The sequence below is a fragment of the Streptomyces sp. NPDC030798 genome (assembly GCF_055572275.1).
This window is the reverse complement of the sequence record NZ_JBVIDR010000008.1, coordinates 113354-168501: the sequence shown is the minus strand read 5'-3', so window position 1 is coordinate 168501 and position 55148 is coordinate 113354. Positions and strand designations below refer to the sequence as shown.

The following is a 55148-nucleotide window of genomic DNA, read 5'->3' as shown; positions in this document are numbered from 1 at the left end:
AGTCGGGGCCCAGCGCGGCCATGGTGTGGGTGCGCCGGAGCATTTCGTGGGAGGTCAGGTCGACGCTGAAGTCGAACGGCTCGGGGGCGGGGTCGGAGGAGGACATGCCATCGAACGTAGGGACGTGGCGGGCGCCCCGGCAAGAGCGGGTGGGGGAAGTCACAGCAGGTCAGCACACCGGGGGTGGTGGCCGGGCCGTCACTTCAGGATGTTGACGGCGCGCGCGACGACGAGGACCACGGTCACCAGGGACACCGAGGACTGCGCCATCATCAGCATCTTGGCCCACCGCGTCAGCGGCATCACGTCGGTCGGGCTGAAGGCGGTGGAGTTGGTGAACGACAGGTACAGGTAGTCCAGGAACGCCGGTTCCCAGTCCGCGGGGGCGACCTGCGGGCTCTGCATCTGCACGAAGAGGAAGTCGGCGAACCGGTGCCGGCCGAGCGCCCGTGCCATCGGGCCGCCGCGGTCCAGTTCCCAGTACCACAGGGCGAACACGATGACGTTGGTCAGCCAGATGCCGCCGCCCGCGACCAGCAGCGGCACCGCGTCCGTCCCCGCGCGGCCGCGCGCCAGTTCCGTCACGAGCCGGACCGCCGCCCAGCCGTTGGCCAGGCTGAGGGCGGCGATCAGGATCAGGCCCAGCCAGCGCAGCGGGCGGGTGCGGGGCTCGACGCGCCGGGGGTTGGCGGCGATCAGGCCGGCCAGCAGCACCAGCTCCAGGGCGGGCAGCGCCCAGTACGGCGGGAGCGCGAGCCGGTGCGGCAGCATCAGCTGGAGGGCCACGGCGACCAGGATCACCGCGGTCACCGCCCAGCGCGGCTCGCCGCGCGTGGCCCGCTGCCAGGCGGGGGCCAGGTCGCGCCCGCCGTCCTCCAGCAGCCGCTCGATCCTGGCCAGGCGGCTGCGGGCGTCGTCCTCGTCGGTCATGCCGAGGATTGTCCCGGGTCGGGTCGCCGGAAGCGGACGGCAGGGTCAGCGGGCGAGGAGTGCGGCGAACCGCTCGCTGTCGACGTTGCCTCCGGAGGCGATGACGCCGATGCGGCGCGGGAGGTTGTCGATCCGTCCGGCCATGAGCGCGGCCAGGGCGCTCGCGCCGCTCGGCTCCAGGACGATCTTCAGGCGCTCGAAGGCGAACCGCATGGCGTGCACGATCTCGTCGTCGCTGACCAGCGCCACGGCGTCGACCAGGCGCTGGTTGATGGGGAAGGTGAGCGCGCCCGGGGTGTCCAGGGCCTGGCCGTCGGCGATGGTCCGGGGCACCGGGACGGTGACGCGTTCGCCGCGCTCCAGGGAGCGCTTGGTGTCGTCGCCCGCCTCGGGTTCGACGCCGATCACCCTGATGCCGGGGCACAGGGCCGTGGCGGCGGTGGCGCTGCCGGCGATGAGTCCGCCTCCGCCGACGGGGACGAGGAGGGCGTCGAGGTCACCGGTGTCCTCGAGGAGTTCGAGGGCGGCGGTGCCCTGTCCGGCGATGACGTGGGGATGGTCGTAGGGCGGGACGAGGGCCAGACCGCGGTCCTCGGCCAGGGCCTCGCCGAGGGCGGTGCGGTCCTCGGTGTAGCGGTCGTACGTCACGATCGAAGCGCCGTATGCGGCGGTCGCCTCTCTCTTGGAGCGGGGGGCGTCCTCGGGCATGAGGATGACGGCGCTGGTCCCGAGCTCACGGGCGGCGAGTGCGGTGGCCTGGGCGTGGTTGCCCGAGGAGTACGCGGCGACGCCCCTGGCCAGCTGCTCGGGGGTGAGGTGGGACACCGCGTTGTAGGCACCGCGGAACTTGAAGGCGCCGACCCGCTGGAAGTTCTCGCACTTGACGTACACCTCGGCACCGACGAGTGCGTCGAGTGTGCGGGAGGTGAGAACGGGGGTCCGGTGGGCGACGCCCTTGAGCCGCGCGGCGGCCTCTCGGACGTCGTCGAACGATACGGGGGAAGCGGCGGCCATGGCGGGTCCTCGGGGTGGATGGGCGGGGGTGCGGGCGGCTGGGGGCTGGTGGTTGGTCGTCGGCCGGGAACCGGGGCGGGTCGCCTCTCGACGGGCGGGCAGCCGAAACGGGGACACCTCCGCCGGAGCGGCGGGCTCGCTCACCAGCCGGTGATGCGGTTCCAGTACGTCCGGATCGTCGGTGGGCGGTCCGTGGGCCGGGTGCTGTCGACGACGTGGTAGCCGGGGTGCTGGGCGGCGGTGGCACAGGCGTGGTTGGGCAGGACGCGCAGGCGGGTGCCGACGGGCAGGTCGGGCAGAGGCGCGCCGTCGCGTGCGGTGAGGGTGCCGTGCTCCTGGCTCGCGCCGGTCATGACCAGGCCCGGGATCAGCCGTCCGGTCAGATCGGTGACGAGGCCGTAGCCCTGGTCCTGGGGCTGGGCGGCCGTACCGCGGTCCCGGGACAGGGCCATCCAGCCGCCGTCGGTCATGATCCACCCGTACTCGGGGCGGTGTCCGATGACGGTGACGACGACCGACAGGGCGAGGTCGTCCAGGTCGCAGACGCCGAGTCCGGCCATGACGAGGTCGAAGAACACGTAGTTGCCGGCGCGCAGTTCGGTGACGCCGGTGAGATCCTCGGCCGCGTGTGCGGTGGGCGTGGAGCCGACGCTGACGACGTTCACGGGCAGGCCGGCCTCGCGCAGCCGGCCGGCGGCGGCGACGGCGCTGTCGCGTTCGTTGCGCGCCGCCAGGCGCCGTTCCTCGATGGTGTGGGCGAAGTAGGACTCGCCGGCGTGGGTCAGGACGCCGTCGAAGCAGCCCGCCTCGTGCAGGACGCGGCCGATGCCGGCCAGCCCGGGCGCGTCCGGCTTCAGTCCCCCGCGGTGTCCGTCGCAGTCGATCTCGACGAGGGCCGGTACGGCGAGCCCCGCGTCCCGCGCGGCCTCGGCGACGAACGCCGCCTGCTCGCTGCTGTCGAGCAGCACGCGCAGGGTGACGCCGCGGCGCAGCAGGGCGATGACGCGCGGCAGCTTGTGGGGGGCGATTCCGACGGCGTACGTGATGTCGGTGTACCCGCCGTCGGCGAACGCCTCGGCCTCGGCGAGGGTGGAGACGGTCACGGGGCAGGGGGTGCCCTCGTGCAGGAGGGCGGCGATCTGGAGGCTCTTGGCCGTCTTGACGTGCGGGCGCAGGGTGACGCCGAGCCGCCCGGCCCGCCGGGCGAGGCGCTCGGCGTTGCGCAGCACCTTGTGCACGTCGACGACGGCGAACGGGGTGTCGGGATCGGCCAGGGTGGCGGGACCCCGCTGGACTGCGGCGAGGGCGGGACCGGCGCTCGATCCGGCGGTGCTCATGAAGGGTCCTTCACTTGGTGTAGTTGTACACGGTCGCCCGGGAGACACCGAGGAGATCCGCGATGGTCTGCGCGGCGTCGCGCGAGTCGAAGTAGCCGTCGCGGTGCAGTTGCCGTACGAGCGCCTTCTTGGCCTCGCGGCCCAGCGACCTCGGGGTGCCCCCGCGTTCGGCGGCGCCCGCCTCGACGGCCTCGCGCAGTGCGCGGGCATTGCGGTGGCGCAGGGTCTCCAGGGGGTGTTCGGGGTGGCCGGCGTCGGTGGCGACGAGGTGGGAGAGGGCGAGGGTGACCGGGGAGAGCACGGAGACGTCGAGGTTCAGGCACAGGGCGGCGATGTAGTCCCCGGCGCTGTTCCTGATGCCGATGGAGGTGCTCTTGGCCGGGCGGCCGTCGGGGAATCGGTTGGGGTAGTTCTGGATGACGCTCGGGTACTGCGGGTCGGCGATGCGGGCGAGGCCCAGCTCGGTGGCGGAGTCCCCCACCTGACGGCCGGACAGGTTGTTCTCGATCGCCCGGACCGCCTGGCGGGGGTCGCGCAGATCGTGCAGCACGACCTCGCACAGCCCGGGGAACATCCGGCCCAGCGCGACGGCGACCTTCTCCAGCTCACCGATGAGGTGCTCGTCGGCGTCGGCCTTCCGCCGGTCCGCTTCCCCACTGCGCATGAGATCTCCCGATGCCCTGCCGCCGCCGTTACCTCGACAGAAATTCCATTTCTGGACGCTCAGTCTAGACACGGACCACTCCCCCGTCCAGGGTGGTGGGAGTCGAGGGCGCTGGGAGGGGGCAGTGGCCGGCGGCACGAAGCGGTCCGTGCGGCCCTCCGTGCCGCTTTCTTAGCGGGATGTTAGATCTGCGTGGCGGACCTTGTCCGGGTCCGGCGGGCGCCGCATGCTCGGGCGCACTCAGGTTCCGGGGGCGCTCCCCCGCTCCCCGTTCCCACCGGACTTCTCCCCACCTGGAGCCGCCATGTCCTCCCCTGCCGCCGTGCCCGGACAACCGCCCGCGGGCTCCCGCGCACACCGTCGGCTCGCCCTGGTCGGCGGATCGCTGGGCAATCTCGTCGAGTGGTACGACTGGTTCGTCTACGCGAGCTTCGCGATCTACTTCGCCGACTCCTTCTTCCCCGGTGACAACTCCACCACCAAACTGCTGAACACGGCCGGCATCTTCGCCGTCGGCTTCCTGATGCGCCCGGTCGGCGGGTGGATCCTCGGGCGGGCGGCGGACCGGCACGGGCGCAAGAGTGCGCTCACCCTCACCGTCACCCTGATGTCGGTGGCCGCCCTGCTCATCGCGGTCGCGCCCACGTACGGCCAGGCCGGGTACTTCGGCGCCCTGGTGCTGCTGCTGGCGCGGCTGCTGCAGGGCCTGAGCATCGGCGGTGAGTACGCGGCCAGCGCCACGTATCTGACCGAGGCGTCCGCCCGCGACCGGCGCGGCCTCGGCTCCTCCTTCCAGTACGTGTCGATGACCTGCGGCCAGTTGCTCGGCCTCGCCATCCTGATCACGATGCAGCACAACCTGACCACCGGCCAGTTGGAGAGCTGGGGCTGGCGGATCCCGTTCGTGGTCGGCGCGCTGTTCGCCGTCGTCGTCTACTGGCTGCGGCGGCGGCTGACGGAGACGGAGGCGTTCGCCGAGGAGTCCGGCACCGGGGACCACGCGGACAGCGCGCGCGGCAGCCTCCGCGCGCTGTGGGAGCACCGGCGCGAGGCGGGCCTGGTCATGGCGCTCACCCTCGGCGGCACGGTGGCTTACTACACGTACACCACGTACCTCACCAAGTACCTGGTCGGCAGCGCCGGCATGGCCAAGAACACGGCCACGCTGGTCAGTTTCACCGCGCTCACCGTCTTCGCGCTGCTCCAGCCGCTCGCGGGGCTGCTGTCCGACCGGATCGGCCGCCGGCCGCTGCTGATCACCTTCGCGGTCGGCTGCACGGTGGGCACCTACCCGATCATGACCGCGCTCGGCTCGGCCTCCTCCTACTGGTCGGCGCTCGGGCTGTCCCTGCTGGCGCTGGTGATCGTCACGGGCTACACCTCGATCAACGCGGCGGTGAAGGCGGAGCTGTTCCCGACCCGGGTGCGCGCTCTCGGGGTGGCGCTGCCGTACGCGGTCGCCAACGCGCTGTTCGGCGGCACGGCGGAGTACGTGGCGCTGTGGTTCAAGGACAGCGGACACGAGAAGATGTTCTTCTGGTACGTCTCGGGCTGCGCGCTGGTCTCCCTGGTCACCTACGTCCTGATGCCGGACACCCGTCACGCGGCGCTGAGCCGCGCCGAGGCGGAGGCGGACGCAGGACCCGGCCGCAGTCCCGCACAGGCCGTCCACTGACCGGGGTGGTGACCTGGGCCGGGTGGCGTACGTAAGCTGCCGCCCAGGTCACCACGGCACGAGGACGTTTCATGCATGCGCTGCTCGTCGAGGACGACGACCGTATGGCCCAGGCCCTGAGCACGGCCCTCGCCCAGCGCGGGCACACGGTCCGCCGGGCCGGCCGGGCTCTGGACGCGCTGCGCCACGTCCACCAGGCCGAGTTCGTGCTGCTCGACCTCGGGCTGCCCGACCTGGACGGGCTGGAGCTGCTGCGGCGGCTGCGCACGGTGTGCGACGCGCCGCTGATCGTGGTGACGGCCCGCTGCGAGGAGCGCGACATCGTGCAGGGGCTGCGGGCGGGCGCCGACGACTACGTGGTCAAGCCGTTCCGGATGAACGAGCTGATGGCCCGGATCGACACCGTGCGCCGCCGCACCGGAGCCGCCCCGGCCCGCGCCGACACGGCGGGCCGTCCCGTGCTGACCGGCGACGTGGAGATCGACATCGCGGGCCGGACCGTCACGGTCGCGGGCGCCGCCGTACGCCTGACCCGGCGCGAGTTCGACGTGCTCGCCTTCCTCGCGGGCCGGCCGGACCAGGTGCACTCGCGTGAGGAGATCCTGGACCGGATCTGGGGCGACGCGTTCCTCGCCGCGTCCCGCTCCCTGGACGTGCATGTGGCCGGCATCCGGGCCAAGACGGGACGCGCGGACCTGGTGCGCACGGTGCGGGGATTCGGCTACCAGCTGGGTTCGCCGGCCAGAGCGGGCGACGGGCCGGGGCACCGGTGAGGCGCCGGCTGCTGGCCGTGCTGATGGTGCTCATCGGCGCCGCCACGCTGCTGCTGTCCGTGCCGCTGGCCGGGTCGTACGCGAGCGGGCGGACGGAGCACCTGCTGCTGCAGCGGCGGGCCGACGCCGTGCGGTTCGCCGATCTCGCCGACCGGGTGCGCACCGCCGCCGACCGGACCGAACTGTCCACCGAGATACGGCGGTACGCCGAGCTGTACGGCGCCTCGGTGACCGTGGTCGACTCGGCGGGCCGCACCCTCGCCCGGGCCGGGAGCGAGGTGCCGGCGGCCTCGGCGGACGACGTACTGGGCCGGGCGCTGACCGGGCGGTCCACCGAGCGGCTGCCCACCGTACGGCCGTGGGGGCCCGGCCGGGAGCTGCTCGCCGAACCGGTCGGGCGGGACGAGCGGGTCAGCGGCGCGGTGCTGCTGGCCGTGCCGACCGCTGCCGCCCGGCGGGACGTGACCGTGCGCTGGTCGCTCATCGCGTGCGGGGCGCTCGCCGCGTTCGCGGCTGCGGCGCTGGTCGCGGCCGGCATCACCCGCTGGCTGATGCGCCCGGTCCGCGACCTCGACCGCGCGGTCGCCGGGCTGGCCTCCGGCAGCCTGGAGACACGGGCGGTCTCCGACACCGGACCGCCCGAACTGCGCAGTCTGCGCGCGCACTTCAACGGCATGGCGGAGGCCGTGGCCGACTCCCTCGGCCGACAGCGGGCGTTCGTCGCCGACGCCTCGCACCAGTTGCGCAACCCACTGGCCACGCTGGTGCTCCAGTTGGAGAACGTCGAGCCTCATCTGCCCGCGGGCCCCGGCCGGAAGGAGCACGCGCGCGCCCTCGACGAGGCGGAGCGGCTGGAGGAACTGCTCGACGGCCTGCTGGCACTGGCGCGCGTGGAGTCGGCCTCGGCCGAGCGGACGGGGCAGGACGTCTCGCGCGCGGTGCGGGAGCGGGTGGCCGCGTGGGGGCCGGTGTTCGAGGCCTCCGGGGTGGCCCTCACCGCCGCCGTGGCGGAGGGGCTGGGGGTGCGGGCGGTGCCGGACGCGGTGGGCCGGATCCTCGACGCCGTGCTGGACAACGCGGCGAAGTTCGTGCCGCCGGGGGCGGGCGTCGCGGTGACGGCCGCGCTCGCGGACGGTGAGGTGACGGTACGCGTCGCCGACGACGGTCCCGGGGTGCCGGACGACCGGCTTCCGCTGCTGACGCGGCGCTTCGCCCGAGCGCCCGAGCACCAGAACATCCCCGGCAGCGGCCTGGGACTGGCCATCGCCGACGAGATCGCCCGGCTCAGCGGGGGCCGGCTGACCACGGCCGGCAACGCCCCGCACGGCCTGGTGGTGGAGCTGCGCCTGCCGTCCGGCGCGGCGGGTCAGCCGTAGACCGACCGGTAGTAGGCGACCGCGCCGGGGTGCAGGGGCACGTCGCCCGTGGCGACGGCGAACCGGGGTTCCAGCCGGGCGCCCGCCGTGACCCCGTCCAGCAGCACGCGCCACCGGTCGAACACCACCCGGAGCACGTCCCGTGCCGCCTGCGCCGGCACCCGGGCACCGGCCAGCAGGTAGTTGCCGACGCCGATGGTGGTGACCGGCCCGGTGAGCCCGTACACGCCGGCCGGCAGGGTGACCGCCGTGTAGACGGGGCCGTAGGTGTCGCGCAGGGCGGCGGCCTCGGACTCCAACGGCAGAAAGCGGAGCGGCACTTCGCGGGCCAGGTCCGAGACGGCGGGCGTCGGGACGCCGCCGGCCCAGATCAGGGCGTCCACCGCGCCCGTGCGCAGCGCCCGGAGGGAGGCGGCGAGGTCGAGCGGGCGCTGCCGCACCGCCCGTCTCCCGGTCAGCCCGGCCACCCGCAGCAGCCGACCGGACAGCACCTGGGCGCCGGAACCGGCCGCGCCCGTGGCGACCGACCGTCCGGCGAGATCCCGCACGGAGCGGACGGGACCGTGCGCCGGTACGACGAGGTGGGTGTAGTTGACGTAGACGCGGGCCAGGGCCGTCACGGGGGCGGGGCTGGTGAACGGTGTCCGGCCGCGTACGGCGTCCTCGGCGGCGTCCGCCATGGCCAGGCCCAGGTCGGCCGATCCGCCGGTGAGCCGGCGCAGGTTGTCCACGCTGGCCGCGGTGGTGAGCGCGGTGATGCGCAGGTGGGGGGCGGTGCGGGCCGCCTGGACGGCGAGCGCCCTGCCGAAGGCGTTGTACGGGCCGCCCGGCGCCCCCGTGGCGAGTCTGAGCCGCCGGCCGGGTCCGCCGGCCCCGGAGCATCCGGCCAGGGCGGCCGCCGGGCAGGCGAGGAACGCCGCCGTCAGCAGGCCGCGGCGGCTCGGCGGGCGTCCGGTCACGTCCGCAGCGTAGCCGGTGCCCGGCATGGCTGGAACCCGCTGTTCCGCGCGTCCCGCCCGTCCGGGCCTGTGCGGCGGCCCCGGACGGCGTGGGACTATCGTTGCGCCCTCGAACACCGGGTAGGAGAAGGGACATCGGCGTGGCAATGAAGGCCTTGCGCGCGGCGCTGGAAGCGGTCTACGTACGGCGTCTGAACCGCAAGCTGGAGGGCCTGCCGCGGCCGCGGCACGTGGCGATCATGCTGGACGGCAACCGCCGCTGGGCGCGGGGTGCGGGTCATCAGGACGTGCGCGAGGGCTACCGGGTGGGCGGCGCCAAGGTCACGGACTTCCTGCACTGGTGCACCGACGCCGGCATCAAGCACGTCACGCTGTGGATGCTGTCCGACGACAACCTCCACCGTCCCGCCCAGGAACTCGGCCCGCTGCTCGACATAATCGAGGAGACGGTGCGGCGCGTCTGCGCGCCCGGGGAACCGTGGGAGATCGAGATCATCGGCGCGCTCGACCTGCTGCCCGGCAACACCGCACGCGTACTGAAGGAGGCCGCCGCGTGCACCGCCGGCCGCGGCGGGCTCAAGGTCGACGTGGCCGTCGGCTACGGCGGGCGCCGCGAGATCGTGGACGCGGTCCGGGCGGCCTTCGACAAGCACATGAGCGCGGGGGGCGATCCCCGGGAGCTGGCGGCGGAGTTCGACCTGGAGCACATCACCGACAACCTGTACTCCCCGGCCGGGCACGACACCGACTTCATCATCCGCACCTCCGGCGAACAGCGGCTGTCCGGTTTCCTGTTGTGGCAGTCCGCGTATGCGGAGGTGCACTTCGTGGACGTGCTGTGGCCGGCGTTCCGTGAGATCGACCTGCTGCGCGCCCTGCGCTCGTACGCCGCCCGCGACCGCCGCTACGGCCGCTGACGGCCCCGGCCGCATCTCGCCCGCGCCGACCGGCGGTGGACGGGTCGGCGCAGGTCACCTAGCGTTCGGCGCATGACAGAGCGACGTGCGGTGCTGAGCGGTTCGGTGTTCGAGGAGCAGATCGGCTATGCCCGTGCCGTGGTGGACGGCGACCGGGTGCATGTGTCCGGGACGACCGGGTTCGACTACGCCGCCATGACCATCTCCGACGACGTGGTGGAACAGGCCGAGCAGTGCCTGCGCAACATCGGGGCCGCGCTGGCCGAGGCGGGCTGTGGCTTCGCCGACGTGGTGCGGGTCCGCTATCTCCTGCCCCGGCGCGAGGACTTCGAGCCCTGCTGGCCGGTGCTGCGCCGCTGTTTCGGCGACGTCCGCCCGGCCGCGACGATGCAGGTGTGCGGCCTCGCCGATCCCCGGATGCGGATAGAGATCGAGGTGGACGCCCGCCGCCGCTGAACCGCGGCCGCCCCGGAGAGCGGGTCCAGGTTCTTCGTTCGGATGAGGCCGCGAGCCCGGCATGATCCAAACGAGAGGCCCTAGCTCTCGCGGGCCGCCGAGGTGAAGGTCATGTCGGCGTAGCGGTCGCCCGCGACCTGGCCGGCTATCGGCTCCAGCAGGGCCAGTTCCCCGTCGGTCAGGGTGATGCGGGTGGCCGCGGCGTTCTCCAGCAGGCGGCTGCGCTTGCGGGTGCCGGGGATCGGCACGACGGTCAGGCCGTGCACCTGGGCCCGCTGCTGCACCCAGGCCAGGGCGATCTGCGCCGGGGTGGCGCCCCGGTCGGCCGCGATCTTGTGCAGGGGCGCCAGGAGAGCGGCGTTCGCGCGGGCGTTGTCGCCGCTGAAGCGCGGCTGCCACTGGCGGAAGTCGCTGCCGGACAGCTCCTTGCTCGCGTCGGTGAAGGACCCGCTCAGGAAGCCCCGGCCGAGCGGCGAGTACGGCACGAAGGCGACCCCGAGGTCGGCGGCGGCGCCGACCGCGCTCCGCTCGACGTCCCGGCTGAACAGCGACCACTCCGACTGCAGCGCGGCGATCGGGTGCACGGCGTGCGCCTCCCGCAGTTCGGCGCCGGTGACCTCGCTCAGGCCGAGGTGGCGGACCTTGCCCTCGCGGACCAGTTCGGCCATGGTGCCGACGGACTCGGCGAGCGGGACGGCGGGGTCGCGGCGGTGCATGTAGTAGAGGTCGATGACGTCGACGCCCAGGCGGCGCAGGCTGGCCTCGACGGCCTGCCGGATGTAGGCGGGGTCGTTGCGGATGGCCCGGTGGCGCGGGTCGTCCACACGCCGCTCGATGCCGAACTTGGTGGCCAGGGTGATCTCGTCGCGGTGCGCGGCGACGAACGGGGCGAGGAACTCCTCGTTGGCGCCGTAGCCGTACATGTCGGCGGTGTCGATGAGGGTGACGCCCGCCTCGAGGGTGGCCTCCAGGGTGTCGCGGGCGGCGGTGTCGTCGGTCTCGCCGTAGGCGTCGCTGATGCCCATGGCGCCGAAGCCCTGGACACCGACGAGGGGTCCGCCCGTGCCCAGTTCGGCCTTGCTGATGGGTTCGACGGCGTTGCTCATGACGGCGGTCCTGCCTTTCCCCTCGGCGCCCGGCGGGCGCCCGCTCCCGGAATGCGATCTCGGCTTGCCACGATAGGATGTTGGAGTGCGCTCCAAGCAACTGGCTTTGTGCGGAGCGGCAGTTGGGGCGGTACGGTCGGCGGCCCCGCACCGGGGGCTTCGCCGCTGTCGCAGGATCACCGCGGAATTGTCCGTGATCGGTAACAGAGGGATCCCCCGGCCGTCCCCGCCCGTCCTGACAGATGCACGGGGACCGATCGACACGGCGAGGAACGGGGCGGACATGGCACGGCACGGCGGGCGGGGATGGTACGGCCGGGTGGTCGCGGCGGCGCTCGGGGTGACGGCCGTGGCGGCCGCCACCTCGGTGTGGACCGCGCAGGCCGGTCCCGTCGGCGGGCACCACCAGGCGGCGGCCCGCCCCGCCGCCCCCAAGGCGGCGCCCGTGTCCGCCACGATCGTCCACGCCTCCGACCACGGCGCCCACGCGGTCAACATCACCATCGACGACGGCCCCGACCCGACCTGGACCCCGCAGGTGCTGCAGGTGCTGCGTGAGAACGGCGTGAAGGCCACGTTCTGCATGGTCGGCCCCCAGGCGCAGGCGCACCCCGACCTGGTCAAGCAGGTGGTGGCCGCGGGGCACCGGCTGTGCGACCACACGGTGTCGCACGACACCACCATGGACACCAAGTCCCAGGCCTACCAGTCGCAGCAGATCCTCGACGCCGAGCGGCAGATCACCAAGGCGTCCGGGGGCGTACGGCCCCTGTACTACCGGGCTCCGGGCGGCGCGTTCACGCCGTACAGCCGGCACCTCGCGGCCCGCCACGGCATGCGGCCGCTCGGCTGGAACGTCGACTCCAAGGACTTCGAGCGGCCTGGCACGGCGGCCATCGTCGCCACCGTCAAGAGCGAGCTGTCCAACGGCCCGACGCTGCTCTTCCACGACGCCGGCGGCGACCGCTCCCAGACCGTGGCCGCGCTGCGCACCCTGCTGCCGTGGCTGAAGCAGCAGGGCTACTCCTTCGGTTTCCCGGTCCGCTGAACGAAGGGCCGTACGGAAACGGGCGGTCGGACCGGAGTGCGGCGCAATGCCAGGTGAACATGGGGGGAATTCCGGTCAACGCGGGGCCCGGACGGGTGTGCGGGTGCACATGACTGTCTAGCATGAGGCCGTCCGTTCGGCGGGTGCGCGGCCGCGCGGACAGCCGCGTCACCTCGCTGCCGGAAAGGCTCGCCATGCCGTTGCCCCGCCTGGGCGTGCGGTCCGTCCCGGGCCGCCTGGCCGGCATGCTGCTCTTCGCCCTCGCCCTGGTGCTGGGCGGAAGCCTGCTGGCGCTCTCGCTCGGCGGCGGCCGCGACGACGGTGGACGGGAGCGCTCGGTCGTCGTCGAGGTCTCCCCCAGCCACTGCGGCCGGGGCTGGACCCGGCCGGTGCCCGGGGTGCAGACCTTCGACCTGCACAACACCTCCGACCGGGCCGCCGAGGTCTATCTCGAGGATCCGCTGAGCCAGGTGGTGTACGGCGAGGTGGAGGGCGTCGGACCGGGCACGACACGGCAGTTGACGGTCCGGCTGGGCACGGGGACGTACGCCTTCACCTGCGTGCCCGAGGACGCCGACGCCGTCACCGGACCCCGGGTGCGCGTCACGTCGGGGCGGCGCGGACCGGGGGCGGCCCCGGTCACCGAGCACGATCTGATCCCGCCGGTCCTCGCCTACCAGAAGTGGGTCGGCGGCGGGCTGGACGAGGTGGTCCGGCTGACGGGCAGGCTGCGGCGGGCGATCGACCGCGGCGACCTCGCCGGTGCCCGGGCCGCCTGGCTGCCGGCCCACCTGCAGTACGAGCGGCTGGGGGCGGCCTACGACGCCTTCGGGGACGCGGCCGCACGGATCGACGGCACGGACGCGGGACTGCCCGGCGGCGTGCACGACCCGGATTTCGCCGGGTTCCACCGCGTCGAGTACGGCCTGTGGCACGGGGAGCCGGCCGGCCGGCTGCGCGCCCCGGCGGCGGCGCTGGCCAAGGCCGTCACCGGACTGCGCGACAGCTGGGCGGAGACCCGTATGGACCCGGCCCAACTCGGCCTGCGCGCACACGAGATTCTGGAGGACACCGTCCGGCTGGAGCTGACCGGCCGCACCGACTACGGCAGCGGCAGCACCCTCGCCACCGCCCGCGCCAACCTCGACGGCACCCGCGCGGTGCTCGCCCGGCTGCGCCCCCTGCTCCGCACCCGGTATCCGCAACTGGCGGATCTGGACGAACAGTTGGACCGCGCGCAGCACATTCTGGACGGCTTCCGCGACGGCGAGCGGTGGACCCCCCTCGACCGGCTGACCCTCGCCCAGCGGGAGCGGACCGACTCGGTCGTCGGTGACCTGGTGGAGCGGCTGGCGTCGGTGGCGGCCCTGTGCGATCCGCGGAGGACGGCGTGAGCGCGGCGGAGCAGCCCGGCGGGGTGGGGCGGCGCGGGTTCCTGCGCGGAGCGGCGCTGGCGAGCGCCGGTCTGGCCGCGGGCGGTGCGGCGGCCCCGGCCGACGAACCGTCCTCCGGCGCACCGGCCATGGCTCCCTTCCACGGTGCGCATCAGGCGTCCGTGCTCGCCCTGCCGCGCCGCACCTGTGTGTTCGCGGCGCTGGACGTGACGGCGGACAGGCGTGCGGATCTGGCCGGGCTGCTGCGCACGCTCACCGACCGCGCGCGCTTCCTGACCTCGGGCGGCACGCCGTCCCCGGTGGGCATCACCGGTCCGCCCGCCGACTCCGGGGTCCTGGGCGACCGGGTGCCCTCCGGACAGCTCGCCGTGACGGTCGGCGTCGGCGCCTCGCTCTTCGACGACCGGTACGGCCTCGGCGCGCTGCGGCCCCGCCGGCTGACTCCGATGCCTTCCTTCCCGGACGACGACCTGCGGCCCGAGTGGTGCCACGGCGACCTCAGCCTCCAACTCCACGCCGACGACCCGGACACCGCCCTGCACGCGCTGCGGGACATCGCCCGGCACACCCGGGGCGGCCTGCAGATCCGCTGGCGGCTGGACGGCTTCAGCAGCCCGCCGCGGCCGTCCGGCACGCCGCGCAACCTGCTGGGCTTCAAGGACGGCATCGCCAATCCGGACGCCACCAGTGCCCACGAGATGGACCGACTGGTGTGGGTGGGCCGGGGAGCCGGCGAGCCGGACTGGGCGGTCGGCGGAAGCTACCAGGTCGTCCGGCTGATCCGGATGCTGGTCGAGTTCTGGGACCGGGTGTCGCTGAGCGAGCAGGAGCGCATGATCGGCCGCGCCAGGTTCTCCGGGGCGCCGCTGGACGGCGACCACGAGCACGACACGCCCCGGTACGCCGACGATCCCAAGGGCGACGTGATTCCGCTGGACGCGCACATCCGGCTCGCCAACCCCCGTACGGCGGCCTCGGCCGGCCGGCGGATCCTGCGCCGCGCCTACAACTACGACCGGGGCATGGACGCGGCCGGCAACCTCGACATGGGCCTGCTGTTCACCTGCTACCAGCGCGATGTGGCCCTGCAGTTCGAGGGCATCCAGCACCGCCTCGCGGGCGAGCCGCTCACCGACTACATCACGCCGTTCGGCGGAGGCTACTTCTTCGCGCTGCCCGGCGTGCGGGACGCCTCGGACTGGTACGGGCGCGCCCTGCTGACCTGAGCATCCGTACCGGCCGCCCGGTCCGCCACACGGGTCAACACACCGTCAAGTTTTGCCCCGGGATCCATGACGGGGAGTTCACTCCTGCGTCACCATGTCTCCGCCGACGCGCCCCGCGCCGGGAGCAGCATCCGTGCTCGTACGACGCACCGACGTTCCAGTCCGGAGGGTGACCGCCATGGCCAGCAGAGGAAGAAGAGCGGCGACCAGGAGCCTCGGGGTGCTCACCGCAGCCGCAGCGCTCACGGTCCTCGGCGGCGGGGCGCCCGGCTGGGCGGCGGCGCCCACCGGCCACCCCGGCGGGCACACCCCGACCGCGACGCCGATCCGGCACGTGGTCGTGCTGTTCGACGAGAACATCTCCTTCGACCACTACTTCGCCACCTACCCCAAGGCCGCCAACACCGACGGCACGAGGTTCACGGCGTCGAAGAAGACCCCGAAGAACATCGACACCCTGGCCCACGCCGGGCTGCTGGAGAAGAACCCCAACCAGTACGCGCCGAAGCGGCTCTCCCCCGCCCAGGCGATGACCTGCGACCAGAACCATTCGTACGGGCCCGAGCAGTACGCCTACAACGGCGGCAGGGCCGACCGGTTCGTGCAGAACACCGAGGTCGACAAGTGCAGCGGCGGCCTGTTCGGCGAGCCCGGCCTGGTCATGGACTACTACGACGGCAACACCGTCACCGGGCTGTGGAACTACGCCCAGCACTACGCCCTGTCCGACCGGTCCTACAGCTCGAACTACGGCCCCTCCACGCCCGGCGCGATCAACCTGGTCTCCGGCAACACGCACGGCGTGATCTCGGTGGACCCGAAGACCGGCGAACAGACGGCCACCCCCGACCCGTACGCGGTCAAGTCGCCCGACGCGAAGGGCGTCGGCACGATGATCAACGACCCCGATCCGGCCTTCGACGACTGCTCGAACAAGGACCACACCAGCAGCAACGCGCTCGCGGCCATGCAGGGCAGGAACATCGGTGACCTGTTGAACGCGAAGGACGTGACCTGGGGCTGGTTCCAGGGCGGCTTCCGGCCGTCGACCGCCTGGAACGGGACGTACGCCCGGTGCGACACCACGCACACCAACGTGGGCGGCGCCGCCGTCGTCGACTACAGCCCGCACCACAACCCGTTCGCGTACTACAAGTCCACCGCCAACCCGCACCACCTGCCGCCGAAGGACGTCGCCGAGATCGGCCACGGCGGGCAGGCCAACCACAACTACGACCTGACCGACTTCGACGCCGCCCTGAAGGCGGGGAAGCTGCCGGCGGTCAGCTTCCTGAAGGCCGGTTCCTATCAGGACGGCCACGCCGGGTACTCCGACCCGATCGACGAGCAGCACTTCCTCGTCCGGCAGATCAACGCCATCCAGAGCTCCCCGCAGTGGCGCTCCACGGCCGTCGTCATCGCCTACGACGACTCCGACGGCTGGTACGACCACGCCTACGTCGCTCCCCGCAACGGCTCCACGGACACCGCCCCCGGCTCCAACGGCCAGGCCACCGACAGCCCCGCCTGCCAGAAGGGCCCGAAGGCGGCCGGCGGCTACGCCGACCGGTGCGGCCCGGGCACCCGCCAGCCGCTGCTGGTCATCTCGCCGTACAGCAAGGTCAACAAGGTCGACCACACGCTGACCGACCAGGCGTCGATCACCCGGTTCATCGAGGACAACTGGCACACCGGCCGCATCGGTGACCACTCCTTCGACGCCACGGCCGGCTCCCTCGGCGGCATGTTCGACTTCCGGCACCCGAACAACCGGCAGGTGCTGCTGAACCGGGACGGTTCGGTGAGGTCCGTGGGCCCGATCCGGCACGTCGCCGCGGTGACCACGCACCTCACGCCCGGTCCGGCGATGCAGAACACCGCCGCCGAGACCTCGGGCGTCCCGGCCCTGCCGGCCGGGCTCGGCGCGGGCGCCCTGCTCGCGGCCGGCGCCACCGGCACCTACCTGACGCTGCGCCGCAGGCGGCGGGCCTGACCGGCACCGCCGCCCGCGAGGACGCCCCCGGCCGACATCCGGGGGCGTCCTCGTACCTGAGCGGGCCTCAGCGCGAGGTCAGCCTCCACAGGTGGTCGGCGGTGCCGTTGTCGGACCACTGCAGGACCTGGGCGCCGGAGGCGGTGCTCATGGAGTCGACGCCCAACAGCAGACCGCTGTTGTAGTTGGCGATCTTGTAGTAGCCGTCGCCGGAGGGGATGAGCTGCCAGAGATGGTCGTCGGTGCCGTTGTCACCCCAGATCAGGGCGGTGCCGCCGTTGCTGGTGCCCATGTTCTGGATGCCGAGCAGCATGCCGCCGGCCTGCTGAACGATCTTGTACAGGCCTCGCCCGGCGGACACGAGGGTCCAGTTCTGGTCGGTGCCGGTGGTGGAGGACGCCTGGACGACGGACGTGCCCTGTGCGGAGCCGGCGTTCTTGGTGTCCAGGGCCAGGCCGCTGTTCTTGTTGGTGATCTGGTAGCGCCCGGCCAGCGAGCCGGACGTGCCGCTCGGGGTGACCACGATGTGGTAGCCGTCGGTGGCGTTCATCGTCACCGGGACGGTGATCGAGCCGCCTGAGACGGTGTAGTCGGTGTCGGAGATGGTGATCGGCCCGGACACCGCCGTCGTGCGGCCCTTCGAGGGCGTGTACTCCAGCTTGACGTGAACCGTACTGCCGAACGACGACAGGGAGTTCAAACCGTTGACGGTCACCGCGCAGGAGCCGGTGCAGCCGCCCGCGATGACGCTGATCTGGTTGCGGGAGCCGTTGAGGGAGGCCAGGCCGTCGATGCCGGTCTGCGCCGGGGGCGTGGTGACGAGCATGGTGCCGGACATGTCGCCGTACCACTTGTACGCCCAGTAGGAGCCGTTGGGCGAGCCGCCGGTGTCGGTGAGGGTGTCGCCGAGGGTGCCGTAGTGGTTCCAGAAGGCCAGTTCGGCGTCGCGGACGCCGGCCCGTTCGAACTTGGCGGCGTAGCCGATCAGCGGCCCGGGCACGCCGACCTCGCTCGGGGTGCCGTACTCCTCGATGTCGATCGGGCGCGGGCTGAGCCCGAGGCTGGACTCCAGGGCGCGGTAGTCGGCGACGTGGGAGGCGATGTTCGCGCTGGTCTGCAGCTCGTGCCAGGCGATGACGTCGGGGACGGCGTTGTTCGCGAGGGCGTCCTGGAGGAACGTCTGCATCTTGGCGCGGGTGTACGTCGCGAAGCTCGGACCCTGGATCGGGGTGGTGGCGTCCTTGGAGCGGATCTCCTTGTACGTGGTGCTCCAAGCGGTGTCGAAGGGACCGGCCTTGGCGGTGTCCCAGTTTGCGTCGGGCTCGTTCCAGATGGCCCACGCGGAGATGTTGGTGACGCCCGAGGACTGCACGGCGGCGATCTGCTTGTCCACGGCGGACAGCCAGTCACTCATGCTGACCCACTTGTAGGGGAAGTCCGGGTACCAGTCCGGCATCCGTGCGACCACCTTGGCGCCCGCGCGGGCCGCCTTCGGTGCCACGACGAGGGCGTCACCGGCGGGCCTGGGCTCGCCGTTGGGCAGCTGGGAGCCGCCCGGCGCCATCTGTACAAAGGTGTTCGGCTTCAGCGCGGTGACCAGGCTGTCCGCGGGGGTGCTGTCGTCGGCGAGGCCGTAGAGGCTGCCGGTGCCGACGTGGGTGACCGGGCGGAGCGTCTGGTTCGCGTTCACCACCAGGGTGGTCGTGGAGGTGGGGGACGCCTGGGCCGGGGTGGCGGTGGCGAGGCCGGCGGCGGCGAGAGCGGCGGCGCCGAGGGCTGCCGTCAGGCGTGCGTGTCCGAGGTTGCGGCTCATGAAGGGGTCTCCTCGAAGGAGGGAAGGGGGAAGGTCAGTCCTTCACCGCGCCCGCGGTCACACCCGCGGCCACGTAGCGCTGGGCGAGGACCAGCAGGACGGCTGCCGGGACGGAGGCGACGACGGCGGTGGCCATGATCGCGTTCCACTCCTGGTTGTTGTTGCCGATGTACTTGTAGATGCCGAGGGTGATCGGCCTCAGGTCGCCGCCGCCGTCGAGGGTGTTGGCGAAGACGAAGTCGGACCAGGCCCACAGGAAGCTGAAGAGCGAGACCGTGACGATCGCGTTGCGGCTCACCGGAAGGACCACGGACCAGAAGGTGCGGAAGGCGCCGGCACCGTCGATGCGGGCGGCGGCGGTGAGTTCGCCCGGGATGCCGGACATGAACGCGGTGAAGATCATGACGCCGAACGGCACGGCGATGGTGGAGTCGGCCACGATCAGGCCCCACCAGGAGTTGAGCAGACCGAGGTCGAGGAAGATGCCGTAGAAGCCCATCGCCATGACGATGCCGGGGACCATCTGCGCGATCAGCAGGGCGAGGCTCAGCGCACCGCCGCCGCGCGGCCGCAGCTTGGCCAGGCTGTAGCCGGCCGGGGCGGCGATGACCAGGGTGAGCACGACCGTGCCGAGGCCGATCAGCAGGCTGGTGCCGAGGTAGGGCAACTGATCGTCGAGCACCGCCTTGTAGCCCTCGAAGGTGGGGTGCAGCGGGAACAGGTCGGGCGGGCTTTTGCGCATGTCCTGCTGCGGAGTGAGGGACACGTTCAGCATCCAGTACACCGGGAACAGCATCAGCGCCGTGAGCAGCAGGCCGGCGACGGTGCAGTGGGCGCGCCGCGCAGGGGACTTCATGCTTCCTGCCTCCTCTGGACGCGGACGTACAGCAGGCCGAAGACCAGGGCGATGAGGATGAGGATGTTGCCGACGGCCGCGCCGGGGCCGAACTTGGGCAGCAGGGTGCCGAAGCCCAGCTGGTACGACCAGGTCGCCAGGGTGGAGGAGGCGTCGCCGGGACCGCCCTTGGTCATGATCCAGATCAGGTCGAACACCTTGAGGGTGTAGACGAGGCCCAGCAGCAGCGTGATCGCGGACACCGGGCGCAGCAGCGGGAAGGTGATGCGCCGGAACTGCTGCCAGCCGCTCGCCCCGTCCAGCGAGGCCGCCTCGTACAGCTCCGCCGGGATGTTCTGCAGGCCGCTGTAGAGGATGACCAGGTTGAAGGGAATGCCGATCCAGATGTTGGCGACGACCACCGAGGTGAGCGCCCAGTCGGGCGAGGTGAGCCAGCCGACCGGGTCGACGCCGAAGAAGTGCAGGAAGTAGTTCACCACCCCGGACTCGCTGTTGAACATCCACGACCAGGTGGACGCCGACACGATCAGCGGCAGCAGCCACGGGATGAGGAACAGCGCCCGCAGCACGGTGGACAGGCGGAAGTGCCGGTTGAAGAAGACCGCGAGGGCGAGGCCGATGGTGTACTGGAAGACGATCGACACGAGGGTGAAGACCATGGTGTGGCGCATCGCCGGCCCGAACGTCGGATCGTCCAGCACGGTACGGAAGTTGTCCCAGCCGCTGAAGGGTGCGTCGCCCGACACGAACGAGCGGACGGTGTAGTCGCGCAGGCTCAGGTCGAGGTTGCGGTAGAGCGGATAGACGTAGAAGGCGGCGAGGTAGGCGACGAGCGGCGCGACGAAGGCGAACGCGGTCAGCCGGGTCCTGCGCCGCGTGCGGCGGCGCAGGGACCGGGTGCCGGTGCCGCTCGCCGACGCGGTGGCCTCGGCCCGCCGCGGGCGGTCGACCCGGGCGATGGTCATGGTGGTTCCTAGCCCTTCTGCGCGCCGGACTGGGCGGTGTCCAGGGCGGCCTGCGGGCTCTTGCTGCCGGACAGGGCGGCCTGGACGGCGGTCCACATCGGCTGCGAGATGGTCGGGTACTTGGTGCCCAGGCCGCCGCTGGTGCGCCCGCGCGCGGCGGCGACCGCCTTGACCCACGGCTTGAGCTTCGGATTCTGCTTCACCTGCTGGGCCTGCACGGCGGCCGTCGGGGCGACGTACGCCAGCGTGGTGTCCGTGGGCAGCAGGTTGGAGTCGCTGGTCAGGCAGGTGACGATCTTCTTGCTGACGTCGTAGCGTGAGGTGTCCTTCTGCACGGGCACGGTGACGAACTCCCCGCCCGTCGGCACCGGTGCCGCACCGCCGTTCTGCGTCGGGATGCTGATGACGCCGTAGCCGAAGCCGGCCTTCTCCGCGTTGCCGAGCTGCCAGGTGCCGTTCTCGCCGAAGGCGTAGTCGCCGGTGGCGAACTCCTGCCAGCTGGTGGTCTGCGTGTTCTGCAGCACGTCCTTGGGCGCGTACCCGGCGTCCACCCACTGCTTCCACAGGTTCAGCGCGGCGACGCCGTTGGCCGAGTTCAGCTTGGTCAGGTCGGCGCCGGCGCCCCAGAACCAGGGCAGGAACTGGAAGCTGCCCTCCTCGGTGTTGATCGCGGAGAAGGTGATGCCCTTCTTCCCGGCCGCCTTGACCTTCTTCAGCGCGGCGGTCAGCGAGGCCCAGTCCTTGATGGAGGCGGGGTCGACGTGAGCGGCGGACAGGACCTTCTTGTTGTAGTACAGGGCGAGCGTGTTGGCGCCGATCGGGACGCCGTAGGCGGACCCGTCGATGGTGCCGGCGCCGATGATGTTCTTCTGGATCGACTTGGTGTCGATGCCGAGGTCGCCGGTCTTGTTCAGGATGCCGGCCTCGACCAGCGTGGAGACGACCGGGTTGTCCACGAGCATGACGTCGGGCGCGTTGCCCTGCTGCGCGGCGAGCAGCGCCTTGTTGCCCAGATCCGTGGTGTCGTAGGCGGTGCGCTTCACCTTCACCCCGGCCTTGGTGCCGCAGGCGCCGACGAGCTTGCCCCAGGGCGAGGAGGCGTCGAACTGGGGGTAGGGGTCCCAGAAGGTGTACGTCCCCGAGGCGGCCCCGGACGCGGAGCCCGAGGAACCGGAGCCGCCTCCGCAGGCGGTGAGGGAGGCGAGGGTGCCGACGGCGGCGACCGCGGCCAGGAGGGAACGGCGGGTGGATATCACGGGGTGACCTCGTTGTCGTAGGCGGGGACGGGCTCAGGAGGTGGGCAGCCAGACGCGCATGCTGCCGTCGTCGCGGTTCGCCCAGGCGTAGTACGGGATGGCGGTCAGCTCGACGGGGTCGCCGTCCGCGCCGGAGGGGTCGTCGCCGGTGGGGTCGTCGCCGGTGGGGCGGTAGGGCCACCAACCCGGGTCGGGGATGCGGCGGCGGTGGCCGGCGGCGACGACGGTGGTGATGCCGCCCAGCAGGTCGGGGCGGTGCTTGACGGCGAGCGGCCGGGTGGTGTCGAGGACGATGTCGTCCAGGCCGCCGCCGGGGTGGTCGGTCTGCTCCAGGCAGTGCACCAGGGGGCCGCGCTCGATGGCGACGCAGCCCCGTACGGCGTCCACGCGCGGGTCGGCGGCGGTGAGCCGGGGCTCGAGGTCGAGTTCCAGGACGACCTGGTCGCCGGGGGCCCAGGTGCGGTGCAACCGCAGCCAGCCGTCAGCGACCGGGGCGTCGGTGTGGTCGTGGCTGTCGCCGGCGCAGCGCACCCGGAAGGTGCGGCACCACTGCGGGATGCGCAGCGAGAGCGTCCAGGGGCGGTCGCCGGGAGTCTCCTCGACGGTGAGGGCGATGGCGCCGTGCCAGGGGTAGTCCGTCTCGGCGCTGACGCGGATGCCGTCGGTGCCGTAGCCGCCGGTGACGTACTGGTGGATCTGCAGGCCCTGGTCGTCGCTGCTGGACAGGTAGTGTTCGAGGCCGGCCAGCAGGCGCATGACGTTGGGCGGGCAGCAGGCGCAGCGGAACCAGCGGGTGCGGCGGGCCGACTGGTCGCCGCCGGGGTCGGTGTGGCCGTCGCGGACCTGGAGCGGGTTGACGTAGAGCCAGCGTTCGCCGTCGAGGGAGACGCCGGCCAGGAAGCCGTTGTAGAGGGTGCGCTCGATCAGGTCGCTGTAGCGGGCCGCGCCGGTGAGCAGGGCCAGGCGCCAGCTCCACTGGATGGAGGCGATGGCGGCGCAGGTCTCGCAGTAGGCGCGCTCGTTCGGCAGCTCGTACGGGTCGCCGAAGTCCTCCCGGTCGTGGTGGGCGCCGAGGCCGCCGGTGACGTGGGTCTTGGTCGTGGTCATGGCCTGCCACAACCGCTCGCCCGCGGCCCGCAGTTCGCCGTCGCCGGTCTCGGTCGCCAGGTCCGCCGCCGCGGCCAGCAGATACAGCTGCCGTACGGCGTGTCCCTCGACGTCGGTGGCCTCACGCACGGGGACGCGGTCCTGGCAGTAGGCCTCGTGGCCGAGCAGGCCGTGACCGTGGCGGTCGACGAAATAGGCGGCGAGGTCGAGGTAGCGCTGCTCGCCGGTCTCCCGGTACAGCTCGACCAGGGCGGTCTCCACCTCGGGGTGGCCGTCGATGCCGTCGAGGGGCTTGCCGCTGCCGGGCGGTCCGAAGACGGAGTCGATGTGGTCGGCGAACTTCACGGCCACGTCCAGGAGTTCACCCCGGCCGGTGGCCCGGTGGTGGGCGACGGCGGCCTGGATCAGATGCCCGGCGCAGTACAGCTCGTGGCCCCAGCGCAGGTCCTCGTAGCGCTTGCCGTCCTCCTTGAGCTGGAACCACGTGTTGAGGTAGCCGTCGGGCCGCTGGGCGGCGGCGACGAGGGCGATGATGCGGTCCGTCTCGGCGGCGAGGGAGGCGTCGTTGTCCTGGGCGAGTTGCCAGGCGGCCGCCTCGAGCCACTTGTAGACGTCGGTGTCGACGAACGGGTAGGCGCCCTGGAACTCGCCCTCGGTCGTTCCGGCCGCCAGCCGCAGGTTGTGCAGGTTGCCCGCGGACTCCAGCAGATCCGGGCCCTGCGGGAGCGAGACGCGGGCGTTGGTCTCGCGGCGTGCGTGCCAGAAGCCGGCCTCGATGGCCGCGGCCTCCGGGCGCAGCGCGGCACGGGCGTCCGTGCCGAGGCGGACCGGGCCGGCGGCGGAGGGCAGGGATGAGCGGGTGCGGTGCATGGCTCTCCGGGGTGGGTGACAGGACGGGACCGTGCTGCGGAACCGAGGGTGTTCGATACCTCGAACGTCGGTCGGAGACTCAAGGGCAAAGCAGCGACGCTTTTTGAGCAACCGTTTTCTCGCCGAGAAGTACAGGGCAGCCATGAGCCCCGGTCAAGAGTCGTGGCAGTACTTTTTCAACCTGACCCTCGGGGCTGGAACTTCCGCGCCTTCGCTGCCACGATGTGTGGCGTCGCCCTCCCAGGGGGTGGACGGCATCGTCGAGGACATCGAGGAAAAGGTTTGCGCGTGGCCTCTGTTTCCGACTCATCCACCGCCGGCCGGGCCCGGCTCGCCGACGTGGCCGCGCTCGCGGGCGTCAGCGTGGGCACGGCGTCGAAGGCGCTGAGCGGCTCCGGGCGGATGCGCCCCGAGACCCGGCAGCGGGTGCTGGACGCGGTGGAGGCACTCGGATTCCGCCCCAACCAGCACGCCCAGAGCCTGCACAGCGGCCGCAGCTGGACGGTCGGCCTGATGACGACCGACGGCATCGGCCGGTTCAGCACCCCGGTGCTGCTCGGCGCGGAGGACGCGCTCGGCGCCGGGAAGATCTCGGTGCTGCTGTGCGACACGCGCGGCGACGCCATCCGGGAGCAGCACCATCTGCGCACCCTGACCGACCGTCGGGTCGACGGCATCATCGTCGCCGGCCGCCGCACCGATCCGCGCCCGCCGCTGACCGGGATCGACCCGTCGATCCCCGTGGTCTACGCGCTCGCCCCGTCCACCGACCCCGGCGCCGCCGCCGTCGTCACCGACGACCGCGGCGGCGCCCGTCTCGCGATCGAGCACCTGCTCGCCACCGGCCGCGCCCGGATCGCACACGTCACCGGCCCGGAGCACCACCAGGCGGCCCGCGACCGCGCCCGCCACGCGGTCGAGCACCTGGCGGCCGCGGGGCGGGAACCGGCCACCGGGCGGGTCCACTTCGGCGAGTGGAGCGAGGCCTGGGGGCGGCGCGCCGCCGACGCGGTGCTGCGCACGGCACCGGACACGGACGCCTTCTTCTGCGGCAACGACCAGATCGCCCGGGGAGTGGCGGACGCCCTGCGGGAGAGGGGCCGCAGTGTGCCCGGGGACATCGCCGTCGTCGGCTACGACAACTGGGACACGATGGCGCTGGCCTGCCGGCCGCCGCTGACCACCATCGACATGAACCTCACCGAGATCGGCCGGATCGCGGCGCTGCGCCTGCTGGAGGCGATCGAGGCGGAGGCACCGGCGCCGGGCACGCACACGGTTCCGTGCCGGCTGGTGGTGCGGGAGTCGAGCTGAGCCCCCTGGGCATCCGGCCGCGGCCTCGGGCCACCCGCCGCACGCTCGGTGGGGAGAAGAGCCTGACGACCCCGGACAGCACCCGTAAAACCGCTGGCCGGATGCAGTAGGGGCTGCTGGGATGGCGCGATGCGCAATGATCTGACGGTGACCGTGGACCGGGGGCGGTACGAGGACACGGTCACACCCTGGGAGCAGGAGAGCTGGCGCAGCGCGGTGCTCGGCTGGGTGGAGGACGGGCTCACCGCGCGGGGGCTGCGGATGGCCGGGCCGGTGTGGGTGCGGCTGCGGCCCTGGTCGGTGCTGGTGCGGGTGGACGTGGCCGGAGGGGAGGCCGCCTGGTTCAAGGCGAACCCGCCGGCCAGCGGCTTCGAGGGCGCGCTGACCGCCGCGCTGGCCCGCTGGGTGCCGGACCAGGTCCTGGCGCCGCTCGCGGTCGACACCGAGCGCCGCTGGCTGCTGCTGCCGGACGGGGGCGCGCTGTTCCGTGACGTCCTCGAGCGGACGAGCGTCGAGCCCTGCGCCTGGGAGAGCCTGCTGCGCCAGTACGCGCACCTGCAGCACGCGGTCACCGCGCACACCCCGGAGATCGAGCGGCTGGGCGTACCGAGCGCTCGGACCGGCGAACTCCCGGCGCTGTTCGACGAGTTGCTCGCCGGCAACCAGGCTCTGCGGGGCGCGGGACGGGCACGGCTCGCCCAGCTCCGGCCCCGCCTCGTGGACTGGTGCGCCGAGCTCGCCGCCCTGGGCGTCGCCGACTCGCTCGACCACGCCGATCTGCACGAGGGCCAGTTGTTCATCCCGGAGCCCGGCCGGTACACCTTCTTCGACTGGGGCGACGCCGTCGTCTCCCACCCGTTCTGCAGCCTGCGGGTCCCGGCGCGCAGGGCGGCCGACCGGTACGGGCCCGGCGTCCTGCCCCGGCTGCGCGACGCGTACCTCGAACCCTGGACGGGCAGCGGCCGTACCGCCGCCGAACTCCGGCGCGCGGTACGCCTCGCCTGGCGCCTGAGCGCCCTGGGGCGCGCCCGCGCCTGGGGGCGCCTGTTCCCGGCCGCGGCCGCGGCCACACCGCTGGCGGAACAGAGCGCGGCCTCGTTGCTGGAACTCCTGGAGGAACCTCCGCTGTAGGCCGTCGTACCCGGCGCGGCGGCAGGATGCTCCGGGGGTACGGCGGCCGGCGCGCGGCCTGCCGCACCCCGTCGGATGACGCACCGGGGGGCGTGGGCCGGCCGTCAGGTGCGGCGGGGGTTCGGCTTGAGCACGGCGAACGCGGCCTGGCCCGGGTCCGCCAGCCAGGCGATGCGTCCGACGTCCGGCACGTCCGTGGCGGGCATGATCACCGTGCCGCCGTTGTCCCGCGCCCGGGCGACGAGGGCGTCCGCGTCCGCCACGGCGAAGTACGGCACCCACCGCGCGCCCTCCTGCTCGCCCTGGAGCGCGGCGATGCCGCCGAAGGACGCCTGCTGCTGGTCGCCCTCCTTGACGCTGAGGACGCGGTACGTCATGCCGGGGGCCGTCATCGCGGCGGAGCGCCAGCCGAACAGCCCGTGGTAGAAGCCGACGGCCGCCTCAGGGTCGCCGGTGTGCAGCTCCACCCACACCAGCGTGTTGTCCTCGGACGTCCTCTCCAGGCCCTGCGCCGACTGCAGCACGGCGAACTGGGCACCCTGGGGGTCGGTGAACTGGGCCATCCAGATGTCGTCCATGTTCAGGGGCCCACTGCGCACGCTGCCGCCCCCGGCGACGACGTCCCGGGCGGTGGCCTGCACGTCGTCGCTGCGGAAGTACGTCATCCAGGCCGACCTGGCGCCCTGCTCGGTCAGCCGGCCGAGGGCGGCGACAGTGCTGCCGTCCTTCTGGAAGAAGCCGTAGCCGCCCGCTTCGGGGCCGGCGGGGACGAGCTGCCAGCCGAAGACGGCACCGTAGAAGGCGGCGGCCGCCTCCGTGTCGGGGGCGGCGAGGTCGATCCAGAACGGCGACCCGGTGCGGAAATCGGTGCCGAGCATGCGGGTCCTCCTGCTGGTGCGGTGCGCGGACGCCCGCCACTATGCCGATCCCGGGCGCCGGGACGGCTCGCCCGGGCCCGCAGGGGCGAGGGATTCACCCCCGGTCGGCCGACGCGTCACCCGTCCGGCACAGTCCCGGGTCCGGCCCTGGGGCCTGTCTGACCATGCGCGTCGTTGCCCGAAGGGCGGTCGCGCGGCGTCAGGTGCGTGCTCTCGGCGTGCCGGCCCCAGGCCCTCGGTGCGGCGAGAGTGCGTGCATGGCGTCGGGCGACGGACGGGAATGGTCAGACAGGCCCTGGGCCCCGTCTCGGGCCGGACCGGCCGGGGAGCGGCGTCGTCGCCCGGGCGCGCACGGGGTTGCGGCGTGTCGGGAGGGTCGGGAGCCTGGCGAGGGACGAGGAGGCGCGATGACCCCAGCACCGCTGAGCCCGGACGACCCGACCCGCCGGCGGTTCCTGGCCCTGTGCGCGGGCGCGGGACTCGGCACCGCGGCCGCCTGCACGCCCGCGCCGCCGCAGGCGCACCCGCACCGCGACCGGCAGCTCCTGCCCGAGGCCGAGCGGGACGCGCCGGGCACCGCCGACTGGCGGGTCCGCTCGGCGGGGCCGCCGGACGCGGTGTGCGGCTACACCGACCGGGTCAGCGTGACCCCGGGCGAGCCGTGTGCCCTGCACGTGTCGACCACCGCCGACTCGTTCCGTGTCTCGGCGTTCCGCGTCGGCTGGTACGGCGGCGCGCAGGCCCGCCGCGTCTGGGCCTCGCCCCGCATACCCGGCCGGGCCCGGCCCGGCCCGCGGCTGCTGCCGGACACCCGCACCGTGCGCGCCGACTGGCCCGCCACACTGAGCCTGGACACCGCCGGCTGGCCGGAGGGCGCCTACCTGCTGCGGCTGGAGTCGGACACCGGGCACCAGCGGTACGTCCCGCTGATCGTGCGCTCGGCCCGGGGCGCGGGCCGCACGGTCCTGCTGCACGCGCCGGCCACCTGGCAGGCGTACAACCGCTGGGGCGGCTACAGCCTCTATGCCGGTTCCTCGGGCGCGTACGCCACCCGGTCGCTGGCGGTCAGCTTCGACCGCCCCTACGACGGCAGCGGTGCGGAGAAGTTCCTGGTCTACGAGCGGGCGCTGGTCGTCCTGGCCGAGCGTCTGGGCGTCCCGCTCGCCTACACCACCGGCGTGGACGTGCACCGGGACCCCTCGGTGCTGCGGGGCGCGAACGCCGTCGTCTGCCTGGGCCACGACGAGTACTGGACGCCCGAGCAGCGTGCGTACGTCACCCGGGCGCGGGACGCGGGCACGAACATCGCCTTCCTCGGCGCCAACACCTGCTTCCGCCGGGTCCGGCTGGAGGACGGGGAGCGCGCGGGGGGCCGTACGGTGGTCTGCTACAAGACCTCCTACCGCGCCGACCCCGCCTACGCGACCGATCCGGCGCTGGTGACCACCGACTACCGTGAGCCGCCCGCCCCCGACCCGGAGTCCTCGCTCACCGGCGTCCTGTACGAGGGGTATCCCGTCGACGCCCCCTATGTCGTTCGGGCGGCCGACCACTGGCTGTACGAGGGCACCGGCGTGCGCTCCGGCGACTCCTTCGCCCATCTGGTCGGGGTCGAGTACGACCGCGTCACCCCCGCCTTCCCCACCCCCGGTCCCCTGGAGATCACCGCCCACTCCCCCGTCGTGTGCGCGGGCCGCCCCAGTCACAGCGACTCGGCGTACTACACGGCCGCGGGCGGCGCCGGGGTGTTCGCGACCGGCACCATGCGCTGGGTGGAGGGCCTGCTGGCCGGCACGGGTGAGCTGGGCCGCGACCACCGCATGGACGGCCGGACCCGGGCGTTCGTCACCCGCACCACGGAGAACCTGCTGCGCGCGTTCGCCCGGGGTCCGGCGGCACACCACGCGCCGGCGCCCCGCGCGAACGTGGCGCGGGTGTACGGCGGCAGCGGCGCGGCCTGAGCCTCAGGGCAGCGGGGTGCCGCCGGTCGCGTTGAGGATCTCCCCGGTGATGAAGCTCGCCTGGTCGGAGGCGAGATAGACGTAGGCCGGGGCGAGTTCGGCGGGCTGGGCGGGGCGGCCGAGCGGACTCTGCTTGCCGAACTCGGCGGTGTCGGGCAGGGTCGCCGGGATCAGCGGCGTCCACACCGGGCCCGGCGCGACCGCGTTCACGCGGATGCCGCGCTCGGCGACCATCTGGGCCAGCCCGTGGGTGAAGGTGACGATCGCGCCCTTGGTCGTCGCGTAGTCCAGCAGGTGCGGGCTGGGCTTGTACGCCTGCACCGACGTGGTGTTGATGACGCTGCCGCCGGCCGGGATGTGCGGCAGGGCGAACTTGGTCAGCCAGAACATGCCGTACAGGTTCGTCCGCAGCACCCGGTCGAACTGCTCGGTGCTGATCGCCTCGATGCCGTCGGGCTGGGACATCTGGTAGGCCGCGTTGTTGACGAGGACGTCGATGCGGCCGAACTCGTCGAGCGCCCGCTCGATCAGGGCGCGGCAGTTGCTCTCCTCCCGGATGTCGCAGGACACGGCGACCGCCTTGCGGCCCGCCTCCTCGACGAGGCGGGAGGTCTCGCGTGCCTCGTCCTCCTCCTCGGCGAGGTGGGTGAACAGCACGTCGGCGCCCTCGCGGGCGAAGGCGAGGGCCACGGCCCGGCCGATGCCGGAGTCCCCTCCGGTGATCACGGTCTTCAGCCCGTCGAGGCGGGCGGCGCCGCGGTAGGAGTCCTCGCCGTGGTCGGGCGGCGGGTCCATCGGACCGGTCCAGCCCGGGTGCGGCTGGTCCTGGGAGGGGAAGTCGGGGCGGGCGTGTCGCGTGGTGGGGTCGGGCTGGGAGCCGTGCCGGTCGGTCACGTCGGCCTCCGTCGTCTCGGGTGCGGGACAGCCGACCGGGTTCCCGCGACGGGCGGCCCGAAAAGCGCACCCGGCCGTCCGCGCAATCGTCGGCCGTCCACCGGCCCCGTCAGGCCGTCGAGGCCTGCTGTCCCGGGGACCGCAGGCGGTCGCGGCGGGCGTTGTTGTAGGCCCGCAGCAGGTGCTTGGCCACGGCGCAGGGCGTGGCGTCTGCGTGGCACTGGCGGCAGGTCCGCAGGTGCTGCTCGTAGGTGAGGCGCGCGTTCTCGAAGGCGTCGTCGGCGAAGGACATGGTCATCTCCGGGCAGGTGTGCGCCGCTCGGGAGTGCGGCGCCGAGTTGACTGACTGGTACACCCGGAACAAGATGATCATGTTACTTGCGGTACTGGGAAACCGACGGGGAGACCACCGGTCGGTGGCCTCCCCGCACGGTGCGGTCAGGAACGGCGTGCGCGGCTGGTGACGTACACCGTTCCCGCGCCCAGGAGCAGCACCAGTGCCGCTCCCCCGGCGAGCAGGCCGACGGGAGCGCTCGCGCCCGTCTCCGCGAGCGGCGGCTTGCTCCCGCTCGGCGTCGGGCTCGGCGGGGCCGAGTGCAGCGGCGGGACGTCCGGGGTGGTCGGCGGAGTCGTCGACGGCTTGGGGGGCTTCGGAGAGGTCGGCGGGGTGTGCCCGGCAGGCGGCTTGCTGTGCTCCGGCGTCGTGGGCGTGGCCGGGGTGGACGGCGTCGGCGACGTCGGCTGCGACGGGCTCGGGCTGTCCGGGGTACTGGGGGCGCACGGCTTCTCGCCGCCGTTCCAGGCGGCGATCAGGTGGTACGGCGTGATGACGTTGTCCGGCTCGTAGGGCAGCGGTCCGTGCCCCTCGCCGGTCTTGCCGTCGTAGCTGACGTCGTCGCCGTAGAGGTCGATCTGGCCGTAGCAGTCGGGGGACTTCACGGTCAGCTTCTGCCAGGTCCGGCCGGAGTCGTCCTGGCCGGCGACGTCCTTGGCGGTGAGGTAGACCGTGGCCTTGTCCACCAGGGTCTGGTGGCCGGAGGTGTACCAGTTCGGACCCTCGGTGGTGTACTCGGCCAGGGAGACGGGGTACTTGCAGCCGTCCCCGACGGTCTGCCCCGGGGCGAGCCGGACCTGGACGGTGCCGGGGACGGTGTCCCACTGGTGGAATCCGCCCTGGGAGGTCCAGTCTGCGCCGACGGGCTTTCCGTCGGCGTCGACGATGCGGTACTGGACCGTGGCGGACTGGCACCCTCCGTCCGGGGTGGCGCTCGCCGTACCGGCCGCGAGCAGCGGTGCGGCGGCTCCCGCGAGGGCGGTCGCGGCGAGGACGGCGAGGGTTCTGGCTGGTTGCGAGCGCGACAAAATGAGCCTCTGTTCAAGGATGTGGGAGGTGACTCCTTCGCCTGCGCGAGGCACTGCGAAGGTAGTTGAAGTCTTGTCACGTTTACAACTCCCGTCAATTCTCCATGAGTTCGCCACATGCGGGGCGGGACGCCGGATGCCGGCGTCCCGCCCCGTTCGTCCCGTGGGGCTACGGGTTGACGACCTTTCCGCCGAAGGTCACCACGAGCGTGCCGTCCGAGGCGAACGACCAGCCCAGGGCGCCCGAGTAGGAGGAGCACCGCGAGCCGTTCGTGCCGGACCAGAACTGGTCGGAGCCGTCGGTGTCGCCGACGGTCTTGTCGTTCGAGCCGCCGGCGGCGAAGCGGCACGAGGTGTCGTTGCGGAACACCGACGTGCCCGCGTCGAAGGAGAAGTTGCGCTGGGTGTTGTCGATGCCGACGTTGTCGGAGATCGTCATCGAGCCCGGGTTGCTGTTGTAGGTGAAGCCGTGGTGCCCGTTCTTGTAGGCGATGCTGTGCCGGACGACGTGGTTCACGGCGATGTCGTCGCCGCCGAGCTTGTAGCCGTTGCGGTCGCCGTTGCCGCTCTGGCTGCCGTCGCTCAGGGTGCCGTTGCCGAAGGACAGGGAGTTCTCGATGGTCACCGGGCCGATGGCCCCCGTGTCGGTCTTGGTGAAGAGGTCCCAGCCGTCGTCGATGTTGTGGTGCGAGACGTCGTAACGGAAGACGTTGCCCGTGCCGGTGGTGAGCTTGGAGGCGAACCCGTCGGCGTCCTCGCCGTCGGAGTCGGCGTTGTCGTGCGACTCGGAGCTGACGATCAGGTTGTCGGACGGCCACTGGGACTTGGGGGTGCTGGAGGCGATCCGGCCGAGCTGCAGACCCGTGTCGCGGTTGTACGCCGTCACCGCGCGCTCGACGACGTTGTTGCTGCCGCCGACGTAGATGCCGTTGTCACCGGCGTGCTGGACGGTGAGGCCGTACAGGTGCCAGTAGTTGGCCATCAGCTGGAGCCCACGGTTCGAGGAGTTCTCGCTCTGCGCCGAGAAGTCGAGCACCGGCTTCTCGCCCGGATAGGCGGAGAGGGTGGTGCGGGCGCCGGAGGTTCCGTCGCTGCCCACCGGGATGGTGATCGTCGAGGTGTAGTTGTACGTGCCGCCGCGCAGGTAGATCGTGCCGCCGGGGGTGATGCGGCTGATGGCGGAGGTGAGCGTCGTCGGGTTCGACCGGGTCCCGGCGGCGCTGTCGGTGCCGCTCGGGGACACGTACAGCACGGCGCCGGAGGACGGCGGCGTGGTGTCGCCCGCCACGTCGACGTCGAGGTGGTCGAGGTTCGCCAGGCCGTCGGAGCCGGTCGGGGTGAACCGGATGGTGTTGCTGCCCGCCCGCACGGGGACGGTGAGCGTCTTGGTCGCCCAGGTGCTCCAGGCGCCGGTGGCCTCGAAGGAGGTGGCCGTGGCGGAGGAGCCGTTCACCGTCACGGTCGCGGGGCGGGCCGTGGTGGTGCCGTTGGCGAAGCGGACGTTCAGGGTCGCGGTGCCGGCGGTGGCGGCGTTCACGGTGAACTGGACGTAACCGCTGGTCGAGTTGGTCCCGTTGCAAAAGCCGCTGCCGGAGTATCCGCTCCAGTCGGAGTCGATGGTGCCCGTGCAGACCGCGGAGGAGCTCTCGGCCTCGTAGCGGGTGGTGGCGGCCCTGGCCGTGGTGCCGGACAGCGCGACGAGCGTGCCGGTGATGAGGCTGGCGCACGTGATGGCTGCTCTCAGGTGCATCGGCTTGTCTCCCGAGCGATCGGTTGGCTGAGCGGGTGCGGGTGCCCTGCCGTGGTCCCGCGCGGCGGCGCCGGTGGTTCGGGTGCGTGAACGCGGCTGCCGGAAGGAAGGGGAAACACGGCAGTGGAAAGCGCTTTCTCAGACCGTAGGGAGACGCCATGAGCGCGTCAATAGTTCTGTACTTGATCGTAATTCAGTGATGTGAACGCCGGTGTGCTGCGCCGAGGGATTGCGGCTCAGCGGCCGCCGCCGCTGAAGTTGCGCCACTCGGGCCCGACCCGCTTCCACTCCTCGTCCCATTCGGCCAGCCGGCGCCGGACGAGCGTGCTGCGCACCAGCCAGCCGCCGGCCCACACCGCAGTGCCGGTCACCTGGGCGACGAGGGTGCCGGTCAGCAGCGTCTGCAGCATGCCCTCCGCCGTGGAGGCCGGCGGGGAGACCGACCGGCCGCTGCGGTCCGTCCAGACCGTGACGTGGGTGCCGGCCGGGGCGCCCGGGAAGACCTTCGCGCGGTCCGTGTGCACGGAGCCGTCCGGGGCCGTCCAGCGCGCGGTGGCCCACACCCGGCCGTCGTCGTATCCGCTGCCGGCGGGCGCGGTCCGCGCGGCGCCGTCGGTGAGCACCGCGGACACGGCGTGCACCTGGGCCCGGCGGGCGGCGAGCGAGGTGTCCACGGAGTGCGCCGCGGCCCAGCCGGCGAAGGCGCCGCCGAGCACGGCGAGGACCCACGTGACGAGCACGACCCAGGCCTCGACGACATCGCTGTGCCGCCGCAGCGGGTTGCGCCGCCAGCGCCACAGCCGCACCCGTGCGACCGCGGTGGGAGGTGTCCGAGTCATCGGCCGTTCCCTCCTCTCGCCTGCCGGGGCGACCGCATCACAGAGGGTGCGGGCCGCTCGGCGCCTCGGAAGATCCGGGCCAGGTCGGGACCGGGCTCCGGATGACGGGCGGGCCGGGCGGCGCGCGCGGGCGCGTGGCCACCGCTCGCCGCGGGCCCGGAGGCGCGGGTGGCGGGCGGCTTCGGAGCGGGTGCGTGTACCCGGTCCGTGAGCGTCACGACTCCATCCTGCACCCGCGGCCGCCCGGTTGCAGTACCGGCCGTCGCGGGTGCGGGGGGGAGGTGCCCCCGGCGGTGCGGGACGGCGGGCCCGGGGCCGCCGCGTGGCAGGGGTTGCCGGCGCCGTCCGGAGACTGACCGGTGTCCGGGGCCGAGGCGGCCGGCACCCGGGCGGGTGAACAGGTCCCGGAAGGGTGAACAGGTCCCGGAAGGTCGGGCACGGCGAAGGCGCCCGGTCGGCCCTCGCGGGCCGGACCGGACGCCTTCGGCGGGTGGCTCAGACGAGGTCGAACCGGTCGAGGTTCATGACCTTGTCCCAGGCGGCGACGAAGTCCGTCACGAACTTCTCCTTCGCGTCGTCGCTCGCGTAGACCTCGGCGAGCGCCCGCAGCTCGGAGTTCGAGCCGAAGACCAGGTCGGCACGGCTGCCGGCCCACTTCACCTCGCCCGTGGCGGCGTCGCGGGCCTCGAAGGTGGTCTGGTCCTCGGAGGTCGCCGACCAGGTCGTACCCAGGTCGAGCAGGTTGACGAAGAAGTCGTTCGTCAGCGAGCCGGGCGTCTTGGTGAAGACGCCGAGCTGCGAACCCTGGTGGCCCGCGCCCAGCACGCGCAGACCGCCGACGAGGACGGTCAGCTCCGGGGCGCTCAGGGTGAGCAGGTTCGCCTTGTCGAGCAGCAGGTGCTCGGCCGGCAGGCGGTTGCCCTTGCCCAGGTAGTTGCGGAAGCCGTCCGCGGTCGGCTCCAGCGCCTCGAAGGACTCGGCGTCGGTGTGCTCCTCGGTCGCGTCGACACGGCCGGGCGTGAAGGGCACCTGGACCTCGTAGCCGGCCTCCTTGGCGGCCTTCTCCACCGCCGCGGCGCCGCCGAGGACGATGAGGTCGGCGAGAGAGACCTTCTTGGCGCCGGAGGAGGCGTTGAAGTCCGCCTGGATGCCCTCGAGGGTACGCAGCACCTGCGCGAGCTGGTCGGGGTCGTTGACCTCCCAGCCGCGCTGGGGCTGGAGGCGGATGCGGGCGCCGTTGGCACCGCCGCGCTTGTCGCTGCCGCGGAAGGTGGAGGCGGACGCCCACGCGGTGGTGACCAGCTGGGACACGGTCAGGCCCGAGTCGAGCAGCTTGGTCTTCAGGGCCGCGACGTCCGCGTCGTCGATCAGCTCGCCCTCGCGCTCCGGCAGCGGGTCCTGCCAGATCAGGGTCTCGTCCGGCACCTCCGGGCCGAGGTACAGGGACTTCGGGCCCATGTCACGGTGCGTCAGCTTGAACCAGGCGCGGGCGAAGGCGTCCGCGAACTCCTGCGGGTTCTCGTGGAAGCGGCGGGAGATGGGCTCGTAGACCGGGTCGAAGCGCAGCGCCAGGTCGGTGGTGAGCATGTTCGGCGCGATCTTCTTCGCCGGGTCGTGGGCGGCGGGCACGGTGCCCTCGCCCGCGCCGTCCTTGGGCTTCCACTGCTTGGCGCCGGCCGGGCTCTCGGTCAGCTCCCACTCGTAGCCGAAGAGGACGTCGAAGAAGCTGTTGTCCCACTGGGTCGGCGTCGGGGTCCAGGTGACCTCCAGGCCGGAGGTGATGGTGTCGGCGCCCTTGCCGGTGCCGTAGCTGCTCTTCCAGCCCAGGCCCTGCTCCTCGAAGCCGGCGGCCTCGGGGTCGGGGCCCACGTGGTCGGCGGGTCCGGCGCCGTGGGTCTTGCCGAAGGTGTGGCCACCGGCGATCAGGGCGACGGTCTCCTCGTCGTTCATCGCCATGCGGCGGAACGTCTCACGGATGTCGCGGGCCGCGGCGAGCGGGTCCGGAGTGCCGTTGGGGCCCTCGGGGTTGACGTAGATGAGGCCCATCTGGACGGCGCCGAGCGGGTTCTCCAGCTCGCGGTCGCCGGTGTAGCGCTTGTCGTCCAACCAGGTGGTCTCGGGGCCCCAGTAGACGTCCTCCTCCGGCTCCCAGACGTCGGCGCGGCCGCCGCCGAAGCCGAAGGTCTGCAGGCCCATGGACTCCAGGGCCACGTTGCCGGCGAGGATCATCAGGTCGGCCCAGGACAGCCGCTGGCCGTACTTCTTCTTGACCGGCCACAGCAGGCGGCGGGCCTTGTCCAGGTTGGCGTTGTCCGGCCAGCTGTTCAGCGGCGCGAAGCGCTGCTGGCCGGCGCCGGCGCCGCCGCGGCCGTCGCTGATGCGGTAGGTGCCCGCGCTGTGCCAGGCCATGCGGACGATGAACGGGCCGTAGTGGCCGAAGTCGGCCGGCCACCAGTCCTGGGAGGTGGTCAGGACCTCGGCGATGTCCTGTTTCACGGCCGGGAGGTCCAGCGACTGGAACGCCTCGGCGTAGTCGAAGTCCTCGCCCAGCGGGTTGGCGACGGCCGGGTTCTTGGCAAGGATCTTGAGGTTGAGCCGCTCCGGCCACCACTGGCGGTTGCCGCCGCCCTGGGTGGGGTGCAGGGCGCGCCCGTGCGCGACGGGGCAGCCGCCGCTCACCTCCTCCGACTTCGCGTCTGTGACGATCGCGTCGTGGTTCTCGGTCATGGGAATCCTTCCGGACTGGACGGAACTCTGTGCTCGGACCTGGGGTTCGGAACTCGATGCTCAGGAACTGCGGCCGGCGGAACAGTCGGGGCAGGTGCCCCAGTAGACGACCTCGGCCTCGTCGATCGAGAAGCCTCGGTCGTCGGACGCGGCCAGGCAGGGCGCGTCCCCGACCGCGCAGTCGACGTCGGCGACCGCGCCGCACGAGCGGCACACGACGTGGTGGTGGTTGTCGCCGACGCGTCCCTCGAACCGGGCGGGGCTGCCGGCCGGCTCGATACGGCGTATGAGGCCCGCGGCGGTGAGCGCGTGCAGCGCCTCGTACACGGCCTGCAGGGAGATGTGGCCCACGCGGTCGCGGACACCGGAGGCGATGGCCTCGACGCCGAGGTGGTCACCGCTCCGGACGGTCTCCAGCAGCGCCACGCGGGCCGCCGTCACGCGCAGGCCGGCACCGCGCAGCTCTTCGGCGGTCGTCGGGGTCCGTGGTGCGGTCATGAGGTGAACCTACAGGCATAAACACGAAGGATTCAAGAAAACGAACGATGCAATTTTAGCTTCGTGTCGTCGGCTGCTGTTCGCCTGCGGGTGGCTTCGCCCGAGCGGATCACGGGGCACCGCGATGCGGTAGGCGGCGCGCCGGGCCGACGGTAGGGCAATGACGGACATACGACACATCCCTCCCCCATGGTGAGAAACTCGGAGTTCGTCGCGTGGACGCTCGAGAGGGACGCTGGTGGAGCTGGACGCCGTCGCCGAGGAGCTGTACGGGTTGCGGCCGGAGGAGTTCGTCGCCGCACGGGACCGGTACGCGATGCAGGCCCGCACGTCCGGCGAGCAGGGCCTCGCGAAGGAGATCACCGCGCTGCGGCGGCCGAGCCTGGCGGCCTGGGTGAGCAATCTCCTGGTCCGCCGGCGGTCCGCGGAGGTGCAGCCGCTGCTCGCGCTCGGCGAGGAGCTGCGCCGGGCGCACCGTGAGCTCGACGGCTCCCAGCTGCGGCTGCTGGCCCGGCGGCAGAGCGAGGTGATCGGGGCGCTCGGCCGGCAGGCGCGGCGGCTGGCGGCCGAGGCCGGTCATCCGGTCGGCGAGGGGGTGCAGCGGGAGGTCGAGGAGACCTTGCACGCCGTGCTCGCGGATCCGGAGGCCGCCCGGGAGTGGGCGGCGGGGCGCCTGGTGAAGCCGCTCAGCGCCGCGATCGGCTTCCCGGCCGCCGACGAGACCGCCGTCGCCCGCAGGCCCACTCCCCCGGCGGGACCCACCAGGCCTCGCCGACGCGCGGGGGACGAGGAGGACGAAGAGCGCCGCCGGCAGCTCGCCGAGGCCCGCGAGCGGGCCCGGGAGGCCGAGCAGGAGCTGCAGACCCGGCAGGAGGAGGCGAGGGCCGCCCACACGGAGGCCGAGGACGCCGCCCGGCGTGCGGCGGAGGCGGAGCAGCGCCTGGCGGACCTGCGTGCGCAACTCCAGCACGCCCAGGAGGAGCAACGACGGGCCCGCGCGGAACAACACGACACCGAAGAGAGGGCACGTACGACCGACCGGACCCTACGAGAGGCCGAGCGCCGCGCCCGCGCCGCCGCTGCCCGGATCGAACGCCTGACCCCGGGCAACGACTGACGCCCCACCAACTCCTCCGACGCAGGCACGATCCGCTTCCGCGCCGCAGTCGGTGGCCGAGTCGGTGGCCGGACGGAAGAGAGCGGGCATCGCACGCCGTGCCCCCCGGAAGCGATCGACCTCGCGGGGCGTCGTGATCCGCCCGCGTGGAGTCCACGCCGACCGGGGACCTGGCGATCGGTAGGACCCGCCGAGGAGGTCGGCGTCGGGGATTTCGGCACGGCACCGTCCCCAATCGACTCGCGGCACCCCTGTCTCGTTTTGCATAATGCAAAACTAAGGAAGGGGAATCGATGAGTGCCGTATCGGCAGCAACACGCGGAAAGCAGGGGCCCAGCAGTGCGAGAAGGAGCTTCACACGGAGTCCGTGGCCCACTGGCCTGCGTACCGCGCCTTGGGCCCTGATGGCGCTGGCTCTGGTGGTCGGCGCCGGGGCCGGTGCGGGTTCGGTCGTCTTCCGGTGGTGCATCAAGACGTTCACCCACCTGCTGTCCGGTCATTCCGACTACGCCGCCACCCCGGGCGCCCGGAACCCGCACGTGCCGTGGCTCGGCCCGTACTTCGTGCTCCTCGCCCCGGTGATCGGCGGCCTGCTGTACGGCCCCCTCGTGCACCGGTTCGCCAAGGAGGCCCGGGGGCACGGAGTGCCCGAAGTCATGCTGGCGGTGGCCCAGCGCGGCGGGCGGATCAGCCCCAAGGTCGCCGTCGTCAAGACGCTCGCCTCGGCCCTGACCATCGGCTCCGGCGGATCGGTGGGCCGCGAGGGCCCCATCGTGCAGATCGGCTCGGCGCTCGGCTCCACCCTCGGCCGTCTGACGAAGGCGACCGAGGGCCGCATGAAGCTCCTGGTCGCCTGCGGTGCGGCGGGCGGCATCGCGGCCACCTTCAACGCGCCCCTGGCCGGCGTGTTCTTCGCCATGGAATTGATCCTGGGCACCATCAGCGCAGAGGCGTTCGGCGCGACGGTGCTGGCCAGCGTCACGGCGAGCATCATCGGACGGGCCGCCTTCGGCGATGTCGCCTTTCTGAGCCTGCCGGACTTCCACGTCGACCGCATTTCCCAGTACGGGCTGTTCGCCGTGCTCGGCATCGTGGCCGCAGGGGCCGGGGCGGGCTTCGCGCGCTTTCTGTACCTGGTCGAGGACGCCTGCGACTGGCTGTGGCGAGGCCCGGAATGGCTGCGCCCCGCCGTCGGCGGACTGGCGCTGGGGCTGGTGCTGCTGGCACTGCCGGAGATGTACGGCGTGGGCTACCCGGTGCTGGAGAAGGCGACCGAGGGCGGTTACGCCGTCGGCTTCCTGCTCCTGCTGATGGCCGGCAAGATGCTGGCGACCAGCCTGACCATCGGCATCGGCGGCTCGGGCGGCGTCTTCGCGCCCAGCCTGTTCGTCGGCGCGATGCTCGGCTCGGCGTACGGCATCGGCGTCGACCACCTGCTGCCCGACACGGGCGGTGCGGTGGGTGCCTACGCCCTGGTCGGCATGGGCGCCACCTTCGCCGGCGCGGCGCGGGCACCGATCACCGCCGTGGTCATCCTCTTCGAGCTGACCGGCGAGTACTCGATCATCCTGCCCTTGATGCTGGCCGTCGTGCTGGCCACCGCGGTCGGCCGCCTGCTCTCCCGCGACACCATCTACACCCTCAAGCTGCGCCGCCGCGGCATCGACCTCGAAGGCCCCGCACCAGGAGCACGGATCGGTGCACAGCCCGTCGGCGCCGTCATGGAACCGCTGCCCTCGGCCTTGCCCGAAGCCACGCCTCTCGCCGATGCCGCCGACCTGTTGGGCCTCTCCGGCCACGGAGCTCTCCCGGTCGTCGACGACACCGGGGAGTATGTCGGCGTGGTCACCGCCCAGGCGGTGGCCGAGGCCCTCGCGGAACAGCCGGACGCGGCGCCCGCGACGGTGGGACAGCTCGCCGGTCCCCCCGCGGCAGTCACCGCCGACCAGCCGCTCGCCCATGTCCTGCATACGCTGCTCGCGGCCGCCGGAACCGGGCTGCCCGTCCTCGACGCACCGCGGGGCAAACCGGTCGGCTGGCTCAGCCACCAGAGCGCACTGCGCGCGGTGCACGCCACCACCTGAGCATCGGCAGATGCTGTGTCCGCGCCGGCCGGCCCCACCCGCTGCGATGCACGTGGGCTGATCAGCCGTGGCCGCCGCGCGGAGCATCGCCGCAGCGCTGGAGGGCTCGGCGATGCGGGGCCTGCCTCGTCCGCGACGCGGGCCGGTGTGAGCCTCGGCCTCGCCGGGCGCCGGTCGGCGAACCGGGCGTTGGACACTGCCCGGCAGGCAGCCGGTCGATTCAGCACGTTCGTGCAGCGCGTCGTCGATGAACTCCCCGGTGCTGCCGCCTGCCGCGGCGGCCGCTCACGCCCCTCCGCTGAAGCGCCGACGCACCAGACGCAGAGCGTTACACGTCGCGCGCCGCGGTTCCGTCCACGATCCAGCCGAGCGGGTGCAGTTCCAGATCCTCCGCCCAGGGGGCCGGGGGCTCTCCTCCCACTTCGTTGAAGGCATTGAGGGCCTCTATGAGCGCGAGCCGCTGGATCGGGCGGAGACGTTCGACTATGGCGGCGATCTCGGCGCGGCGCCGGGCGGTGACCTCCTCCACGGTGCGCCGGCCCTCCTCGGTGAGTTGCAGGAGGGTTTCGCGACGGTTGGTGGGGTTGGCCTTGCGGTCGGCGAGCCCCGCGGCGATGAGCCGGTCCACCATGCGCATGGCCGTCGAGGGCGCCACCTGAAGCAGTTCGGCCAGCGCGACGAGCTTGGTCGTCCCCCGGGTGGACAGCACGACCAGCATCCGGAACTGGGCAATGGTCACCCGCTCCTCCACAGCCGCGAGCGAGCGAGCGGAGACCGCCACCAAGAGGCGGGAAGCGGTCAGCACCGCCGCAGTGACCGCATCAACGTCGTCCAAGGCATCCGTGGGGGTCTCTCGCTTCGGCATACAACCTTTCTACACTGTCAAGGTCGCCGCGCTCTCACTCGCTGGAGGCAGCTTTTCCGTCCGTGCGGCCGTGATCCCGGAACAAGAGCATCACGGCGTCCTCCTGAACCGGCCCGGCGGCATGCCGCGCCAGATCCTCGCGCAGAGCCTGTGGGCGCGGTCCGCGTCGGGCTTCTCGAGCAGGCCCGCCCGGTCCTCCAGAGGGCGGAAGGACAGTCCGGGTCCCGGGTCTCGATGACGCCGTCCGTGTACAGCAGCAGCCCCCGTACGCCCCCATGCCGAGCGGCAGGGCGAAGGCGGGCGACCGGGGAAGCCGACGCCGCCGCACTCACGCACGACCGGCGGGGCCGGACGACCACGGCGGCGGTCCGCACCGCGGCCGGCCCCTTGCCCTGGTGTCCCCCGCCATCACGCGGATCCCGTGCGCCGAGGCCACCCCGTGCGGATCAGCACCGATCCGCGCCTCCGCGACCGCCGAGGCGTACGACACCGCCGCCTGGTGCGGGCCCGCGGTCCGCGACAGCGGCCGCAGCAGTACCCGCTGGGTCACCTCCGCGATCACCGGTGACGCCGGCGACCGACGCCCTCGCCGTGAATCCCCGACGATCCGGACCGGCGATGACTGGCCCGATCCCGTGTGCCAGAGAGACACTCCCACCTTTAGACTGTGCAAAGGTTCTCGCGTTCAAGCCGCTCTTGCCTCGGCCCGTAACCCAACAGAGGCGAGCCGGCACGTCCGACTCTCCGGAAAGGCGAAGATGCCCCGCAGACAGACGCCGTCCGACCGGCCCCCGCTCCCCAGCGGCTGGCGGCGCTTCATCGCACGGCTGCCGATCGTCGGGTTCCGCGCGGGGCTGGGGTGGCTCTTCGGCGAGCGGCTGCTGCTGCTCCACCACACGGGCCGCGTCACCGGACTGGACCGCAGAGTGGTCCTCGAAGTGGTGGAGCACGACGCGGCCGCCGGCAGTTGGACCGTCGCGTCCGGATTCGGCCGGAAGGCAGCCTGGTACCGCAATCTGCGCGCGCAGCCGAAGACCGTCGTTCAGGTGGGCAACCGCCACCACGCCGTCACCGCGCACTTCCTGGCACCGGACGACGGCGCCGAGATCATGGCGCGCTACGCCCGCCGGCATCCACGGACCGCACGCCGGTTGTGCGCGTTCATGGGCTTCCCCGCGGACGGCAGCGAAGCAGGGTTCCGGGAAGCCGGCAGGACCATTCCCTTCGTACGCCTGGACACCGGCCCCGGTTCCCATTCGGTGTGATCGGCACAACGGCGGTTCCCGTCACAAAGCTGTGACAACGACCGGGCGGCAATGCGATGCCACCGGACACTGCCGAGATCCGGCATGGTCCGACGGCGCCAGGGCCTGCGACCATCATCCGGTGTCCGATCGAGCCGGGGAGTGGCCATGACGTGGTTCGTGGGAGTAGTCACGGCGCTGGGCCTGTCCACCCTCGTCTACGGAGCCGTATGCCTGCGTACGGGGTGGACCCTTCCGTGGGCACGCGGTCGCGTGGCGCGCCCCCGGGCCCACGGACTCGGCGCCATCTTCATCGGTGTGCCCTGCCTGGTGCAAGGACTGTTCTACTTCGGGATGGTTCCCAGCCCGTCCTGGGAGGTCCGCTTCTTCGCCTCGAACGCCTTGATGCTGACCGGGCTCGCTCTCGTCGCAATCGGCCGGATGCGGCCGTCCCAGATGTCCGCACAGGCAAGTGTGCGTCGCCGTCGGCGTCTTGATGCCTGGTGAGCGCTCACGCAGACGTGGGCAGGGCAGCGTCGGCACCACCGTCGCGAGATTCCATACGGTGGCCACTCGCATGACTCCGGTTGCGGGTACGGACAGTCGGGTACTCGCTGCCCGTCATGACCCGCGGAACCACGTCTGCGCCGCTTGCTTCAAGCCGACCCGGCTCATCCGCGGCACGGTCGAGAACGTCGAGAGGGGACGTCATGACGGAGGCCCTCCCGGAGCTGGTGCTGTTCGACGTGAACGAGACGCTCTCCGATCTGTCCGCGCTGCACACCCGCTTCGCCGACTTCCACGTGCCCGCGCACCTGCAGGCCACCTGGTTCGCGGGCGTACTGCGGGACGGGTTCGCGCTGACCGCCGCGGGCGGCTACGCCCCCTTCGCGGACCTGGCACGCGAGGGCCTGCTCGCCCTGCTCGACGGCTTGGACGACTGGCGCGGCGACCCCGCGCGGACCGCCGAACACATCCTGGACGGCTTGTCCCAGCTGCCGCTCCACCCCGATGCCCCGGCCGCCGTCCGCACCCTGCGCCAGGCTGGATTCCGCCTGGCGACCATGACCAACGGCAGCGCCGCGCTCACCGAGCGGCTGCTCGACCAGGCCGGGATCGCAGGCTGCTTCGAGGCCTTGCTGGACGTCGCCGGACCGCGCTGCTGGAAGCCGGCCCCCGAGGCCTACCACTTCGCCACCGAGCGGTGCGGCGTGGCGAGGGAACGCACGCTGCTGGTCGCCGTGCACCCGTGGGACGTCGACGGCGCGCAGCGCGCAGGGCTGGCCGGAGCGTGGCTGCGGCGCGGGGCGGGCCGTTACCCCGCGTCGATGCTGCCGCCCACCCGCACCGCCGAGAACCTCGCGGACCTCGCCGACGCTCTGACCGCGACCGCTTGACCGAAGCTGCGGCGGGTTCCGCGGAGGTCAATGGTGCCTGGTCTTCAGCAGCATGACCAGGCAAGGATCATGGGGATCGCCTTCTTCTGGAACGCCCGTTTCATGGCTCCGGTCGGCGGAGACGGCGGATTCCGCTCGCCGACGCGTCCGTCGCGCCGGCGAGGTCATGCGAGGGAGTCGAGGGCGACGAGGATGTCCGCGGGTTCGGCGCGCTTGGTGTAGTCGGTGTCGACGAACGCCCACTGGATGATCCCGTCGCGGTCGACGACGTACGTCGCGGGCAGCGGCAGGGTACGGGCGTGACCGCCGTTGACACGCTGGAGGTCGAAGCCGAACCCCTCGTAGACGACGGCCAGGTCCTCGGGCAGGTCGAAGGCGAGGCCGTACTGCTTGGCGGTGTCCGAGCCGACGTCGCTGAGCACGTCGAAGGCCAGCTCGTGCCTCTCGGCCAGAGTCAGGGACTCGTCCGGGATCTGCGGGGAGACGGCCACCAGCCGGGCGCCGCGGGCGATGATGGCGTCGTGGTGCTGCTGGAGGGCGTGCAGAGCGATGTTGCAGTACGGGCACCAGGCACCACGGTAGAAGGTCAGCACGACCGGTCCCTGGACCAGCAGCTCGTCCAGTGCGACGGTCCGTCCGGTGGCGGAAGGCAGGCTGAAGCGAGGTGCACGGGCGCCCGCGGACAGTGCTCTCTCGGCCTGACCGGAGGCGGCGAGCTCCCGGGCCGCGCGGTCCATGACGTCCCGCTGCGCGGCGGGGATCTGCGGGTAGCGGGATGCGAAGAAGGCGCGCAGTTGCTCATCGAGACTCATGGTGGCTCTTCCTTCCGCTGACGACGAATCAACTGGGAACGTCCGTTCCAAGATTTTTCCAGCATAGCGGCGGTCGCGTTATCTTGGAACCATCGTTTCAGGATGGTGAGTGGCGCATGCCGGACATCAAGCACTTCGACCCCGACGCGGCCCTGGACACGGTGGTCCGGCTGTTCTGGCGCCAGGGCGTCGCCTCGACGGGCGTCCAGGACGTCGTGACGGCGACCGGGCTCAACCGTTCCAGCCTGTATGCCACCTTCGGCGGCAAGCAGGACCTCTACCTCGCCGCGCTCCAGCGCTACATCGAGACCCACTCCGAGCCGGCGTTCCGCTGCCTCGCCGAGGACGACCGCGGGCTGCCGGCCCTCGCCGAGTTCTTCGCCGGGCTGATCGAGGTGCGCTGCTCGGGACCGTACGCGCAGTGGGGCTGCATGGCCGTCAACGCACACGTCGGCGCCGAGAACGGCACCCCGGAGGTCCGCCGTCTCCTCGAACGGCACCATCGCCGGTTGTGCGAGGCCATGCTCACCGCCCTGCGCACCGCCCGGGCGCGGGGTCAACTGGGCCCTGACGTCGACCTCGCCACCGCTGCCGAGCTGCTGACGCTGCTCGCCTACGGGGTCAACCTGCGCTCCCGCGCCGGGGCCGACGCCAAAACCCTGCACAGGACGGTGCACACGGCCCTGGCCTCCCTCGGTGATGCCCCCACGTGAGGCACCAGGTTGGGGGGTCCCCTTCCGGGATCCACGGTTGACCGACGCAAGGGCGGTCCTCACTCGAAAGGGTGCACCGGGCCGGGGCGTCCGTGGCATACGGCGGAGCCGCTCGTTCGCCGGCCGTGTGAAGTTGGCAACGTCACGTGAATGGAAAGGGGCAAACGGGCAACGTTCCCCTTCATGCCCCACGCGAACCTTCTGCGGCAGGTGATCGGATGACCACGGCGACGACCCGGACGACCCGGACGCCGCCCGCTCCAACCGGCGCGGCCACGGCGGCGGACAGATCCTCGCCGCCCGTCGCCATGCCCTCCCTGCCGTCCCTCACCGGGCTGCGCTGGATGGCGGCGCTGCTGGTGTTCGGGCTGCACGTGAACAACTTCGGCTACTTCGGCGGCGGCGCCGGTCACATCGTGACCTGGGCGTTCGGGGCGGGTGCCACGGGGGTCTCGTTCTTCTTCGTGCTGTCCGGTTTCGTGCTCACGTGGTCGGCGCGGCCCGGTGACCGTGCGCCGGCCTTCTGGCGGCGGCGAATCGCGCGGATCTACCCGGTGCACCTGGTCACCCTGGGCGTCGCGTTCGTGATGGCGTACACGCTGGCCCATCAGAGCCGGCCGACGGCCGGGCAGGCGCTGGCCAATGTGCTGTTGCTGCACTCGTGGTGGCAGCCCTGGTGGCAGACGCTGAACCCGGTGAGCTGGTCGCTGGCCTGCGAGGCGTTCTTCTACGCGGCCTTCCCGCTGCTGATCCTGCTGCTGCGGCGGCTCGGCGCGCGTGGCGCGACGGTGCTGGGCGCGCTGTCGGTGCTCGCGGTGCTGGTGCTGGCCTGGGCGGACGCCCACCACTGGACGAGCGCGCCGCTGTACTCCTACCCCGCCGCCCGGCTGCCCGAGTTCGTGCTCGGCACGGTGACGGCCCGGCTGGTGCTGCTCGGCCGCTGGCGCGGGCCGGGCCTGGAGGCCTCGCTGGCGCTGGCGATCATCGGGTACTTCCTGGTCCCACAGGTCGCGCCCGGCTATCCGGCCACCGTGTGCACGCTCGCCGGGTTCACGCTGCTGATCCCGGCGGCGGCCGTCGCGGACCTGCAGGGTCTGCCCTCGCTGTGGCGGCACCGACGGCTGGTGCGGCTGGGGGAACTGTCGTTCGCCTTCTACATGATCCACCTGCTGGTGCTGCGCGCCGGCACCCATCTCCTCGGCACCAAACCGCACTTCGGGGTACTGGCGGGCCTGACGGTCACCGCTGCCGCCTTCACCGTGTCGCTGGGCCTGTCGTGGCTTCTGTACGAGGCGGTGGAATGCCCCGCACGACGCCTGCTGCTCCGCCGCCGCCGTCGCCCCACTCCCCAGCTCGAGTCGGTCCCGCCCAGCCGCGAGGCCCCGGCCCCGGCGCCGGCACACGACTGATCCGCTCCTGCCCGCCAGGCCGTCCAAGTCGTCCCGCGCCCGGCGGAGTTGCCGGCCACGCAGCTGTGCTCTGCCCGCCGGGCACGCGGCCGGTGGCGGATTTGGGATGCATGACCTGGGCGCAAGCAGGAACCCGAAGGTCTCGTGCAGTCGTAGGAAGCGGGAGGTGTGCTTCATGTCGCAGGTTGAGGAGTCCGTTCGGGTCGGGGTTCCGGTGCGGGCCGCGTACAACCAGTGGACGCAGTTCGAGACGTTTCCGGAGTTCATGGAGGGGGTGGAGCGGATCGAGCAGCGGACCGACACCCTGACCCACTGGGTGACGAATGTCGGCGGGGTGCGCCGGGAGTTCGACGCGGCGATCACCGAGCAGAGGCCCGACGAGCGGGTCGCCTGGACCACGGTGGACGGTGAGGCGCGGCAGGCCGGTGTGGTCACCTTCCACCGGATCGACGACTCGACCACGCAGGTCATGCTGCAACTGGAGTTCGACCCCGAGGGCGTGACGGAGACCGTCGGCGACAAGCTCGGCCTGGTCAAGCGGCGGGTATCCGGCGATCTGCGGCGGTTCAAGGAGTTCATCGAGCAGCGCGGCGGTCTAGAGACCGGGGCGTGGCGGGGCGAGGTCGGCGGGCCGCAGAGCGGCGGCGGGTTCTGAGAGATCTCTCCCCCGCCCCTCCCGGACGTCCATCGGTCTCCCTGGTCCGATACGTCCCACGCGCGAGTGACATCGGTAACAGCGAGGAGAGCCTGCCGTGATCCGGGGTAGTCGGCTCTCCGTCACCGGCCCGGCGGCTCAGGCCGCCGGGCCCCGCGCGATGCAGTGAAGCAGTCGTCATGGCCCTGCCGGGCCCGGCGGCAGCAGGTGGGAAAGGGAGAGAATGGACGTGCCGGAGCAGGCAGTGGCCGGGTCGGCGCCGCAGTGGGTGAGCGACTTCCTGGAGCGGCGCCGGGAGCAGATCGCCCAGCGCTGGGCGGACGCCCCCTTGTTCCGCTCGGTGTTCACCGTCTCGCGCGACGAGGCGGTCGAGGCGTGCAAGGCCGTCCTGGACGCGCTGTCCGATGTGACGGTCAGCGGGCGCCTTGAGGACATCAGTGCCCCCGGATTCACCACCGTGCGCGAGCAGTTGGGCTGGATGGCGGCCACCCGCGCCCGTACCGGGTCCACCGCGGCCCAGATCGCCGACGAGGTGTCCGCCCTGCGCGGCCCGGCGGTGGATCTGCTGCGCGAGGAGTTCCCCGACCCGAACGCCGCCGGTGCCCAGGAGGGCGTGCTCGTACTGACCCTGGTGATGAGCACCCTGCGGCTGGTGGTGATGGAGACGGCGCTGAACGCGAACCAGGACCTGATCGAGCGCCAGCGCCAGCAACTGCTCGAAGTGGCCACGCCGGTCATCAAGCTGTGGGAGGGGACCGTCGCCGTCCCGCTGATCGGCACGCTGGACAGCGCGCGCAGCCAGGTGGTGATGGAGTCGCTGCTGGAGGCGATCGTCGACCAGCGCGCCCGGTACGCGATCCTGGACATCACCGGTGTGCCCACGGTCGACTCGCTCGTGGCCCAGCACCTGATGAAGACGGTGGCCGCGGCGCGGCTGATGGGGGCCGAATGCATCGTCTCCGGTATCCGTCCGGCCATCGCACAGACGATCGTGCAGCTCGGCATCGACCTGGGGTCGGTGCTCACCCGTGCCTCCCTCGCCGACGCGCTCGCCTACGCGCTGGGGCGACAGGGCATCGAGGTCTCCCGCGCGGACACCGGTGCGAGCGCCCGGTGAGCCATCCCTTCCCCGCTGGATCCCAGGTGCCCGTACTGGCCCTGGGCGACGTCCTGCTCGTCACGCTGCACGGCGAGTTGCACGACGGCATGGCCGAGCAGCTCCAGCAGGACCTCACCAGCCGTATCGCCGCCAGCGGGGTCACCGGCGTGGTGATCGACATCTCGGGTGTGGAGATCGTCGACTCGTTCCTCGGGCGGGTGCTGGCGGAGATCGCCTCGACGGCCGGTCTGCTGGCGGCCCGCACGGTGCTCGCCGGCATGCGGCCGGCCGTGGCGATCACGCTGGTCGAGCTGGGGCTCACGCTCCCCGGCCTGGTGACCGCCCTGGACGTCGACCGTGCCCTGGAACTGCTGTCGCAAAGGGGGGCCTGATGGCCGCTTCCGGGCGCGCCGCCGCGGCCGGCCTGCCGATCGGCTCGGACGCGGATCTGGCCTGGGTCAGGCAGCAGGTGCGGCAGTGCGCGGCGCAGCTCGGCTTCGGGCTGGTGCAGCAGACGAAGCTGGTCACGGCGGCCAGTGAACTGGCCCGCAACACGCTGGTGCACGGCGGCGGCGGGCGCGCGGAGATCACTCCGCTGGACAACGGCCGTACCCGTGGCCTGCGCATGCGCTTCACCGACCAGGGACCGGGCATCCGGGACCTGGACCTGGCGATGACCGACGGCTACACCTCGGGTGGCGGCCTCGGACTGGGGCTGAGCGGCGCCAAGCGCCTCGTGCACGAGTTCGACGTGGACACCGAGCCCGGCCGGGGCACCACCGTCACGGCCATCGCCTGGGTCACGCAGGTGCCCGCGGCACGTCCGGGGGGCGAATGAGTCGGGTGTGGGAGGTCCCGGTGCACGACTCGACCCGGGTACGGGACGTACGGGTCGCGGCCGGGGCGGCGAGCGCGCGGGCCGGGCTCGACCAGGACCGCAGGGCGGCCGCCGAACTCGTCGCCACGGAGCTGGCGACCAACCTGCTCAAGCACGCGGGCGGGGGGCTGATGGTGGTGAATCTGGTGGACGGTCCGGCCGGGACGGGCACGTCGGTGCAGCTGTGCTCACTGGACCACGGGCCGGGCATCGCCGACGTGCGCGCCGCGCTGCGGGACGGTTTCAGCACCGCCGAGGCCTCCCTCGGCGCGGGGCTGGGCAGTTGCGGGCGGATCGCGAACGCCTTCCATCTGTACAGCGTCCCGGGCCGCGGCACGGTGGCGGTGGCCCGGATAGACGTCGGTCCGGTCCGGCCCGGGCCGCCGGCGCCGGAGGTGCCGGTGGGCGGGGTGACCGTGGCGCTCGGGCGGGCGGAGGAGTCGGGGGACGCCTGGAGCTGGGCGCGCTCCGGCGAGCTGCTCACCCTGGTGCTGGCCGACGGTCTCGGCCACGGCGGCCGGGCCGCCCACGCCTCCACGGCGGCGGCCCAGGAGCTGCGGCGCGCCGCGCACCTGCCGCCGGTGGAGATCCTGCGCCGGCTGCACACGGCCCTGCGGCCCACCCGGGGCGCGGCCGTGGTCGTGGCGCAGGTGGACAGCGGCCGGCAGGAGCTCCGCTTCGCCGGGGTCGGCAACGTCGGCGCCCGGCTGCGCACGGGAGACACCTGGTCGTCGCTGGTGTCCCATCCGGGCATCGTCGGGGCGTACTTCCCGGCGCAGGTTCCGCTGCGGCGGGCGCCGTGGCGGGCGGACAGCCTGCTGGTGGTGCACAGCGACGGGCTGCCGAGCCGCTGGCAGTCGCCCGAGGACCCGCGTCTGCTCGCCCATGATCCGACGGTGGTGGCCGCGACGGTCCTGCGCGACGCCGCCAGTCCCGCCCGCCCCGTACGGGACGACGTCAGCGTGGCCGTACTTGCCCCCGACCGCCGGACCAGCACCCATGACAGCCGCCTCTGACATCTGGACCATCGCCTCGGCAGCCGACGCCGCCCGCGCCCGTGCTCTGCTGGCGCGGCTGACGGCGGACGCCGGTGTGCCCGCGCTCGACCGGGCCCGCTTGCTGACCTCGTTCACCGCGCACCTGCGGCGCTGTCTCGGCAAGGGCGGCGCCGAGGTCGCCGTCCGCGCCGGGACGGACCGTCTGCACCTCGCGGTACGGCGGCCGGGCCGCTCGGCGGACTGGGAGCGCACGGTGCCCTGCTCCGGCCAGGTGGCCGTGCCCGCGCCCCGTTCCGCGGATCTGGCCGGGGCGCTGCTGGACGCCGACGCGGACACGGCCGCCGTACTGGAGCACCTGGCCGAGACGGAGGAGCTGGTCCGCTTCCACCGGGAGGAACTGCACCAGACCAACCAGGGGGTGCTGGCGCTGCACGCCGAACTGGAGGCGGCCGCGCTGGCCCAGCGTGAACTGCTCGACGCCGAGCGGGCGGCGCGCGCGGCGGCCGAGAACGCCCGCCGGCTGCTCACCTTCCTGGCGAACGCCAGCGCCGCGCTGAACGCCTCCCTCGACCAGGACGACATCCTGCGCCGGCTGCCCGAGCTGCTCGTGCCGGAGTACGCGCACCACGTCGGCATCTGGCTGGTCGACGACGAAAGCACCCCGCCGGGCGGCCGGGCGGCCGCCACGGTCACCGCAGCCCGCACCGGACGCCCGCAGCACGCGGCCGCGCACCCCGGGGAGCTGCCCGGCGTGGACGACCTGCCGGCGTCCGCGCTGTCCCCGGACCGGCCGCTGCTGTGCCTGCCGCTCGGCTCCCGCACCGTGCAGGGCGTCCTCACGCTGGCCGCGCCCGGGGAGCGCTTCGACCCGGACACCACCGTGATGCTGCTGGAACTGGCCCGGCGGGCGGGCATCGCCCTGGACAACGCCCGCCAGTACGAGCAGCACCGGCACGTCGCCGAGGCGCTGCAGCGCGCGCAGCTGACCGAACTGCCCGGCACGCCCGGCCTGTCGCTGGCGGCGCGGTATCTGCCGGCGACCCACGGCCTGAACATCGGCGGTGACTGGTACGACGCCTTCCCGCAGCCGGACGGCAGTGTGCTCGCGGTGATAGGGGACGTGACGGGGCACGGGCTGCGGGCGGCGGTCATCATGGGCCAGTTGCGCACCGCGCTGCGGGCGTACGCCGTCGAGGGCAACGGGCCGGCACGGATCCTGACCCTGCTGCACCGGATGCTGCGCCACCAGCAGCCGGAGTTGTACGCGACCTGCGCGATCGCCCGTCTCACTCCCGGTGACCCCACGGTGGTGTGGGCCGCGGCCGGGCATCCGCCGGCCATCGCGCGCGATCCCGAGGGCGCGGTGCGGGTGCTGGAGGCCAAGCCCGGGATCATGCTGGGCGTTCCGCTGCCCTACGAGTACGAGGAGCACACGGTGCGGCTGCCGGCCGGGTCCACGCTGGCGCTGTACACCGACGGTCTGGTGGAGCGGCGGGCCGCCGGGATCGACGCGGGCATCGACCGGCTGGTCCGGGCCGTGGAGGCGCTCGACGCGGCGGAACTGGAGGACCTGGACGCGGCGGCCGAGTCGCTGCTGAAGCCGATGCTGCACGACTCCGAGCACGACGACGACGTCTGCCTGCTGCTGTGCCGCACGACGCAGTCCTGAACGGCCGTGCGCCGGCCCCTCGGAAGGGGCCGGCGTACGGGGCGGGGCCGGTCAGGCCGCGGCGGGGAAGCGTTCCCAGACCCGGTGGGTGCCCAGGAGTTGGGTGATCTGCTGCAGTGCGGTCGTCGCGCTGTCGCCGAGGACGACGCCGGGCGCATCGGTGGGGATGCCGGCGGCTTCGAGGACTTCTTCTCCGGCCTTGGAGGCGCCGATGGCCTTGCCGTGCCGGAAGGCCTCCCCCAGCAGCAGTGCGACGCGCGGGTCGGCGGTGGACTGCTGTGCGGCGGGCAGGCCGGCCTTGGCGTCGCGGGAGCCGTAGGCGTCGGTCCCGACCCCGGGGGTGCCGGCGAGCAGGATGGCGTCGAACTCCACCGAGCGTGCGGTGGCGTAGGTGCGCTGGACGGTCAGCGCGTCCGTGCCGGAGCCGAGGGTGCCGCCGGCCGGGGCGACGATCAGCGGGACCATGCCGCCGTCGAGGACGGCCTGCCGTACGGCGCGTACGCCGTCCAGGTCGCCGTCGGGGCCGGTGATGATGCCGATGACGCGTCCGTCGGTGGGCCAGGTGTGGCCGACCTGGGAGAGGGCGGGGCTGGGTTCCACGTCGGCGAGCGGCACGGTGGGCTCGGGGGCGGGCAGTCCGAGGCCGGCGGCGACGCCCGCGCACAGCTCGGGGTCGATGTTGGCCAGGACCTGCAACGCCCGTTCGCGTACGGCCTGTTCGTAGCACTTGCCGAGCTCGAAGGTGTAGGCGCCGATGATGTGCTCGCGTTCCACGGGGCTCATGCTCAGCCAGAACCGGCGGGGCTGGCTGAAGTGGTCCTGGAACGACTCGGGCGCCTCGCGGACCTTCGTCGCCTCCGGGACCCGGACCGGTGTCTCGACGTAGGCGCCCAGGTCGGCGCCGGCGGTGAACGGGCAGCCGCCGTCGAGCGAGTTCGGCCGGTAGGGCGCGACTCCCCGGTGCACGGCCGTCTGGTGCATGCCGTCGCGGAGCATGTCGTTGACGGGGGCGTGCGGGCGGTTGATCGGGATCTGGGCGAAGTTGGGGCCGCCCAGGCGGGTGATCTGGGTGTCCAGGTAGGAGAACAGGCGCCCGGCGAGCAGCGGGTCGTCGGTGATGTCGATGCCGGGGACGAGGTGGCCGGGGTGGAAGGCGACCTGCTCGGTCTCGGCGAAGAAGTTCGAGGGGTTGCGGTTGAGGACGAGCCGTCCGACGGGCTGCACGGGGGCGAGTTCCTCGGGGACGATGTTCGTCGGGTCGAGCAGGTCGATGCCCTCGAAGGTCTGGTCGGGGGTGTCGGGGAACGTCTGGATGCCCAGTTCCCACTCGGGGTGGGCGCCCGCCTCGATGGCGTCGGCGAGGTCCCGTCGGTGGAAGTCGGGGTCGACGCCGTTGATGATCTGCGCCTCCTCCCAGACCAGGGAGTGCACGCCCAGCTTGGGCTTCCAGTGCCACTTGACCAGGGTGGTGCGGCCCTCGGCGTCGACGAGGCGGAAGGTGTGGATGCCGAAGCCCTCCATCGTCCGGTAGGAGCGCGGGATGCCGCGGTCGGACATGTTCCACAGGACGTGGTGGGTGGCCTCGGTGTGCAGGGTGACGAAGTCCCAGTGGGTGTCGTGGGCGCTCTGCGCCTGGGGGATCTCCCGGTCCGGGTGCGGCTTGGCGGCGTGCACGATGTCGGGGAACTTGATGGCGTCCTGGATGAAGAAGACGGGGATGTTGTTCCCGACCAGGTCGAAAACGCCCTCGCTGGTGTAGAACTTGGTCGCGAACCCGCGGGTGTCGCGCACGGTGTCGGCGGAACCGCGCGAGCCCAGCACCGTGGAGAAGCGGACGAAGACCGGGGTCTCGACGTCCTCGGCGAGGAAGGCGGCCTTGGTGACGTTGGCCGCCGTGCCGTAGCTGGTGAAGATGCCGTGGGCCGCGGCGCCGCGGGCGTGCACGACGCGCTCGGGGATGCGCTCGTGGTCGAAGTGGGTGATCTTCTCGCGCAGGTGATGGTCCTGCAGCAAAACCGGGCCGCGGGGGCCGGCCTTGAGCGAGTGGTCGGTGTCGTACAGCCGGTTGCCCTGCGCGGTGGTGAGGTAGCTGCCGCTCTGGGCCATCCGGGCCTGTTCGGCGCCGGTGGGCTGCCCGGTCGGCGAGACGGTGTCCGGGCCGGTCTGGTCGGGCTTCGGGGGCAGCGGCTCGCGGGGTTCGGTGGGTTCGGCGACCGACGGCGACTCGGGTCCGGGCTTGCCGGGGATGCCGTCCTGCGGTCCCGTGCCGTCTCCCTGCACCGCTCGGGCGACCTTGTCCGCGGCACGCTTGAGGGGGTTGGTCTCGCTCATCACTACCATTCCTTCGCTGGTCACGGGGTGCCCGGCACGGGCGAGGGGGATGGCGGGCACACGGGGGCCGGGTACGCCCGAACGGGCGCCGGCCGTGGTCGAGTGTCAGAAGGCCGAAGAGCCCGGGCGTGCGGCCTCACACCGAGGTCCCCGGGCCGGGGCGTCCGAAACCGGGGAACACGGGGGTGTTTCCCGTCGGGGTGAAGTCGGGCCGGCGCGGGCCGCGTCGGCGGCGCGGCCGGCCCTTCGGACGTTCGCCTCGGCCCGGAGACCATGGAGCGGGTCAACTGCCCTCCTGCCAGTGTGGGTTCGCAGGAGGGCCGTTGCTTGACCCGGGGGCGGGCGGCCACCGGTCCGCCCGCATACGTCACCCTAGGCGCTGCGCGCGCACCCCGCAGGTCGGATACCGCCGGTCAGGGGCGGGCCAGGACGCGCAGGGTCTGCAGCTCGGGGTCGGCGGAGTCCGAGATCAGGAAGCCGTGCTCGACGCCGCTGCGCAGGTAGTCCAGCACCTCGGCCGTGATGACCTCGCCCGGTGCCACGACGGGTACGCCGGGCGGATAGGGGCTGATCATCTCGGCGGCGATGCGCCCGACGGCCTGGTCGGCGGGGATCTGCTCGGCGGGTCCGAAGAAGGCGTCGCGCGGCAGGACCGCCTGCTCCAGCTCGAGCACGCGCGGTTCGGGCAGGTGGACCGCGGGCTGCCGTTCGATCGAGTCGGCCCCCTCCACCAGGGCGTGCACCGCCTCCAGGAAGATCTTCTCGGTCTCGTCGTCGTCCGAGTGGGTG

The 55148-nt window shown here is 72.6% G+C and carries 49 protein-coding genes (2 of these 49 running past the window's edge); 25 read left to right on the top strand and 24 right to left on the bottom strand.

What is annotated here, in order from left to right:
• The 5 genes from ACZ404_RS20005 to ACZ404_RS19985 all read right to left on the bottom strand — a co-directional run.
• Positions 1-106, bottom strand: partial view of a DUF6400 family protein gene (locus tag ACZ404_RS20005; protein ID WP_468441659.1) — the 5' portion only. It extends 146 nt beyond the left edge of the window; the window shows 106 of its 252 coding nt (coding positions 1-106); it begins with the start codon at positions 104-106; its stop codon lies off the left edge, out of view.
• A 92-nt stretch (positions 107-198) separates the two neighbouring features.
• A complete protein-coding gene (locus ACZ404_RS20000; protein ID WP_468441657.1) occupies positions 199-930 on the bottom strand; it encodes a hypothetical protein in 732 nt (243 codons plus the stop codon).
• 45 nt (positions 931-975) lie between these two features.
• Positions 976-1944, bottom strand: coding sequence for a threo-3-hydroxy-L-aspartate ammonia-lyase (locus ACZ404_RS19995; protein WP_468441655.1), 969 nt, complete (start codon positions 1942-1944; stop codon positions 976-978).
• Between the two features lie 140 nt (positions 1945-2084).
• Entirely contained in the window at positions 2085-3281 is a 1197-nt protein-coding gene (locus ACZ404_RS19990) for a DSD1 family PLP-dependent enzyme (RefSeq protein ID WP_468441653.1), read from the bottom strand.
• A gap of 10 nt (positions 3282-3291) precedes the next feature.
• Positions 3292-3945: a helix-turn-helix transcriptional regulator gene (locus ACZ404_RS19985; protein WP_468441651.1), complete on the bottom strand. Its 654-nt coding sequence runs from the start codon at positions 3943-3945 to the stop codon at positions 3292-3294.
• A gap of 304 nt (positions 3946-4249) precedes the next feature.
• Here ACZ404_RS19985 and ACZ404_RS19980 point away from each other — a divergent pair, with 304 nt between their 5' ends.
• The 3 genes from ACZ404_RS19980 to ACZ404_RS19970 all read left to right on the top strand — a co-directional run bounded on the left by ACZ404_RS19980 (position 4250) and on the right by ACZ404_RS19970 (position 7769).
• Complete coding sequence (locus ACZ404_RS19980) at positions 4250-5620, top strand: MFS transporter (RefSeq protein ID WP_468441650.1); 1371 nt, start codon at positions 4250-4252, stop codon at positions 5618-5620.
• Between the two features lie 71 nt (positions 5621-5691).
• Positions 5692-6393, top strand: a complete 702-nt coding sequence (locus tag ACZ404_RS19975; protein WP_468441648.1) for a response regulator transcription factor — start codon at positions 5692-5694, stop codon at positions 6391-6393.
• On the top strand, positions 6390-7769 hold the full coding sequence (locus tag ACZ404_RS19970; RefSeq protein WP_468441646.1) for a sensor histidine kinase: 1380 nt from the start codon (positions 6390-6392) through the stop codon (positions 7767-7769). Before ACZ404_RS19975 ends, ACZ404_RS19970 begins: the two co-directional genes overlap by 4 nt.
• Here the strand turns inward: ACZ404_RS19970 and ACZ404_RS19965 are convergent.
• Positions 7760-8728, bottom strand: coding sequence for a TAXI family TRAP transporter solute-binding subunit (locus tag ACZ404_RS19965; protein ID WP_468441644.1), 969 nt, complete (start codon positions 8726-8728; stop codon positions 7760-7762). The two genes, ACZ404_RS19970 and ACZ404_RS19965, sit on opposite strands and share 10 nt — an antisense overlap.
• A gap of 146 nt (positions 8729-8874) precedes the next feature.
• On the opposite strand from ACZ404_RS19965, the gene ACZ404_RS19960 reads away from it, so the two are divergent.
• Positions 8875-9645, top strand: coding sequence for an isoprenyl transferase (locus ACZ404_RS19960; RefSeq protein WP_468442014.1), 771 nt, complete (start codon positions 8875-8877; stop codon positions 9643-9645).
• A gap of 72 nt (positions 9646-9717) precedes the next feature.
• Positions 9718-10101, top strand: a complete 384-nt coding sequence (locus tag ACZ404_RS19955) for a RidA family protein (protein WP_468441642.1) — start codon at positions 9718-9720, stop codon at positions 10099-10101.
• A gap of 80 nt (positions 10102-10181) precedes the next feature.
• On the opposite strand, the gene ACZ404_RS19950 is transcribed toward ACZ404_RS19955, so the two are convergent.
• Positions 10182-11207, bottom strand: coding sequence for an aldo/keto reductase (locus ACZ404_RS19950; protein WP_468441640.1), 1026 nt, complete (start codon positions 11205-11207; stop codon positions 10182-10184).
• Positions 11208-11490: 283 nt separating this feature from the next.
• Here ACZ404_RS19950 and ACZ404_RS19945 point away from each other — a divergent pair, with 283 nt between their 5' ends.
• From ACZ404_RS19945 to ACZ404_RS19930, 4 genes are all read left to right on the top strand, one after another.
• A complete protein-coding gene (locus tag ACZ404_RS19945) occupies positions 11491-12255 on the top strand; it encodes a polysaccharide deacetylase family protein (RefSeq protein ID WP_468441638.1) in 765 nt (254 codons plus the stop codon).
• A gap of 194 nt (positions 12256-12449) precedes the next feature.
• Positions 12450-13649, top strand: coding sequence for an EfeM/EfeO family lipoprotein (locus ACZ404_RS19940; RefSeq protein WP_468442012.1), 1200 nt, complete (start codon positions 12450-12452; stop codon positions 13647-13649).
• Complete coding sequence (gene efeB / locus ACZ404_RS19935; protein ID WP_468441636.1) at positions 13646-14875, top strand: iron uptake transporter deferrochelatase/peroxidase subunit; 1230 nt, start codon at positions 13646-13648, stop codon at positions 14873-14875. Before ACZ404_RS19940 ends, efeB begins: the two co-directional genes overlap by 4 nt.
• A gap of 178 nt (positions 14876-15053) precedes the next feature.
• Positions 15054-16868, top strand: coding sequence for a phospholipase C (locus ACZ404_RS19930; protein WP_468441634.1), 1815 nt, complete (start codon positions 15054-15056; stop codon positions 16866-16868).
• Between the two features lie 67 nt (positions 16869-16935).
• Here ACZ404_RS19930 and ACZ404_RS19925 read toward each other — a convergent pair whose 3' ends face one another.
• The 5 genes from ACZ404_RS19925 to ACZ404_RS19905 are packed head-to-tail and all read right to left on the bottom strand — an operon-like array spanning position 16936 to position 23735.
• Positions 16936-18681: an RICIN domain-containing protein gene (locus tag ACZ404_RS19925; protein ID WP_468441632.1), complete on the bottom strand. Its 1746-nt coding sequence runs from the start codon at positions 18679-18681 to the stop codon at positions 16936-16938.
• Between the two features lie 34 nt (positions 18682-18715).
• Positions 18716-19537, bottom strand: coding sequence for a carbohydrate ABC transporter permease (locus ACZ404_RS19920; RefSeq protein ID WP_468441630.1), 822 nt, complete (start codon positions 19535-19537; stop codon positions 18716-18718).
• The gene (locus ACZ404_RS19915) at positions 19534-20502 is read right to left on the bottom strand and encodes a carbohydrate ABC transporter permease (RefSeq protein WP_468441628.1); all 969 of its coding nucleotides are present in this window, start codon (positions 20500-20502) and stop codon (positions 19534-19536) included. The genes ACZ404_RS19920 and ACZ404_RS19915 overlap by 4 nt, the downstream gene beginning before the upstream one ends.
• Before the next feature lie 8 nt (positions 20503-20510).
• A complete protein-coding gene (locus tag ACZ404_RS19910) occupies positions 20511-21758 on the bottom strand; it encodes a sugar ABC transporter substrate-binding protein (protein ID WP_468441626.1) in 1248 nt (415 codons plus the stop codon).
• Between the two features lie 33 nt (positions 21759-21791).
• Positions 21792-23735 carry a glycoside hydrolase family 127 protein gene (locus tag ACZ404_RS19905; RefSeq protein ID WP_468441624.1) on the bottom strand — a complete coding sequence of 648 codons (1944 nt, stop codon included), beginning with the start codon at positions 23733-23735 and terminating at the stop codon, positions 21792-21794.
• A 288-nt stretch (positions 23736-24023) separates the two neighbouring features.
• On the opposite strand from ACZ404_RS19905, the gene ACZ404_RS19900 reads away from it, so the two are divergent.
• Complete coding sequence (locus ACZ404_RS19900; protein ID WP_468441622.1) at positions 24024-25049, top strand: LacI family DNA-binding transcriptional regulator; 1026 nt, start codon at positions 24024-24026, stop codon at positions 25047-25049.
• Between the two features lie 129 nt (positions 25050-25178).
• On the top strand, positions 25179-26180 hold the full coding sequence (locus ACZ404_RS19895; RefSeq protein WP_468441620.1) for a phosphotransferase: 1002 nt from the start codon (positions 25179-25181) through the stop codon (positions 26178-26180).
• A 104-nt stretch (positions 26181-26284) separates the two neighbouring features.
• Here ACZ404_RS19895 and ACZ404_RS19890 read toward each other — a convergent pair whose 3' ends face one another.
• Positions 26285-27058 (bottom strand): VOC family protein, encoded by a 774-nt coding sequence (locus ACZ404_RS19890; RefSeq protein WP_468441618.1) that lies wholly within the window; start codon positions 27056-27058, stop codon positions 26285-26287.
• A 407-nt stretch (positions 27059-27465) separates the two neighbouring features.
• Here ACZ404_RS19890 and ACZ404_RS19885 point away from each other — a divergent pair, with 407 nt between their 5' ends.
• Complete coding sequence (locus ACZ404_RS19885) at positions 27466-29019, top strand: N,N-dimethylformamidase beta subunit family domain-containing protein (RefSeq protein WP_468441616.1); 1554 nt, start codon at positions 27466-27468, stop codon at positions 29017-29019.
• 3 nt (positions 29020-29022) lie between these two features.
• Here the strand turns inward: ACZ404_RS19885 and ACZ404_RS19880 are convergent, their stop codons facing one another.
• The 7 genes from ACZ404_RS19880 to ACZ404_RS19850 all read right to left on the bottom strand — a co-directional run bounded on the left by ACZ404_RS19880 (position 29023) and on the right by ACZ404_RS19850 (position 37089).
• Positions 29023-29913, bottom strand: a complete 891-nt coding sequence (locus ACZ404_RS19880; protein ID WP_468441614.1) for an SDR family oxidoreductase — start codon at positions 29911-29913, stop codon at positions 29023-29025.
• 109 nt (positions 29914-30022) lie between these two features.
• Positions 30023-30286 carry a hypothetical protein gene (locus ACZ404_RS19875; RefSeq protein WP_468441612.1) on the bottom strand — a complete coding sequence of 88 codons (264 nt, stop codon included), beginning with the start codon at positions 30284-30286 and terminating at the stop codon, positions 30023-30025.
• 65 nt (positions 30287-30351) lie between these two features.
• Positions 30352-31275 carry a hypothetical protein gene (locus ACZ404_RS19870; RefSeq protein WP_468441610.1) on the bottom strand — a complete coding sequence of 308 codons (924 nt, stop codon included), beginning with the start codon at positions 31273-31275 and terminating at the stop codon, positions 30352-30354.
• 169 nt (positions 31276-31444) lie between these two features.
• Positions 31445-33025, bottom strand: a complete 1581-nt coding sequence (locus ACZ404_RS19865) for a carbohydrate-binding protein (RefSeq protein ID WP_468441608.1) — start codon at positions 33023-33025, stop codon at positions 31445-31447.
• Between the two features lie 236 nt (positions 33026-33261).
• Entirely contained in the window at positions 33262-33864 is a 603-nt protein-coding gene (locus ACZ404_RS19860; protein ID WP_468441606.1) for an Rv1733c family protein, read from the bottom strand.
• Positions 33865-34359: 495 nt separating this feature from the next.
• Complete coding sequence (gene katG, locus ACZ404_RS19855; RefSeq protein WP_468441604.1) at positions 34360-36591, bottom strand: catalase/peroxidase HPI; 2232 nt, start codon at positions 36589-36591, stop codon at positions 34360-34362.
• Between the two features lie 60 nt (positions 36592-36651).
• Complete coding sequence (locus tag ACZ404_RS19850) at positions 36652-37089, bottom strand: Fur family transcriptional regulator (protein WP_468441602.1); 438 nt, start codon at positions 37087-37089, stop codon at positions 36652-36654.
• Between the two features lie 238 nt (positions 37090-37327).
• Here ACZ404_RS19850 and ACZ404_RS19845 point away from each other — a divergent pair, with 238 nt between their 5' ends.
• Both ACZ404_RS19845 and ACZ404_RS19840 read left to right on the top strand, forming a co-directional pair.
• A complete protein-coding gene (locus ACZ404_RS19845; RefSeq protein ID WP_468441600.1) occupies positions 37328-38206 on the top strand; it encodes a hypothetical protein in 879 nt (292 codons plus the stop codon).
• 404 nt (positions 38207-38610) lie between these two features.
• Positions 38611-40290: a chloride channel protein gene (locus ACZ404_RS19840; protein WP_468441598.1), complete on the top strand. Its 1680-nt coding sequence runs from the start codon at positions 38611-38613 to the stop codon at positions 40288-40290.
• Positions 40291-40618: 328 nt separating this feature from the next.
• Here the strand turns inward: ACZ404_RS19840 and ACZ404_RS19835 are convergent, their stop codons facing one another.
• Positions 40619-41155, bottom strand: coding sequence for a MarR family winged helix-turn-helix transcriptional regulator (locus tag ACZ404_RS19835; protein WP_468441596.1), 537 nt, complete (start codon positions 41153-41155; stop codon positions 40619-40621).
• A 758-nt stretch (positions 41156-41913) separates the two neighbouring features.
• Here ACZ404_RS19835 and ACZ404_RS19830 point away from each other — a divergent pair.
• From ACZ404_RS19830 to ACZ404_RS19820, 3 genes are all read left to right on the top strand, one after another.
• Positions 41914-42420 (top strand): nitroreductase family deazaflavin-dependent oxidoreductase, encoded by a 507-nt coding sequence (locus tag ACZ404_RS19830; RefSeq protein WP_468441594.1) that lies wholly within the window; start codon positions 41914-41916, stop codon positions 42418-42420.
• A gap of 147 nt (positions 42421-42567) precedes the next feature.
• Positions 42568-42906 (top strand): hypothetical protein, encoded by a 339-nt coding sequence (locus ACZ404_RS19825; protein ID WP_468441592.1) that lies wholly within the window; start codon positions 42568-42570, stop codon positions 42904-42906.
• Positions 42907-43109: 203 nt separating this feature from the next.
• A complete protein-coding gene (locus ACZ404_RS19820; protein WP_468441590.1) occupies positions 43110-43796 on the top strand; it encodes a haloacid dehalogenase type II in 687 nt (228 codons plus the stop codon).
• Between the two features lie 164 nt (positions 43797-43960).
• Here ACZ404_RS19820 and ACZ404_RS19815 read toward each other — a convergent pair whose 3' ends face one another.
• Positions 43961-44608 carry a peroxiredoxin-like family protein gene (locus ACZ404_RS19815; protein ID WP_468441588.1) on the bottom strand — a complete coding sequence of 216 codons (648 nt, stop codon included), beginning with the start codon at positions 44606-44608 and terminating at the stop codon, positions 43961-43963.
• 116 nt (positions 44609-44724) lie between these two features.
• Between ACZ404_RS19815 and ACZ404_RS19810 the strand changes: the two genes are divergently transcribed.
• The 8 genes from ACZ404_RS19810 to ACZ404_RS19775 all read left to right on the top strand — a co-directional run bounded on the left by ACZ404_RS19810 (position 44725) and on the right by ACZ404_RS19775 (position 52028).
• Positions 44725-45321, top strand: a complete 597-nt coding sequence (locus tag ACZ404_RS19810) for a TetR/AcrR family transcriptional regulator (RefSeq protein WP_468441586.1) — start codon at positions 44725-44727, stop codon at positions 45319-45321.
• Positions 45322-45539: 218 nt separating this feature from the next.
• Positions 45540-46730 carry an acyltransferase family protein gene (locus ACZ404_RS19805; protein WP_468441584.1) on the top strand — a complete coding sequence of 397 codons (1191 nt, stop codon included), beginning with the start codon at positions 45540-45542 and terminating at the stop codon, positions 46728-46730.
• A 175-nt stretch (positions 46731-46905) separates the two neighbouring features.
• Positions 46906-47385: an SRPBCC family protein gene (locus ACZ404_RS19800; RefSeq protein ID WP_468441582.1), complete on the top strand. Its 480-nt coding sequence runs from the start codon at positions 46906-46908 to the stop codon at positions 47383-47385.
• A gap of 223 nt (positions 47386-47608) precedes the next feature.
• Positions 47609-48502 carry an STAS domain-containing protein gene (locus tag ACZ404_RS19795; protein ID WP_468441580.1) on the top strand — a complete coding sequence of 298 codons (894 nt, stop codon included), beginning with the start codon at positions 47609-47611 and terminating at the stop codon, positions 48500-48502.
• On the top strand, positions 48499-48876 hold the full coding sequence (locus ACZ404_RS19790; RefSeq protein ID WP_468441578.1) for an STAS domain-containing protein: 378 nt from the start codon (positions 48499-48501) through the stop codon (positions 48874-48876). Before ACZ404_RS19795 ends, ACZ404_RS19790 begins: the two co-directional genes overlap by 4 nt.
• A complete protein-coding gene (locus ACZ404_RS19785; protein WP_468441576.1) occupies positions 48876-49322 on the top strand; it encodes an anti-sigma regulatory factor in 447 nt (148 codons plus the stop codon). Before ACZ404_RS19790 ends, ACZ404_RS19785 begins: the two co-directional genes overlap by 1 nt.
• Positions 49319-50377 carry a SpoIIE family protein phosphatase gene (locus ACZ404_RS19780; protein WP_468441575.1) on the top strand — a complete coding sequence of 353 codons (1059 nt, stop codon included), beginning with the start codon at positions 49319-49321 and terminating at the stop codon, positions 50375-50377. Before ACZ404_RS19785 ends, ACZ404_RS19780 begins: the two co-directional genes overlap by 4 nt.
• Positions 50361-52028, top strand: coding sequence for a PP2C family protein-serine/threonine phosphatase (locus tag ACZ404_RS19775; protein WP_468441574.1), 1668 nt, complete (start codon positions 50361-50363; stop codon positions 52026-52028). Before ACZ404_RS19780 ends, ACZ404_RS19775 begins: the two co-directional genes overlap by 17 nt.
• A gap of 51 nt (positions 52029-52079) precedes the next feature.
• Here the strand turns inward: ACZ404_RS19775 and ACZ404_RS19770 are convergent, their stop codons facing one another.
• Positions 52080-54359, bottom strand: coding sequence for a catalase (locus ACZ404_RS19770; protein WP_468441572.1), 2280 nt, complete (start codon positions 54357-54359; stop codon positions 52080-52082).
• Between the two features lie 413 nt (positions 54360-54772).
• Positions 54773-55148, bottom strand: partial view of an aminotransferase class I/II-fold pyridoxal phosphate-dependent enzyme gene (locus ACZ404_RS19765; protein WP_468441570.1) — the 3' portion only. The gene runs 1088 nt beyond the window's last position; only the last 376 of its 1464 coding nucleotides appear in the window; the start codon falls outside the window, past its right edge — the gene reads right to left on this strand; its stop codon occupies positions 54773-54775.

What these genes read in the sequence shown, in the direction of transcription:
- ACZ404_RS20000 (WP_468441657.1), bottom strand. Translation starts at nt 930, where the DNA reads ATGACCGACGAGGACGACGCCCGCAGCCGCCTGGCCAGGATCGAGCGG.
- ACZ404_RS19995 (WP_468441655.1), bottom strand. Translation starts at nt 1,944, where the DNA reads ATGGCCGCCGCTTCCCCCGTATCGTTCGACGACGTCCGAGAGGCCGCC.
- ACZ404_RS19990 (WP_468441653.1), bottom strand. Translation starts at nt 3,281, where the DNA reads ATGAGCACCGCCGGATCGAGCGCCGGTCCCGCCCTCGCCGCAGTCCAG.
- ACZ404_RS19985 (WP_468441651.1), bottom strand. Translation starts at nt 3,945, where the DNA reads ATGCGCAGTGGGGAAGCGGACCGGCGGAAGGCCGACGCCGACGAGCAC.
- ACZ404_RS19980 (WP_468441650.1), top strand. Translation starts at nt 4,250, where the DNA reads ATGTCCTCCCCTGCCGCCGTGCCCGGACAACCGCCCGCGGGCTCCCGC.
- ACZ404_RS19975 (WP_468441648.1), top strand. Translation starts at nt 5,692, where the DNA reads ATGCATGCGCTGCTCGTCGAGGACGACGACCGTATGGCCCAGGCCCTG.
- ACZ404_RS19960 (WP_468442014.1), top strand. Translation starts at nt 8,875, where the DNA reads ATGAAGGCCTTGCGCGCGGCGCTGGAAGCGGTCTACGTACGGCGTCTG.
- ACZ404_RS19955 (WP_468441642.1), top strand. Translation starts at nt 9,718, where the DNA reads ATGACAGAGCGACGTGCGGTGCTGAGCGGTTCGGTGTTCGAGGAGCAG.
- ACZ404_RS19950 (WP_468441640.1), bottom strand. Translation starts at nt 11,207, where the DNA reads ATGAGCAACGCCGTCGAACCCATCAGCAAGGCCGAACTGGGCACGGGC.
- ACZ404_RS19945 (WP_468441638.1), top strand. Translation starts at nt 11,491, where the DNA reads ATGGCACGGCACGGCGGGCGGGGATGGTACGGCCGGGTGGTCGCGGCG.
- ACZ404_RS19940 (WP_468442012.1), top strand. Translation starts at nt 12,450, where the DNA reads ATGCCGTTGCCCCGCCTGGGCGTGCGGTCCGTCCCGGGCCGCCTGGCC.
- ACZ404_RS19930 (WP_468441634.1), top strand. Translation starts at nt 15,054, where the DNA reads ATGGCCAGCAGAGGAAGAAGAGCGGCGACCAGGAGCCTCGGGGTGCTC.
- ACZ404_RS19925 (WP_468441632.1), bottom strand. Translation starts at nt 18,681, where the DNA reads ATGAGCCGCAACCTCGGACACGCACGCCTGACGGCAGCCCTCGGCGCC.
- ACZ404_RS19920 (WP_468441630.1), bottom strand. Translation starts at nt 19,537, where the DNA reads ATGAAGTCCCCTGCGCGGCGCGCCCACTGCACCGTCGCCGGCCTGCTG.
- ACZ404_RS19915 (WP_468441628.1), bottom strand. Translation starts at nt 20,502, where the DNA reads ATGACCATCGCCCGGGTCGACCGCCCGCGGCGGGCCGAGGCCACCGCG.
- ACZ404_RS19905 (WP_468441624.1), bottom strand. Translation starts at nt 23,735, where the DNA reads ATGCACCGCACCCGCTCATCCCTGCCCTCCGCCGCCGGCCCGGTCCGC.
- ACZ404_RS19895 (WP_468441620.1), top strand. Translation starts at nt 25,179, where the DNA reads ATGCGCAATGATCTGACGGTGACCGTGGACCGGGGGCGGTACGAGGAC.
- ACZ404_RS19890 (WP_468441618.1), bottom strand. Translation starts at nt 27,058, where the DNA reads ATGCTCGGCACCGATTTCCGCACCGGGTCGCCGTTCTGGATCGACCTC.
- ACZ404_RS19885 (WP_468441616.1), top strand. Translation starts at nt 27,466, where the DNA reads ATGACCCCAGCACCGCTGAGCCCGGACGACCCGACCCGCCGGCGGTTC.
- ACZ404_RS19875 (WP_468441612.1), bottom strand. Translation starts at nt 30,286, where the DNA reads ATGATCATCTTGTTCCGGGTGTACCAGTCAGTCAACTCGGCGCCGCAC.
- ACZ404_RS19865 (WP_468441608.1), bottom strand. Translation starts at nt 33,025, where the DNA reads ATGCACCTGAGAGCAGCCATCACGTGCGCCAGCCTCATCACCGGCACG.
- ACZ404_RS19860 (WP_468441606.1), bottom strand. Translation starts at nt 33,864, where the DNA reads ATGACTCGGACACCTCCCACCGCGGTCGCACGGGTGCGGCTGTGGCGC.
- katG (WP_468441604.1), bottom strand. Translation starts at nt 36,591, where the DNA reads ATGACCGAGAACCACGACGCGATCGTCACAGACGCGAAGTCGGAGGAG.
- ACZ404_RS19850 (WP_468441602.1), bottom strand. Translation starts at nt 37,089, where the DNA reads ATGACCGCACCACGGACCCCGACGACCGCCGAAGAGCTGCGCGGTGCC.
- ACZ404_RS19840 (WP_468441598.1), top strand. Translation starts at nt 38,611, where the DNA reads ATGGCGCTGGCTCTGGTGGTCGGCGCCGGGGCCGGTGCGGGTTCGGTC.
- ACZ404_RS19835 (WP_468441596.1), bottom strand. Translation starts at nt 41,155, where the DNA reads ATGCCGAAGCGAGAGACCCCCACGGATGCCTTGGACGACGTTGATGCG.
- ACZ404_RS19830 (WP_468441594.1), top strand. Translation starts at nt 41,914, where the DNA reads ATGCCCCGCAGACAGACGCCGTCCGACCGGCCCCCGCTCCCCAGCGGC.
- ACZ404_RS19825 (WP_468441592.1), top strand. Translation starts at nt 42,568, where the DNA reads ATGACGTGGTTCGTGGGAGTAGTCACGGCGCTGGGCCTGTCCACCCTC.
- ACZ404_RS19820 (WP_468441590.1), top strand. Translation starts at nt 43,110, where the DNA reads ATGACGGAGGCCCTCCCGGAGCTGGTGCTGTTCGACGTGAACGAGACG.
- ACZ404_RS19815 (WP_468441588.1), bottom strand. Translation starts at nt 44,608, where the DNA reads ATGAGTCTCGATGAGCAACTGCGCGCCTTCTTCGCATCCCGCTACCCG.
- ACZ404_RS19810 (WP_468441586.1), top strand. Translation starts at nt 44,725, where the DNA reads ATGCCGGACATCAAGCACTTCGACCCCGACGCGGCCCTGGACACGGTG.
- ACZ404_RS19805 (WP_468441584.1), top strand. Translation starts at nt 45,540, where the DNA reads ATGACCACGGCGACGACCCGGACGACCCGGACGCCGCCCGCTCCAACC.
- ACZ404_RS19800 (WP_468441582.1), top strand. Translation starts at nt 46,906, where the DNA reads ATGTCGCAGGTTGAGGAGTCCGTTCGGGTCGGGGTTCCGGTGCGGGCC.
- ACZ404_RS19795 (WP_468441580.1), top strand. Translation starts at nt 47,609, where the DNA reads ATGGACGTGCCGGAGCAGGCAGTGGCCGGGTCGGCGCCGCAGTGGGTG.
- ACZ404_RS19785 (WP_468441576.1), top strand. Translation starts at nt 48,876, where the DNA reads ATGGCCGCTTCCGGGCGCGCCGCCGCGGCCGGCCTGCCGATCGGCTCG.
- ACZ404_RS19780 (WP_468441575.1), top strand. Translation starts at nt 49,319, where the DNA reads ATGAGTCGGGTGTGGGAGGTCCCGGTGCACGACTCGACCCGGGTACGG.
- ACZ404_RS19775 (WP_468441574.1), top strand. Translation starts at nt 50,361, where the DNA reads ATGACAGCCGCCTCTGACATCTGGACCATCGCCTCGGCAGCCGACGCC.
- ACZ404_RS19770 (WP_468441572.1), bottom strand. Translation starts at nt 54,359, where the DNA reads ATGAGCGAGACCAACCCCCTCAAGCGTGCCGCGGACAAGGTCGCCCGA.